Here is a 57,671-nt window from a genome sequence, read left to right as displayed (position 1 = left end):
AGGCGTGAGACGGTTGCCAGCCAGATCCCACGCATCGGCTCGTTAGCCTGCTGGGTCGGTTTGCTCGCGGTTGGGAGAGGCGTTACCAGTGATTTTGGTGGTTTTGAGGAGCAACTAACAAGTAAAAGTGCGCAGGCAGTCAGCGCACCAATCCGTTTTACATGTCGCGTCATTTGCGTTTTAGCTCTTGGTTATCCGACTGTTAGCCCAGGGGTTAAAGGCGGGTTCGTCCGGTTCTGCGATCCCCTCATCATTCAGGGAATCAAGATACAGGGCTTCAACTTCTGCGCGAGCCCAGGGTGTGCGGCGCAGAAATTTCAGGCTCGATTTAACGCTTGGGTCTTTTCTGAAACAGTTAATTTTGATTCGATCGCCCAACTCACTCCAGCCATATCGTGCAACCAGGGCATTGACCTGCATCTCCAGCGTTACACCATGTAAAGGGTCTTTAGAAAGGTGTGCAGTCATAAGCGTCCGGATGTCTCAGTTCTTGTGGGGTTGGGGTTAACGACGAAAGGGTACAAGAAAGCAGGGGAAGCGGCAATTTCCCTTTTTGCCTGCGATGAAAAACAGAAGAGCGTATGACCCGAAAGCCATACGCTCTTCTGTATCGCGGAAGTGCTAGTCGTGTTTTGCGTCAAACAAATCTGGTGCCCACGGACGTGGGTCAACCTCCATAAACGGCGCGCGTTCGAAGCGGTCCTTCAGCGCCCACGGTACCGTGCAGTCGAAGATGGTCTTACAGGAAATGCCGTTTCCGCGAATCGACGTGCTGTAATCCGGCGACTGCGACGGATCGAGCTGGTGGCCGCGGATCCCTGGAATAGTGGTGATGCTGACATCTCCCTGCATGCGGGTGGTCATCGCCCACAGGATGTCGTCGCTGTCGAAAATATCCACGTCTTCGTCGACAAGAATGATGTTTTTCAGCTCGGAATAGGTCGCGAGTGCGATAAGCGCCGCCTGTCCCTGACGTCCTTCATCGGATGGCTGGCGTTTTTTCACCTGCAGAATGCCGAGGAACTTACCGCCGCCCGCGGTATGCGCATAGACATTTTGCAGGAAGCCCGGAATGGCCTCTTCAACGGCATTGCGGATGCTGGCCTCCGTTGGCAGGCCTGCGAGCGTGGTGTGCTCTTCACCTGGCCCCACCAGCGTTTGCAGGATTGCCTGGTGACGCAGGGTGACGGCTTTCACTTTGATGACGGGCAAAGAAGGGTTTGCCTCGCCGCAGTAGCCCGGAAATTCCGGCATTGCATGGCCACTGTTGGTGTGCTGGTCTTCTCTAACGCGCACGCCTGGCAGCAGTTCGCCTTCGATAATGATTTCAGCCCGCGCGATCGCTTTCTCTTTTACCGCCACGCCCTGCACCAGTTCGACCGGTTTCTGACGCAGCGCCCCGGCAACGCCCAGTTCGTTATAACCAAATGGCGTCGTGGGCGCTTCAAAGCAGGCGCCGATATAAATCGCCGGGTCGAGCCCCATGTTGATCGTCACCGGCAGCGGTTTTCCGGCTGCTTCAGCCTTTTTACGAAAGACCTCAATGTGGCGCCCCGCGGCCAGGAACATGGAAAGCTCATCGCGCTCCTGAACGCAGAGACGGTGAATCGTGACGTCAGTCAGCGAACTGTCTTCCGGATCGCTTGCCAGTACCAGCCCCAGACAGAAGAATGGGCCAGCATCAATCGGCGTATTTGTCGGGGCCGGAAGCAGTTTACGCAGATCAAAATCAGGATCGTCAGCGTAGAATACCTGCTCCTGGCAAGGGGCCTGCGATGCCGGGACAACAACCGGCGCGATCGGGTTTTTCACGGCCTGACCGACGTGCTGCGCGAGCGTCGAGGGTTCACATCCCAGAAGGAGTGCCGCTCTTTCCCGGCTGGCGTGCATGCCCACCAGGATACGCGAATCCGGATAACCTTTAACGTTATTGAACATCATGGCCGGGCCCGTTCGGGTAGGGCGTTTCACCGTGCCGCCCGCACCAATGTGTCGATAAACACCCGCCAGCTCCGCGTTGGGATCCACCGGATGATCCGTTTCAATATATTGTCCTTCGTGGCGTTGCAGTAACGCGATGGCACTTCTGAGATCGTTGACTGGGCTTTCCATTTTTTCCTCCCGTGTTTGCATGCCTCCATTTTTATGGCAATAGCCCATAGCATCAATTGCATCATTACTGCTATTTTGATAAGAAATTTATTATCAAAAAATCCGGGTAAGCGTTATGCAATTTCGTCAGATGCGTAATTTCATTGTCGTTGCGGAAGAGCTTCACATGCACCGGGCTGCGGAGCGCCTGAACATGGCACAACCCGCGCTGAGTCAGCAGATTAAAACGTTAGAGGAACGGTTAGGCGTTACGCTCTTCAGCCGGGCGAACCGCCGTTTAACCCTGACGCCGGCCGGTGAAGCTTTCCTGGAGAAAGCCAGGCTGGCCATCGCCCTGACGGAACAGGCGGTACTGGACGCCAGGCAAACGGCGAGGGGGGAGCAAGGGGTGTTGAATCTCGGGTGCGTATCGAGCGCCATGTTTGACACCAGGCTGCCTGCCGCGCTGCGCCAGATGCACAGTCGGTGGCCTGCCATCACCATGTCGCTAATGACGGGGAATGTGCAGACGCTCTATACCGCCGTGCAAAGCAACCAGCTGGATGTGGCCATCATCCGGGCACCGCTGCCGTCTCTGCCTGACGACCTGCAAAGCCGCCCGTTTACATCCGAGAAAACGATGCTGGCGCTCTCTTCACAGCATCCTCTGGCGAAATCGTCCGCGGTTACGCTCGCCTCGGTGAAAGATGAAAAATGGATCTCCCTGCGCGACCCGGAGGGAATGGGCCTCGAACAGTACTTCTATGACGTTTGTTACGGTGCAGGTTTCCAGCCTGAGGTGGTACAAAACGCCACCGACGTACCTACCGTCATCAGCCTGGTCTCTGCGGGGTTTGGCATGGCGCTACTGCCGGCCTCGGCCAGGGCGGTCAGCGTGGAGAATGTCGTGTACGTCGACATCATTGACAGGCTCAGGGAAAGCGAGCTGAAGCTGGTGTGCCACCGGATCATTCGCTCAGAGGTGTTAAAGAAATTCCTGCACACTCTCGATCACATCTGACGTCCCGCGGCCAGCAGCAGTTGCTCGCGCAGCCAGAGGCTTGCCGGATCCTGACTGTTTTTCGGGTGCCAGTACATGCTGATGGTAATCGGCTGCAGCGGCAGCGGCGGGGGAAAGATATCCAGCGTCGAGGCAAAGCGTTGCAGCATACGTTCCGGTAAGGTGCAGAGCAGGTCCGTGCTGGCGACAAGTGGAGGTGCCATGGCGTAGCTCTGCGTGGACATCACCACGTTGCGCTGATACCCCAGTCCGCCCAGGGTTTGATCCACAAAGCCGGTAAACGGGTCACCCTCTGAAGAGACCACCAGATGAGAGAGTGCGCAATAGTGCTCCAGATCCAGTGGCCCAACACCGCGGGGGTGGCCTTTTCGCTGGGCTGTTGCAAACTGGTCATCGAAAAGTTTGCGTCTGACCCAGCCGTCGTGCGCGCCGGCGCTCACACCGATATAGACATCCACATCACCCTTTTCCAGCTGCTGTGGCAGGGTTGCCATTTCTGGCAGCGCGAACCGCAAGCGGATCCCCGGGGCATGGGCCCGGAACTGATTAAGCAGTTCCGCACCCAGCATCAGGGCCGGATTTTCATGCAGGGCAATCACAAATGTCCGCTGGCTGGTTTGCGCATCAAAGGTGGTGGGGGCAAACATCGCGTTAATGCCCCGCAATACGGTCTTGACCTGCGGTCGCAGCGCCTCCGCTCTGGGCGTGGGCAACACCCCACGTCCATGTGGGGAAGGGATAAACAACGGTTCGCCAAAGAGCGAACGCAGGCGCGCCAGACGGGCGGACATCGCGGGCTGGCTGATGCCGAGCCGCGCGGCCGCATGGGTGATGTTCTGATCCTGGAGCAATGCATCCAGCGTCAGGATCAGGTCGATATCCATCTCAGCAACGGGCGTCATCGTGTTATCCGTTTTACTTTGCGCTGTGGCTGTCACGATTGGTATAGGTGACGGGCACCCAGGCGTAACCGCCGTGCTCGCCTTTCGTGACGTAACCGATACCCGGGAACGGCAGGTGGGGGGCTGCGACAAGGTCTCTGTTTTTCACAAAATCAGCAAAAGCATCCTGGCGGACACGTGCCGCACCGTCCTGATCCTGGTCGTAGGCGATGGTCACGGCGGGCTGCGGGAACTGTACCGCCGCGACGTGGATAATATCGCCGACAAAGGTGATTTTCTCGCCTTTACTTTCCAGCGTATAGAAGGCTGATCCAGGCGTATGGCCCGGGTGAACCGTGCCGGTTATCCCGGGTAGAAGCTGCGAGGTTCCGGAAAAAGGAACTACCTTGCCGGCATCACGATACGGTTTTAAGGTTTTTTGCGCGACATCGAAGTAGTTCTGGTCGTAGCCGGTTTTTTTCTGATTATCGTTGTTAAAGAAAAAGTCGATGTCAGGTTTGCCGACAAAAACGCGCGCATTGGTAAACACCGCCTTGCCATCTTTAACCAGGCCACCGGCATGGTCGGAGTGTGCATGGGTCAGTAAAATCTCGGTAATGTCCTGCGGCGCGATCCCCTGCGTTGCCAGACTCTCAATCAGTCGCCCGCCGTTACCGGGGCCAAAAAGCTGGCCTGAGCCGGTATCCACCAGAATCTTGTGGCCGGGTAGCGCAATCAGAAACGCATTAATGGACGCCTCTACCGGGTTGGTCTGGAAATTTTGTGTGAGCAACGCATCGGTTTTCTGCGGGGTCGTCCGACGAAGTAATTTGTGCAGGTCTTGCGCCACGGTACCGTCGGTAAACGAGGTCACCATAATATCGCCAACCTGCACACTGTACCCCCCGGCAGGCTGTTTAACCACGTGCTGGGGCGTTTCTGCCGAAGCCTGAAGCGCAGGGTAGAACAATAACGAACTGGAAATCAGCGTTGTCAGGGCAAGTTTTTTTACGGTCAGCATAAGGGTCTCCTTCAGAAAGAGCTCATCTTACTTCTCCGTAAAATTATATGAACCCGCATGATAATGATAGGACCTATAAACGGGATGAATAGGTCGGATCAAATGTCGGGTGGCAGCAATGTGTCACCCGGCAAGCCAGACGTTATTGCTTCAGCGGGGCTTTCCAGCCTTCAAGCGTGGCTTTTGACCACGAGCCATACGCGGCATTGGGCAGCACAATCCAGTCACTGCCAAAGCGATCGGCGCTGGCCTCAACGAGTTCACGCTGCGCTTCGCTCGGCTTTTTGTTTTTAAATTGCGCGGCGAAATCAGGCAGGCTGTCACCGAAGAGCATGATTATCTGCTGTTTCTTCAGGATGCTCTGGCGGCGGGCTTCTTTACTGACCGTATCGAGCAGAACGCTATCCTCTGAAACCTGCGGTAAGCCAAGGGATTTTAATGTATTGAGCGTATCTGCTTTGTTTTCCTGCATGCGGTCAGATACATAATAAATACGGACCTTACTTTGATTCACGCGATCAAGAAACGCCTTCGCACCAGGAATTAATCCCGGTTTTCCCTGTTTTTCCCAGTCACTCCAGGTGTCCCATTTCGTGTAGTCGTGGCACTGTTCGGCATCACGCGCCAGTAACGGAGTGTTATCCAGCACCGTTTCATCAAGATCCATCACAACGGCATAGTTCTCAGGCGCAGTCAGCCCTTTTATTTTTTCGTTAAAACGCTCGGTGGCGAAACGATAGGTCTGCAGCTGAAGTGCCATGATTTCTGCCGATTTCTGTTGGTAGCGCAGCGCCATCTCATACGCTTTCGGCTCACAGATTTCGTGGTCGGCTGCCGTGGCGGTCGCGCTTATAACAGGTAATGCCAGCAGTAATGCCTTAGCCATTGAATTCACTCTTCTTTCCTTAACGTCATTGTCAAAATCATGTAAGCGTATTGAAATTAAGTGACAGAAAAATGAAGGGAGGCAGGCGAGTCATATTCTGACGCACATTCCCTTGCGCGCCGGGTGGGTAATTTTCAGACAAATCGCTTTCGTCCGCCAATATCCGTTAGAGCCAGAGTCAGATCAGCATGTAATACCAGAACAGGGCGATTTCGTCTTTTTCCGGTAATGCGTTGTAGAGGAAACGATCGTATCCGCCTAACGTAAAGCCATAATGACGGTAGAACAGGCAGGCAGAAACATTCACATTCTGGGTTTCAAGCCTTAATCCAGCCGCGTTGACGCTACGCGCCCACACGTGTGCGGCCGCCATCAATTTTTGCGCCGCGCCAGCTCTGCGTTTCGTGCGCTCAACGGCAATATAGTCAACGGCGATAAATTTATTCCAGCTCATTGACGCGGTGATAAAACCGGCAATTTCTCCCTCATCTGTTTCGGCCACAAGAAATATGGCATCCGGATTAACGCAATGATTTTCAAGGGTCTGCATATCGAGCTCATACGTTTTACGATAAGGCACGGCGACAGCGTCGATATGCAAATCACAATGTATAAAAGGCTCCCGCGCAACGTGACTGACGGTGAATGAAAAGTCACAGCATTCAAGACGTGCGAGGTCGGTATTTAATCCTTTTCGAATCTGCATGGTATTCCTTGTGGCGAATATTTTTATAAATAATAGATGAAGCCATTAAAACCGCTGGCGTAACACTCTTTTGATCCTGAACTAAGCTTGTACTTCATTCCGCGTAAAATGTGGGTCATTCGAGGACAATGAATGGAATTCAGGACATTTCAAAAACACTGGGGTGCTGAGTTTATATCCAATGACGTTGTACGTTTTCGCGTCTGGGCAGAAGGACAGAAAGAACTTACGCTACGTCTGGCAGAAAACGACTTGCCAATGACGGCGGTCGGCAGCGGCTGGTTCCAGATTGACGTCCCCGGCGTCACGCACGGCACAGAATATCAGTATGTTTTGCAGGACGGCATGGCCGTACCCGATCCGGCGTCGCGCGCCCAGGCTGGGGATGTTAACGATCCCTCGGTTGTTATCGATGCCAGACGGTATCCGCCCGGCAACCGGGAGTGGGCAGGGCGTCCGTGGGAAGACACGGTCATTTACGAACTGCACATCGGCACCTTTACCCCGGAGGGCACCTTCCGGGCCGCCATTGAAAAACTGCCTTACCTGGCTGAACTTGGCATTACCCAGATTGAAGTCATGCCCGTCTCACAGTTTGGTGGATCGCGCGGCTGGGGATATGACGGGGTATTGCTGTATGCACCGCACTCTGCCTATGGCACGCCAGAAGACTTCCACGCCTTTATCGATGCTGCCCATGGGCTTGGGCTTTCTGTCGTGCTGGATATTGTGCTTAACCACTTCGGCCCGGAAGGCAATTATCTGCCTGTGCTGTCACCCGCGTTTTTCGACGCGGAACGGATGACGCCCTGGGGCAACGGGATTGCTTACGAGACTGAGCCGGTCAGGCAATACATTACCGAAGCCCCGCTGTTCTGGCTGACGGAATACCATCTTGATGGATTACGGTTTGACGCCATCGACCAGATTGAAGACGCGTCGGATAAACACATCCTGCAGGAGATTGCCGAACGCATTCGCGAGGCTATCCCCGGGCGGCAGATCCATCTCACCACCGAAGACAGCCGTAACGTTATCTTCCTGCATCCGCGTGACGCACACGGTGCGACACCGCTTTTTACCGCGGAGTGGAACGATGACTTTCACAATGCCGCGCATGTCTTTGCCACAGGCGAAACGCATGCGTACTACCAGGATTTTGCCTTTGAACCGGAGAAAAAACTCGCCCGTGCGCTGACGGAAGGTTTTGTCTATCAGGGCGAGGTTTCTCTCCAGACCGGCAAATCGCGCGGCGTGGAATGTCACACGCAGCCGCCACAGTTTTTTGTCGATTTTATTCAAAACCACGATCAAACCGGCAACCGCGCTCAGGGAGAGAGACTGATCGCCCTTGCGGGGGCCGATAAAACACGGGTGTTGCTTGCTGCACTGCTGCTTTCGCCCCATATTCCGCTGCTGTTTATGGGGGAAGAGTTTGGTGAAACCAATCCGTTTTTGTTCTTTACCGATTTTCACGGTGAGCTTGCCAAAGCCGTGCGAGAAGGGCGCGCAAAAGAGTTTACCGGCCATGCCGGGCACGGTGCGTCCGTCCCCGACCCGAATGACGTGCAGACCTTTGTTCGCTCTAAAATTGACTGGAATAAGGTCGCCACCGATGACGGTAAAACGTGGCTTCGCTTCACGCGAACGCTGCTGACGTTGCGCCATCGTCATATCGTTCCGTTACTGCGAAAGGGCGTCACGGTGGAGAGCAAAGTCATCAGAACGGCACCCGGCATGATTGCAGTGAGCTGGCGATTCCCGACCGGAACGTTGTCTCTGGCGTTCAATACCGGCAATAAGGCTGTTGATGTGCCTGCACTGGCAGGAGAAACGCTCTTTAGCTGGCCGGAGGTGAACGAGGTGTTACCGCCGAACAGTATTGTTGTTCGCTTTGCTGATGGAGAAGCATCGTTATGATCCCTTCCGCGACCTACCGTATTCAGTTCCGTAACGGCATGACGTTTGACCGTGTCGTGGAACTGGTGCCGTATATGAAAGATCTCGGCATCAGCCATCTTTACGCCTCACCTGTGTTTACCGCCACGACCGGCTCTACCCACGGCTATGACGTGACCGACCCGAATGAAATCGACCCCGCCATTGGCGGACGAGAAGGATTCGACCGTATGGCGGCCGCGCTCAGGCAGGCGGGAATGGGCTTGATACTGGATATTGTGCCTAACCACATGTCGACCTCGCTGGAGAATCACTGGTGGCGAGACGTGATTGAGCATGGCAAACAGAGCCGCTACGCACGCTATTTCGATATTGACTGGTCACGGCCGCTTACGCTGCCGTTTCTGGGCGACACCTTTGAGGCGGAGCTTGAGAAGGGTGCCATCACTGTAAAACGTGACCCTGTCACGGACAAAGCCGCGCTGGTCTACTACGACACCGCCTATCCTCTTAACCCGGGTACCTTTGTGGAGGGTAAAAGCATTGCGGCGCTGCACGAGGCCCAGAACTGGAGGCTGATGTCCTGGCGTGAAGCCCCGAAACAGCTCTCGTGGCGGCGTTTCTTCGAAATCACCGGCCTGGTGGGCGTGCGGGTTGAAGACGCGTCGGTATTTATGGATACACACCGATTGATCCTTGAACTGGTTCATTCTGGCGTCGTTGACGGTCTGCGAATTGACCATATCGACGGTCTGGCCGATCCGCTGGGCTATCTGCAGCGTCTGCGCCAGGCAACCGGACCGGCGTGTTACATCACGGTTGAAAAAATTCTCGCCAAGGGGGAACAGCTGCCCGTCGAATGGCCAGTCTCCGGCACCACGGGGTACGAGTTTATTGCCTCGCTGGCGGAAGTTCTGGTGGACGACAGCCGCCTTGACCGCCTGGAGAAAATCCATGACGACACGCTCGGGGAAACCGTTGATCGGTTTGCAGCGTTACGGGATGCCAAAGGGCTGATGACCGATCGCAATTTTGAGGGCGAATTCACTACCCTGTTAACTATCGCCACCGATCTTGCCCGACGCAATGCGGTTGAACTGCAACCCGACGAGATCCACCATGCGTTGCGCGAGCTGCTGATCGCGTTTCCGGTGTATCGGACCTACGGCACCCGTGAAGGATTAACCGCCTCTGACGTGGCGCTGCTCAATCGCGTTGTCGCAAGCGTTAACACCTCTGAAGCGGCTCTGAGCCTGATCGTATGTATTCTTACCGGCGATCTTCCTGAAAATTGCCACGACGACGCGGCACGTTTCAGAACCCGCTTCCAGCAGCTCACCGGGCCACTGATGGCGAAATCCGTGGAAGATACGCTGTTCTTTCGCCATAACCTGGAGCTGGCGCTTAACGAAGTGGGGGCAGACCCGACGCCGCGCGCCTTTTCGCTATCGCGTTTTCATCAGGAAATGCGCATCCGTCTTGCCCGCCAGCCTGACGCCTTACTCGGGACATCCACCCATGACACGAAGCGTGGTGAAGATGCCCGGGCACGCCTCTATACCCTGACGGAAGCGCCGGAACAGTGGGGCGAAAATCTGGCCCGCTGGCGGCAGATGAATCAAACCCACGTGCGTTTTCTGAGCGACGGTACTGCGCCGAACGCTGCCGATACCTGGATGATTTATCAGGCTCTGGCCGGCGTCTGGCCCGCCACGCTGTCACCTGACGATGTCGACGGGCTGAAATCACTCGAAGAGCGCTTCCTCGGCTTCCTGGAGAAAGCGCTGCGCGAAGCCAAACAACGCACAGACTGGATAGACAGCAACGAAAGCTATGAGAGCGTGGTGCTGAGCTATGCCCGGCATCTGCTTTCACCGGACAACACGCTGTTCCTGAAGGATTTCAGTGAGGCGATGCAGCCCTTTATCCGTGCAGGGCTGATGAACAGCCTCAGCCAGACGGTGATCAAACTTACCGCACCCGGGGTACCGGACATCTATCAGGGCTGCGAAGCGCTTAACTTTAGCCTTGTCGACCCGGATAACCGACGGGAACCGGATTTCCCCGCGCTGGTGCACCACCTCAGCACGGCGGATGCCGGGGTATTTGCCCGCCCGGAATGCTGGCGAGACGGAAGCGTTAAGCAATATGTCACCGCAACGTTGTTACGGCTTCGTCCGCATTATGCCGCGCTATTCCATTACGGTGACTGGCTGCCGCTGAAGGTGAGCGGCGAGCGGGCGGAGAACCTGATTGTTTATGCACGCGTGAAAGACGAGGAGGCGCTGATTGTTGCCGTGCCGCGGCTGGTCTTCGACGTGACGACCCATGAAGCACTGTGGGCCAATACCACTATTGCTATACCCGATGCGCTGGCAGGAAAACGCTACCGGGATCTGTTCACCGGTGAAAGCCGGGTTCTGCAAGAGACGCTGGATGTAACGTCTGAAACGGGATGCTTAATGGTTCTGCTTACCTGCGAATGATCGTGGAGAACAAAAAATGCCAAAGGATAATACGTTTGAAATTCGGGCCGGTCATGGCCAGCAGCAAGGCGCAAATTATGACGGGAAGGGGGTCAACTTTGCGCTGTTTTCAGCACATGCGGAGCGAGTTGAGCTCTGTCTGTTTGACCCTTCAGGAAAAACCGAAATCGCCCGGCTGGAGCTGCCGGAATATACCCATGAAGTGTGGCACGGCTATGTGCCGGATCTGAAGCCTGGCGCGCTGTACGGCTATCGTGTTTACGGCCCCTATGACCCGGAAAACGGGCATCGCTTCAACCCAAATAAACTGCTTATCGATCCGTATGCCCGTGAACTGGTGGGCGATATCGACTGGAACGACGCCCATTTCGGCTATGAGCTGGGTCATGACGATCTCGACCTCAGTTTTGATACCCGCGACAGCGCGCCGTTCACGCCAAAATGCAAGGTCATCGACCCCAATGCTTTTGACTGGCAGGATGATAACCGGCCAACCATTCCGTGGCCGAATACCGTTGTGTATGAGAGCCACGTGAAGGGCTTTACCCAGCTTAACCCGGCGATCCCGCCTGAACTGCGCGGTACGTTTGAAGGGATGGGACACAAAGCCTCGGTCGATTACATCAAAAGCCTTGGCATCACCTCGGTTGAACTGCTTCCGGTTCACTGGTTCCCGGACGATCAACACCTGCTCGACAGGGGGCTGAAAAACTTCTGGGGCTACAACACGCTCGGCTTCTTTGCACCGGCGTCACGCTATTACGGTCCGGCGGGGATCCAGGGTTTTCGCGATATGGTGCGCGCCTATCATGACGCAGGCATCGAGGTGATCCTCGATGTTGTCTATAACCACACGGCAGAAGGCAATGAGCTCGGCCCAACGCTGTCGTTTAAGGGCATCGATAACTTCAGCTATTACCGCACCTTACCCGATCAACACCGGTATTACATTAACGACACCGGCACGGGGAATACGGTGAATACCTCCCACCCGAGAGTGCTGCAGATGGTGATGGATTCGCTGCGCTACTGGGCCGAATCGATGCATATTGACGGTTTCCGTTTCGACCTCGGGACAATTCTGGGCCGTGAGCCCGAAGGCTTTGATCCGCGCGGTGGCTTTTTCGATGCCGTCACGCAGGATCCGGTGTTATCCCGTCTGAAGCTGATTGGTGAGCCCTGGGATATCGGCCCTGGCGGTTATCAGGTCGGCGGCTTCCCGCCGGGCTGGGGGGAGTGGAACGACAAATATCGCGATACCGTACGTGAGTACTGGAAGGGCGATAACGTGTCTAACGACTTCGCCGCGCGCCTGCTCGGTTCCGGTGACTTGTACGACCTGCGCGGACGCCGTCCGTGGGCCAGCATCAACTTTATCACCGCCCACGACGGCTTTACGTTGAACGACCTGGTGTCTTACAACGAAAAGCATAATGCCGACAATGGTGAAGACAATAACGACGGGCACAACGATAACCGGTCGTATAACTACGGAGAGGAAGGGCCGACAGAGAATCCGGATATTATCGCTACCCGGGAGCGGCAGAAGCGTAATTTCCTCACCACGCTGTTGTTCTCTCATGGCACGCCAATGCTGCTGGCCGGGGATGAGTTTGGCCGTACGCAAAAGGGCAACAATAACGGGTATTGCCAGGACAGCGAGATCTCCTGGATCGACTGGAAGGGATTATCGGAAAACGACACCGCCCTGCGCGACTTTACCCGCCATCTGATTGCCCTTCGCGCGAAACAGCCGTTGCTGCGGCGTGAAAGCTGGCGCGACGGGCTTGAGATCCGCTGGTTTAACGCCGGCGGCGGCCCGCAGCAGGATGAGCAGTGGGATGAAGGTTCAACCCTCGGCGTATCCATCAGCAGACCGGACCTCAGACAGGAGCCGGGCCTCTGGCACGATGTGCTGATGCTGTTTAACCCGTTTGAAGGCACCGTGCCGTTCCAGATCCCCCAGTTTGGCGAAGGAGGCTGGGTACTGGAACTCTCCACGGCGGATGACGTTGTCCCCGGGACGGTCATCACCAAAGCCGTGGAATACCATCTGGCCGGACGAAGTATTTCGCTTTTCAGACGCCCTTAACTACAGTGATGCCGCCGCCCGCGCGGCGGTGTCATACAGGGAAGATATGGTCCGGAGCAGCTGCGCGGTGTCACCTATAGACGCTCCGGAAATCCCGCTCTCCGCATGGATATTGATCAGGCACGCTTCCCGCACGTCGCGGTATTTCATGCATAGCGCTTTCCCTTCCTCCGTCGTTGAGAAATAGAGCTCTTTTCCGGCTTTTTCACTCGTCACGTAGCCCGCCTTGACCAGCTTCTTCAGTGCATACGTCACCACATGGGTATCTTCCACGTTCAGGACAAAACAGATGTCGGCCAGCTTTTTCTTGCGGTCGCGGTGGTTCACGTGATGCAGAAGCGAGACATCAAAAGCGCCCATATCTGGCTCACCGGCGGCGGTCATGCAGCGCACCATCCATTTGTTAAACGCGTTGCTGGTCATGATCAACGCGTACTCCAGCTCTGATAATTCCGCGCAACGTTCCGATACCAGATGGCGAGAGGACACGATACGGCCATCGGTTATATCGTCGTGATTTGATGATCCAGCACTCTTCTTTGCAGTCATAACGTTCCTTACGGGGGGGTGACGTTGGCCCGGAAATGTAAACTCATCGATAAAATAAGAACATTTTATTGATAAATTGTTTACATGTTTTTGTGGTTCAGATATAGCTTTTTAGTGCAGGTTCTGCGGAGCCTGACGCAAAACACAACATCGCGCGCCGCACTGCATCCCGCTTCGCCATGATGCGAAGTATTAAAAAAATAGCCGCCGGCGCGCAACGCTCACTTTGGATAGGGTAAACGTTTATGGACGGTTCGACACTGTTGCCGCTCATCGGTATACCGGTGGTGGTTATTGGTTTTGCTCTGCGTTTCAACCCGCTACTGGTGGTTGTGGTGGCGGGGCTGGCTACCGGACTGCTGGTTGGCATGGATTTTGGGATGTTGCTGGAGACCTTTGGCGAGAAGTTCGTCAACAGTCGTTCCCTGGCAACCTTTATTCTGATCCTGCCGGTTATTGGCCTGCTGGAATATTACGGGTTGAAAGAGCGGGCGCAGGCGTGGGTGGCAAAGATTGCCAGCGCCACCTCGGCACGTATTCTGATGCTCTATTTTGTGGCGCGTGAAGGGACGGCCGCGCTGGGATTGATGTCGCTGGGTGGGCATGCTCAGACCGTTCGTCCGCTGCTGGCACCGATGGCCGAAGGCGCAGCGCTCAATGAGTATGGCGAACTGCCGCAACATATCCGGGACAAGATCAAAGCGCATGCCGCGGCGTGCGACAACATCGCGGTTTTCTTTGGCGAAGATATTTTTATCGCGTTTGGCGCGGTGCTGCTGATCGACGCTTTCCTGAAAGAGAATGGGATACAGGGCATTGAACCGTTGCATATCGGTCTGTGGGCCATTCCGACCGCCATCGCGGCATTGATTATTCATATGACGCGCCTGTTGCGTCTGGATGCCAGCATCCGTCGTGACGTTATGTCCTGGCGCGCTGAGCAGGGTACACAGGAGATCGCGCCATGATGACCCTGATCACCATTAACCGCGTGTATTACCTGATCGGCTTTGTCGTGATGCTGCTGGTCGTGATGACCCTGCGCGATCGCGCGAATCCTAAACGTTTTACCACCGCGCTGTTCTGGTTCCTGTTCGGCGGGATCTTCCTGTTTGGCGACCTGATGGTGCAGGAGCTGGGTAAATCCCTTGCTTATCGAATTATCGGCGGCTGCGTCATTGTGATTGCACTGCTGGCGGGCTTTGGTCTGGTCGGCAAAGGGCATTATAAAATGGCTACCGATGCCGAGCGCGAAGCCTCGTCAACGCGGCTGAAAAACTGGCTGTTCCTGCCTGCGCTGATGATCCCGGTGGTTACGGTGATCGGGACATTATTCCTGAAAGGGGTGTCGATAGGGGGCGTATTCCTTCTTGACCAGAAACAGCTCACGCTGGCGGCACTGTGCGTCGCCTGTGTGGCGGCGATCCTGACCGGCTGGTGGCTGACAAAAGGCACGCCATTACAGGCTATTCGCCAGTCCCGGCGCCTGGTCGACACCATTGGCTGGGCGGTGATTTTGCCACAGATGCTGGCCATGCTGGGTGGGGTGTTTGTGGTGGCGAACACCGGCGAGTCAGTCCAGAAGGTCGTTAGCCTGTTTGTGAACCCCGATAGCCGGTTCATGCTGGTGGTGATTTACTGCGTGGGCATGGCGCTTTTCACCATGATCATGGGCAACGCCTTCGCGGCATTCCCGGTGCTCAGCGCCGGTATCGCTTTGCCGTTCCTGATTAACGTTCACCATGGTAACCCGGCACCGCTGCTGGCGATTGGCATGTACGCGGGCTATTGCGGCACGTTGATGACGCCGATGGCGGCCAACTTTAATATCGTCCCGGCCGCGCTGCTGGAGCTTAAAGATAAGTACCAGGTGATCAAGATCCAGATCCCAACGGCGTTAACCCTGCTGGTGGTCAACGTGTTCTTAATGTATTTCCTCGTTTTTCGCTAAGCGCGGCAACGATCTAAGGAGCTGATATGGAATTAACGCAACACCAGGCCGACGCGTTTGCCCGCATGCCTTTGACCTATTTACGCCAGGAATATCCGAACCACATTATGCACCTGCTTAATGATGACGGTGATGTCCTGCCACCTCGCGAACTGCACCCCATTTTTTATGGCTGCTTCGACTGGCACTCGGCGGTGCACGGCTACTGGCTGCTGCTGCGCTGCGTGCGGCTTTACCCTGAACTGTCGTGCCGGGATGAAATTGTCGCCCTGTTTGATGAACACATCACGCAGGAGAAGGTGGCGAAAGAGCTGGCCTATTTCAAGGCACCGTTTCGCGCCTCGTTCGAGCGCCCTTATGGCTACGGCTGGCTTCTGGCGCTGGCACAGGAGCTGAAGCAATCCGCGTTACCTCAGGCCGCCAGCTGGTATCAGACACTGCAGCCGTTAACGCAGGACATTCGCGACAGGCTGGTGGATTACCTCAGCAAGCTCACCTATCCGATCCGTGTCGGTACGCATTACAACACCGCTTTTGCCCTGGCGCTGGGGATTGATTACGCCCGTGAAGTGCAGGATAACGCCCTTGAACAGGCTATTCTGACGGCGGCGACGCGCTTTTATCTGGCTGACACGCATTACCCGGCCCACTATGAACCGGGTGGTGATGAGTATATTTCCGGCGCGCTGACGGAAGCGCTGTTGATGAGTAAGGTGGCGGAGCATTTCCCGGCGTGGTTTGACGCCTTTCTTCCTGATGTGGGGTCTGTTTCGGCCCTGATGCACCCGGCAGAAGTGAGCGATCGTACCGACCCGAAAATTGCCCATCTGGATGGGTTAAACCTCAGCCGCGCCTGGTGCATGAAGCATATTGCCCGCGCGTTGCCGGATAACCATCCGGGACAACAGGCGCTGCGCGAGGCAGTCAACCGACATCTGGCGGCAAGCGTCGAGCATGTGGTGGGAAGCCACTACAGCGGTGGACACTGGCTGGCGAGTTTTGCGCTGCTGGCGCTGGAGTAAATCACAGGTGCAGCGCGTAGTGCGCTGCACCGTGTTTATGCCGTAGCCTGACGCGTGGCGCGCAGCCGGCTCACGCTAAACATGACAGAAACCGCCGAAGCAATGACCGCAATCCACAGTGAATAATGAACGGCCCGATCGTCAAAGGCCGGCTGATTCTGCGTTGTGGCCAGCAGAACGCCGACCACGGCAGCCCCCAGGCATTGTCCAAACGTCCGCACGATAGCCAGTACGCCGGATGCGTAGCTGGCATACTCCCGCACCACGTTAGAGAGCATTTCCCGGTTATTGGGACTCTGGAAACAGCCAAAACCGATCCCGCACACCAGGCTTCGCAGGCAGATATTCCAAGCGGAAGGGCTGGCGGGCAGTGTCGCGAGCAGGATCAACCCCACCACAAACACGATAAGCCCAAGGGTAGATATCAGCGGGGCTGAAATTGTGTCTGCCCAGCGGCCCGCATGCGGCGCGATCAGTACGATGCCTATCGGCCAGGGCGTGAACAGCAGCGCGGAGACCACCGGACTGTAGCCGTACACGCTCTGAAACAGGAACGGCAGGGCGATAAAGGTGATGCCCTGGCTCACAAACGAGGCCAGCGACGTGAGCGCGGCGAGCGTAAAGCGTCCGTTGTGGAAAATAACGGGAGGCAGTATGGGGCTTCGGGCGCGGCGAATATGCCAGACAAAGGTGATGGCGCTAATCGTGGCGAGCAACGCCCAGCTGATGGCCTCGTGGCTGATGTGGTGCGAAGCATGCTGGAAACTGTTGGCCGTCATGATCATCGCCCCCAACAGGACCGCGGAGAGCAGTGCCCCCGGGGCATCGAACGGAGAAGGATCTGAAGCCGGTTGTCGTGGTAAGGCCTTCCAGGCCAACAGCAGGGCAATCGTTCCGGGAACAAGGTTAATGGCGAATAACCACTGCCAGCGCAGTACGTCCAGGATCGTCCCGCCCAGTACGGGTGCAATGGCCGTGCTGGAGGCGATCAGCAGGGCGTGCAGTCCCAGAATGCGGCCAAGCAGTCGACCGGGAAAGACGGCGCGCAGTATCGCCGGGGCAATACTCAGTGTGGCCGCCCCGCCAATCCCCTGCAAAATCCGCATCCCGATCAGCATGTCCGGGGTGCGGGCCAGCGCGCAGCCGAGCGAGGTGAGTGTAAAGACGGCAAGTCCGGTCAGAAACACCGGGCGGTAGCCAACGCGGGCCGCCAGGGCAGCGAAGATGGCCAGAGTCATGGCCGCGGACAACAGATACCCATTGGCGAACCAGACGGCCACATTCGCGGGCACCTGCATCGCGCTTGCCATCGAAGGCAAGGCGATGTTGATCATGGTGCCATCAAAAACGCCCATCAGCGTGGTGGTCATTACCGCGGCGATCACCCGGGCGCGTTCATGGCCGGGCAATCCTTCGTCGCCGGGCTGGTTTGAAAATAGCGTCATCGTCGTAACTCCGGAAAGAATGTTGATGACGAAACTATAATCATGGGATATACAAGGCGGAAGACGCAGCAGTTGCACTGTTCAGTTGCATACAACGCCCTATCTGAGGATGCATCATGTCCGATCCGGATTTTAATTTGCTTGTCGCCCTCGACGTCCTGCTGGCCGAAGCCAGCGTGGCGGGTGCTGCGCGGCGTTTAAACCTGAGTACGTCAGCCATGAGCCGTACCCTGAGCCGGCTGCGAGAGGTGACCGGCGACCCGATCCTGGTGCGGGCAGGGCGTAATATGGTGCTGACGCCCTGGGCCGAGGCCACCCGGGAGCGAGCCCGAGGCGCCGTGTATGAGGCAAGAGCCGTACTGCAGCCCTCCACTGAAACGCTGAAGGTGGAAAACCTCGAGCGGCTGTTCACCATCAGAGCCAATGATGGTTTTGTGGTCGCATTTGGCCCATTGCTGATTGCCGCCGTGGCCGAAGCTGCGCCCGATGTGTGTATTCGGTTCTCGCCGAAGCCCGAGAAAACGTCACGCTATCTGCGGGAAGGGCTGGTTGACCTGGAAATTGGCGTGCAGAGCAACATGGGACCTGAAATACGCCTGCAGCGATTATTTCAGGATCGGTTCATTGCCGCGGTGCGTAAGGGACATCCGCTGGCGGCACAACCCACGGTCAGCCTTCACGATTATGTTTCCTGGGGCCACGTGGTTGCCGCGCCCGACGGGTCGCTACACGGCTTTGTCGACGATGCGCTGGCAGAAGTGGGGATGAAGCGCAAAATTGCCAGCGTCGTGCCCGGTTTCCCGACGGCGTTATCCGTGGCGCTGGCGTCCGATCTGATCGCCATGGTTCCGGCATTGTATCTGCTGAACCAGCCGATGGCGCAGAGTGTGCATGTCTTTGAACTGCCGTTTAAAACCCGAACCATTACGGTATCGCAGATGTGGCACCCGCGAATGGAAAGGGATCCGGGGCACCGCTGGCTGAGAGAGAAAGTGCTGGACGTGTGTCGGACTGTGCAGCAACCACTCAGTGCTGAGTAACCCGCTTAGGCACGGACAAGATAAAGCGTGTCGACTGAGCATCCGATTCGACGCGGACTTTGCCATGATGCGCGGTGACAATTGACTTCACAATGGCAAGACCAATCCCGCTGCCTTCGCCTTTTCGCTGCCTGGAAGGATCCACCCGGTAAAAACGGTCAAACAGCCTGGGTAAATGTTCTTGCGGGACAGGTTTCCCGGGGTTGGCAATCATCAGCTCAAAATCGTTTTCCCGTTCGGCGATTGAGACGGTCACCGTCTTGCCTTCCGGCGTATAGCGCAGGGCATTGGATAACAGGTTGTTGATTGCGCGTCTGAACATCTGCGGATCGCCTTCGATCAGGCAGGGCATCCCGTGAAACGTCAGCGTGATATGACGTTCTTCCGCCCAGGCCTCGAAGAAATCGAAGACTTTGATGACCTCCGCGCTTAAATCAAACATCACCCTGTCCGGGATCAGCTGATTATTATCCGCCTGCGCCAGGAACAGCATATCGCTGACCATCCGGGTCATCCGGTTATACTCTTCAAGGCTGGAGTAGAGGATATCTTCCAGCTCTTTCGGCGTCCGGTTCTGGCTGAGTGCGATTTCAGTCTGGGTCACCAGATTGGTGATGGGGGTTCTGATTTCGTGGGCGATATCGGCAGAAAAATTCGCCTGGCGGGTGAACACATCTTCAATCTTTTCAATCATATGGTTGAACGAAATCACCAGTTGCTCCAGTTCAACCGGAACGCGTGACGGTTCCAGCCTCGCATCGAGATTTTCAGAGGTGATATTTTTAATGGCATTGCTGACGTTACGCAGCGGCAGGTGTCCCTGACGGACCGCGATTCGAATGATAAGAATAATCAGCAGGCTGATCACCACGGCAATCGCAATCAGGTTCTTTTTCAGCGCATCGAGGTAATGGAGATGGAAATTAATAGAAAGCCCGATCAGCATAACGTAATTCTGCGCTTTTCCCTGCAGCGTCGCCATGCCTGACGAGGCGATAATCCGGTACGTGTCACTTTTCATCTCAGCGCCGGAATGACTTTGCCGGGTGGAGTCATCCACCGTCCAGAGAAACACATCCCGTGCCCGGCTGTGCGTGCTGAACGCCGCCGTGTTCACGGCAGGGCGTAACGCTGCCCCCTGCGCCGTACTGAACAACACCTCCCCACGCGCGTCGAGAAGCAGAACCGCAACGTTACGATAGCTGGCAATTGACTCTTTGATTTTACTGATTTTCTTCTCGTCCGGATCTGCCGGGGACTGCAGGATACGGTGCATCGCGGTACTGATTTGCTGCAGATCGTTGATATCCTGCTCGGCAAAATGCTTTTCAACGGAGTGCAGCATAAACCAGGTGAAGGCGAAAAATGCCAGTATCGTGGAGAGGCTGATAAAAAACGTCAGCCTGAGGGCTAGTGAAAAAGGGCGTCTGGGTAATTTAACGCGCATCCGGTGCCTCCAGCATGTACCCCACGCCGCGGACCGTCTGGATCAACTTCGGCTCATAATCATTGTCTATTTTCGCGCGAAGCCGTTTGACGGCGACATCAATCGCGTTGGTGTCGCTGTCAAAATTCATGTCCCAGACCTGGGATGCAATCAGGGAGCGGGGCAGCACTTCCCCCTGGTGTCGCATAAAAAACTCCAGCAGGCTGAACTCTTTGCTGGTCAGCAGGATGCGGTTCCCCGCGCGGCTCACCTTTCTGGACACGAGATCAATCATCAGATCAGACACCTGAAACTGGCTTTCCGTGATCACCGTATTGCCCCGTCGCAGAAGCGTCCTGACGCGGGCGAGCAGCTCCGCAAAGGCAAAGGGTTTGATCAGGTAATCATCCGCGCCCAGTTCAAGACCCTTCACCCGGTGTTCAATAGTGCCAAGGGCTGAGAGTAACAGAACCGGCATTCCCTTCCCGGCAGAACGTAACATGCGGATGATATCCCAGCCGTTCACGTCGGGAAGCATGATATCCAGAATCAGGAGGTCATACTCGGCGGTCATGGCGAGATGATATCCGGTCAGGCCATTGTCAGCGTGGTCCACCACAAACCCCGCCTCAGTCAGCCCCTTGCTGAGGTACTCCCCGGTTTTTATCTCGTCTTCAACGATCAGTATTTTCATGTTGCTCCCCTGACTGGCTGCTCTGGACATTCTAGAGAGCCTCAAACCGTTATCAATGACTTACGTTAAGAATGACAACATTGTCATTATCCTGTCACCAGGCAAACAGGAAGCACGCTGTAGAGTAACCCTGGTAATACTCTGGACTTCATTTGAAACATTTACCAGGCCTGCCTGGACGAGAAGCGTGATGTGCACATTAAAACGACTTAGCATTAGCACAATATTTTTCCTGGCAGGCTGCGTCTCGCTGGCACCAGAATATGCGCGCCCGCCAGCACCGGTTCCGCAGCAGTTCTCGTTATCCCGAAATAGCCTCACGCCGGTGGTGGCGGGGTATCACGACAGCGGATGGCGTAGCTTTTTTACCGATCCTCAGGTCGCAGCACTGATCGCCGAAGCCCTGAATAACAACCGTGATTTAAAAATGGCCGCCCTTAAGGTTGAAGAGGCGCGCGCGCAGTTCAACGTGACGGATGCCGACCGGTATCCGCAGGTGAATGCTTCGTCAGGTGTGACCTACAGCGGCGGGCTGAAAACGGACAAGCCGACCACACAGCAGTACGACGCAGGGTTGAACCTCAGTTACGAACTCGATTTCTTCGGCAAGCTCAGGAATATGAGTGATGCTGACAGACAGAACTATTTTGCCAGCGAGGAGGCCCGCCGTGCCGTGCATATCCTGCTCGTCTCCAGCGTGTCGCAGAGCTATTTCAGCCAGCAGCTGGCCTACAAACAACGTCGTATTGCCCGCGATACGCTAAAAAACTATCAACAATCCTGGGCTTTTGTTGAACAACAGCTGGTAACGGGCAGCACCAACGTTCTGGCACTTGAACAGGCCCGGGGGCAGATTGAAAGTACCCGTGCAGAAATAGCGAAAAGAGAAGGCGAGCTGGCTCAGGCCAATAATGCCCTGCAGCAGGTTCTGGGAACCTATCGCGCGCTGCCGGCAGAGAAAGGAGGCAGCGTCGATGAGATTTCACCCGTCAAACTGCCGCCTCGTCTGCCGTCAGAAATATTGCTTCAGCGCCCGGACATTATGGAAGCGGAGTATCAACTGAAAGCGGCTGATGCCAATATTGGCGCGGCGCGCGCCGCCTTTTTCCCGTCCATTACGCTAACCAGCGGGCTTTCAGCAAGCAGTACGGAATTATCCAGCCTCTTCACCGCAGGAAGCGGGATGTGGAATTTTATTCCGAAAATTGACATTCCTGTTTTTAATGCCGGAAGGAATAAAGCCAACCTCAAACTGGCTGAAATTCGCCAGCAGCAGTCAATCGTCAATTACGAACAAAAAATTCAGGCGGCTTTTAAACAGGTCGCCGACGCGCTCGCATTGCGGGACAGCATCAGTCAGCAACTCGACGCCCAGCAACGTTATCTTGATTCGCTACACATCACCCTGCAGCGAGCCAGAGGTTTATATTCCAGTGGCGCGGTCAGTTACATTGAAGTGCTCGATGCTGAACGTTCTCTTTTTGCAACACAACAAACCATTCTCGACCTTATCTATTCCCGACAGGTGAATGAAATTAACTTATTCACCGCGCTGGGTGGCGGTTTGGTTGAGTAATTCCTTTTAATTACTCCATCAGGAAATCAAAAAATGAACAGTTTATTTAACGCGGTCGTACTGGGTGCACTCTCCGTTATATTTTCTGCAGGCCTGCATGCTGAAACACATCAGCACGGGGAGATGAACACAGCAGCACAAGCCACGCCAGAGCAGGTTATCGCGGGAACTGGCGTGGTGAAAGCGGTTGATCTGAGCACTAAAAAAATCACTATCGCGCATGATGCTATTCCAGCGATTAGCTGGCCCGCCATGACCATGCGTTTCACCTTTGTCCAGGCAGACGAAACTATTCTCGCCTTAAAAGCCGGCAGCCACGTTAATTTTACGTTTGTTCAGCAGGGCAATATCTCTTTACTCAAGAGCATTAAATAGCGAGAAAAAGCATGGCCTCTTTAAGAATAAAGTTTGCTGCCGTCATCATCGGCAGCCTTATTGCAGGAGGGCTGATTTCAGTTATCGCCTGGCAGTCGGTGTATCCCGCAGAAAAAACAGAACAGACCACGACGGAGAGAAAAGTTCTTTTCTGGTATGACCCGATGAAGCCGGATACCCGGTTTGATAAACCCGGCAAATCTCCGTTTATGGATATGGATCTGGTGCCGAAATATGCCGATGAAAATGACGAAAAAAGCAGTGAGGGTATTCGTATTGACCCGACGCAGGTTCAGAACCTGGGACTCAAAACGCAGAAAGTGACGCGGGGATCGCTGAATTACGCCCAGACCATACCGGCCAACGTCAGTTATAACGAATATCAGTTTGTCATTGTGCAGGCGCGTTCTGAGGGTTTCGTTGAGAGAGTGTACCCACTGACCGTGGGCGATCATGTTAAAAAAGGGACGCCGCTTATCGATATCACCATTCCGGAATGGGTAGAAGCGCAAAGCGAGTTCCTGTTGTTATCGGGTACCGGCGGAACCCCTACCCAGATAAAAGGTGTTCTGGAGCGACTACGTCTTGCCGGCATGCCGGAAGAGGATGTTCAACGACTGCGTGCGACCCGGAGTATCCAGACCCGTTTTACTATCAAGGCCCCCATAGATGGCGTGATTACGGCGTTTAACCTGCGCACGGGCATGAACATTACCAAAGATAACGTGGTGGCACAGATACAGGGGATGGATCCGGTCTGGATCAGTGCGGCCGTGCCGGAATCCATTGCGTATCTTCTCAAAGACAGCTCGCAGTTTGAAATTTCAGTGCCCGCGTATCCGGATAAATCATTTGCCGTTGAAAAATGGAACATTCTCCCCAGCGTGGATCAAACTACCCGCACGCTGCAGGTCCGTCTGCAGGTCTCCAACCAAGACGAAAGCCTGAAACCCGGCATGAACGCCTACCTGAAACTGAACGCCAGGAGCCAGGAGATGCTGCTGATCCCATCCCAGGCCGTGATTGATACGGGCAAAGAACAGCGGGTGATTGTGGTCGATGCGGAAGGGCGTTTTGTGCCGAAAAGCATTCATGTTCTGCATGAATCTCAGCAACAGTCCGCGATTGGCAGCGGACTGAACGAAGGCGATGCTGTCGTGGTCAGCGGTCTGTTCCTGATTGACTCCGAAGCCAATATTAGCGGTGCGCTGGAGCGCATGCGTCATCCTGAAAAAACTGACGACGCGCATTCGGGCCATTAAGGAGACGATGATGATTGAATGGATTATCCGGCGCTCCGTCGCCAACCGTTTCCTGGTGATGATGGGCGCTTTGTTTCTCAGCGTCTGGGGAACATGGACTATCATCAATACCCCTGTGGATGCATTGCCCGATCTCTCTGATGTACAGGTGATCATAAAAACCAGCTATCCCGGTCAGGCCCCGCAGATTGTTGAAAATCAGGTCACGTATCCGCTCACGACAACCATGCTGTCGGTACCCGGCGCAAAGACCGTGCGTGGTTTTTCCCAGTTTGGTGACTCCTATGTGTACGTCATTTTTGAAGACGGTACTGACCTCTACTGGGCCCGCTCGCGCGTTCTGGAATACCTGAACCAGGTTCAGGGCAAATTGCCTGCCGGTGTAAGCTCAGAAATAGGACCAGATGCCACCGGTGTCGGCTGGATATTTGAATATGCCCTGGTGGATCACAGCGGAAAACACGATCTTGCAGAACTGCGTTCCCTTCAGGACTGGTTCCTGAAATTCGAACTGAAAACCATCCCTAACGTCGCGGAGGTTGCGTCAGTAGGCGGCGTGGTTAAGCAGTATCAGATTCAGGTTAACCCGTTGAAGCTGGCGCAGTACGGTGTCACGCTGCCCGACGTTAAACAGGCTCTCGAATCATCTAACCAGGAAGCAGGGGGATCATCCATTGAAATGGCGGAAGCGGAGTACATGGTCCGCGCCAGCGGTTACCTTCAGTCCATTGATGATTTCAATAATATCGTCCTGAAAACGGGCGAGAACGGCGTGCCGGTTTATCTGCGCGATGTGGCCCGCGTGCAAACGGGCCCGGAGATGCGGCGCGGCATTGCAGAGCTTAACGGCCAGGGCGAAGTTGCTGGTGGCGTCGTGATCCTGCGCTCGGGGAAAAACGCACGTGAAGTCATTACCGCAGTAAAAGACAAGCTGGAGACGCTGAAAGCCAGCCTGCCAGAGGGTGTCGAGGTGGTGACTACCTATGATCGCAGCCAGTTAATTGACCGCGCCATTGATAACCTGAGTAACAAACTCCTTGAAGAGTTTATCGTGGTAGCCATCGTCTGTGCGCTGTTCCTCTGGCATATCCGCTCTGCGCTGGTGGCGATCGTTTCTCTGCCGCTTGGCCTGTGCATTGCCTTTATCGTCATGCATTTCCAGGGGCTAAACGCCAATATTATGTCTCTGGGCGGGATTGCCATTGCCGTGGGGGCGATGGTGGATGCCGCCATTGTGATGATTGAAAATGTGCATAAACGGCTGGAAGAGTGGGATCATCAACACCCAGGGGAGCAGATAGACAACGCAACCCGCTGGAAGGTCATTACCGATGCGTCCGTTGAAGTGGGCCCGGCGCTGTTTATCAGCCTGCTGATCATCACCTTGTCGTTCATCCCCATTTTCACGCTTGAGGGACAGGAAGGGCGCCTGTTTGGGCCGCTGGCCTTCACGAAGACGTATGCCATGGCGGGCGCGGCCGCGCTGGCAATCATCGTCATTCCTATACTGATGGGGTTCTGGATCAGAGGGAAAATCCCCGCGGAGACCAGCAACCCGCTGAACCGACTGCTGATTAATGCCTATCATCCGTTATTGCTTCGCGTGCTCCACTGGCCGAAAACGACCTTGCTGATTGCGGCGTTAACTATTTTTACGGTCATATGGCCGCTGAGTCAGGTCGGGGGGGAATTTCTGCCAAAGATCAATGAGGGCGATCTGCTGTACATGCCTTCAACGTTACCTGGCGTATCGCCGGCAGAGGCTGCCGCGCTCTTGCAGACGACAGACAAATTAATCAAAACCGTCCCTGAAGTGGCGTCCGTATTTGGTAAGACCGGTAAGGCCGAAACGGCGACCGACTCCGCGCCACTGGAAATGGTCGAAACCACCCTTCAGCTCAAACCTGAAGATCAGTGGCGACCAGGAATGACGATTGACAAGATCGTTGATGAGCTGGATAAGACCGTGCGTTTACCCGGCCTGGCTAACCTCTGGGTACCGCCGATCCGTAACCGTATAGATATGCTCTCCACCGGCATTAAAAGCCCAATCGGTATCAAGGTGTCTGGCACCGTTTTGTCTGATATTGATGCCACGGCACAACGTATCGAAGCGGTGGCCAAAACCGTGCCGGGCGTGGTTTCAGCACTGGCAGAACGTCTGGAAGGCGGACGCTACATCGACGTGGATATCAACCGGGAGAAAGCATCCCGATACGGAATGACGGTGGGTGATGTGCAGCTGTTTGTCTCATCAGCCATCGGTGGCGCAACAACCGGCGAGACGGTTGAGGGCGTAGCCCGTTACCCGATCAATATCCGCTACCCTCAGGATTACCGAAACAGCCCACAGGCACTGAAACAGATGCCCATTCTGACGCCCATGAAACAGCAAATTACCCTGGGCGATGTCGCTGATATTCGTGTCGTTTCCGGACCTACCATGCTGAAAACGGAAAATGCCCGTCCTGCCAGCTGGATTTATATTGATGCCCGTGGCAGGGATATGGTGTCGGTTGTAAACGACATTAAAACCGCTATCAGCCAGCACGTAAAATTAAGACCGGGCACCAGTGTCTCTTTCTCCGGACAGTTTGAATTGCTGGAGCACGCCAATAAAAAACTGAAATTGATGGTGCCGATGACGGTAATGATCATATTCATTTTGTTATATCTGGCATTCCGTCGTGTTGATGAGGCACTGCTTATTCTGATGAGTCTGCCATTCGCCCTGGTCGGCGGAATTTGGTTCCTGTACTGGCAGGGCTTCCATATGTCCGTGGCGACCGGAACCGGCTTTATTGCCCTGGCCGGGGTGGCAGCAGAGTTTGGCGTGGTGATGCTGATGTACTTGCGTCATGCCATTGAAGCCCATCCGGCGCTTGCCCAGCGGGAAACCTTTACCGCGGAAGGTCTCGATGAAGCCCTTTATCAGGGGGCGGTACTCCGCGTGAGACCGAAAGCGATGACCGTAGCGGTTATCATTGCCGGTCTGTTGCCCATCCTCTGGGGAACCGGTGCGGGCTCAGAAGTCATGAGCCGGATAGCCGCGCCGATGATTGGAGGAATGATTACGGCTCCGCTGTTATCCCTGTTCATTATTCCGGCCGCCTACAAATTAATCTGGCTGCGAAGACATAAATAAACGCGCGACGATATTAAAAGGACACGCTGGAGTGTCCTTTTTTATGCGTATGGGGGAGAGGGTTATTCCCCGTATGGCCCAGTGACAGAAATGTCATCAGCCCGTCACGGGATAAACAGAGGTCGGTTTTTATAATCAATGATAATTCAGACGCCGATGCATTTATCTCTGACTTTTCATTCAGCGATATTGCAGAGCATGTAAACTTAGGAGATTCGACCATGAAAAAGATCCTGTTATCCATTGTCACCATTATGGCTGTCACCTCATCTGGCTGGGCAGCAGAAACGATCAACATGCACGACCAGGTTAATAACGCTCAGGCAACTGCGCATCAAACCATGGCTGAGATGCACAAGAAAATGCTCAAAGCTGGCCCCTGTAATACTACTCCCGAATCGGCAAAGTCTTTCTCTGCGATGAATGAGCATGAGAAGGCCGCCGTTGTGCATGAAACGGTGAACAATGGGCAGTCTTCTGTTATTCATCAGCAACAGGCAGAGAAACATCGCCGTATGAATCAGGCGAATTAACTGGCGCGTGGTGGATGTCACGGGTATACGCTCCTCGAGTGAGGGGCGTTTTCAGCATCATTTAGAAGGTCGCAGTAAGAATGCAGCCACCGCTGAGCAGTATCATGCTGATACGGAGAAGCGCTGCAGTTGGTTTGCAGACATGACCAGGCGAGGTTACAGCGCGCGAGAATGTTCTTCTCTCTGGCTATCGTTTTTCGCCATATCCATTAATAGCGCGATACCAATATAGTTACTCCAGTTAAACGCATTTTGAAGCACGACTACCGCATTGCCTTTTTGTTTATCGAAACCGATAAAGCTTGAGTAGCCGCCAATATAGCCTACCTGATAAGTAATTTTTTCCAGACCGATAAAGTCGGTGGTCCAGGCAATGCCCTGTACACCGTCGGGGCGTTGAATATCGGTATTACTGACTTCAGCAAAGACGCTATCCAATAAGCGATTGTCGGTTGTCGCCACGTGATAGCGAGCATACGCGGCCAGATCTTCGGCGTTACTGTATAAACTCGCTGCCGCTACCATGTTGTTGGAAAAATGCCAGTCGGGCGTCAGCTGCCCGCGCGGGATGAATTTGGGCTGATCGCCAGCGTGGCCAAGCGCACGCTGTGGGTATCCCTTTAACGTCTGGGGAGTAAAACTACTGTTAGCCATTTGCAGCGGTTGAAAAATATAGCGCGAGGCTAAACTCTGAATATCTTCGCCGGTTTTGTGTTTCAGGATATAGCCGATCAGGGCATAGCCGGTATTAGAGTATTGCGGCATTTTATGCTGCGGTGCATGCCAGTTGGCTAAATAGCGCAATACGTTATCGCTATCCAGTTCGCCATAAAAGTTATCGCCACTGCTTAAATAGCTGATGAATTTTCCCAGCATCGGAACATCCATATTCTGACGGGGCAGGCCAGAGGTGTGGGTCACCAGTTCCAGTAGAGTAATTTTTTGTGCATCTGCGCTTAAGGGCGTACCCGGTGGCAGCAATGTCGCCAGGTTATCGTCCCAACTCAGCCTTCCTTCGTTCACCAGACAAGCCACCACTTCCGCCGTAATCCCTTTGCTGAGCGAACCGAGGGCAAACAAGGTATTGGACCCGATCGGGTAGCGATTGGCCGCATCGGTTACGCCCCAACTGTAAAACTGCGGAGAACCGTAATTATGGATCACCGCAACCGTCATCCCGGGAACGGATTTTTGCGCCATATAGTGACGGACCACGCTATCAACGTCGCCGTCCAGCGATTTATGGGTGAGGAGTTCCTGTGTTCCTGCCGGGGAGGACATTTGCGAGAGGGTGCCACAACCGCTCAATGACGGGATAACAAGCAGAAGCCAGCGAAATTGTTGAGTTATGTTCTGCATACCTGTCATGTGTGGTGGTCATTAGAGCGCCCGGAATGTATCACACCTGGCCTGCTTAAACGCCATTTTTCTACGCTTTAGCCGCCAGGGACGATATCTGCAGTTATCCCGCCTTTATTACGCAGAAATAGTGGTTTGACAGGAATAGACGTTTTACGGGTACTCATGTGCGCCGTTTGCTTTAGATAATCCCTAAAGTGCGGCGTCTGTCTGTGGAGTTGATAATCTTCCTCACTGGCGTAAATCTCATAGAAATACCAGCGGTGGGGATCATCTACGTCTGTCGCGGCATACATGGCAAGCACGCCTTTTTCTATGTTGAGGGACTGAGCCATTTCAGGAAGGACAATGTTTTTGAATTCAGTCTGATATTCCGGCTTCACCTCAACTACCACCAGATTATTGATGGTCCGCTCATCGGGTATGATGTGTTTGTCCCCTGTAAATTGCGGCACGAGTGTGATTTTCAGCTTCCGATCAATCATATCAGGTGCTTGAGTAACAAACGCTTTGTATGGAGAGGCATCCAGATGTTTGCGGTAGGCCAACTCGCTTGCATAAAGCTCAACCATATATGCCTGACGCGCATTGTCACTGCGTTTCAGCGCGTACATCGCCAGCGTGCCCACTTCATGATCAACCGAAGCGGTGATTGTTTGCCTGGCAACCTTATCAAAATGCCTGTCCCGATCGGGCGTGATGCTTATCTCAACGATATTCATCACGGGCGTATCCTGTATGCCCTGACTTTTTGCAAAGGCAGGGCTGCTTATTAGCAGGCAAGTTAAAAACATGAGACTCTTTTTCATGATGATCCTTTTTCTAAACCAGAGACAGGCTACCGCGTCCAGACCTGCTTAACGTCTTTGGTATGCGGCGTATTTTGCGCCATAACCCCCGTCAGAAAGTGGGGCTGATAGCATTCTTCCAGATAGCGGATCGCCTTGTTAATTCTCAAGCCTGCAATGGCCGCGTTCTGTCAGCAATACCCAAGGATTCAACTGGAAATTTCGGTCTTCGACGGTACCGTGAATATTATCGAGGAGCGTTTTGACCTGGGGATTCGTTTTGGCGATATTCTGGAGGGTGGGGTGGTAGCACGGCCGTTAATGAAACCGTTTCGTGAAGTGTTATACGCATCCTCTGCCTATCTCGCTGAACAGGGTATGCCTGAGGTGCCGGCAGATCTCAGTCATCACCGATTGATTGGTTACCGTTTTATCACTAACAACCGCATCCTTCCGTTGATCCTGAACGATCGCGGAGAACAGTTAACCGTTGAGATGCCCGGACAGTTAATCAGCAACGATATTGATGTTATGGCAGACGGAATTCGTAACGGACTGGGAATTGGGCGCTTGTTCGAACCCATCTGGCGGTTACAGCCAGATCGGGAACAATTTGTACCTGTGATGGAGAGCTTCTGGAAAACCTATCCGCCAGTGTATCTCTATTACCCGAAAAACGCGGGGAAAACGAAAAGGGTGAAAGCCCTGATTGATTTTTTGATCTCCGCGACCGAGCGATAAGGTTGCGCAGGCACAGGGCGAAGTCCCGCCAGTAGTGGCGGGAATGTGTTTAACGCTGCATGTTATTGCGTGTCTGGCGGATTTGCTGGCGCCAGGCGCGATTATGAAGGGTAAATAGCAGCATCTTATAGAAGGAAGGAGATCGTATACAGAAACCGCTGAGCAGCAACATGACAACACTCACCAGTGCGGCTGTTAAATTGACGCCTGGCCAGATGGTGCCGCTCAGCGCCGCAAGCAGATAAACGACCGTCAGCAGAAGGCTTATGAATGCCAGAGAAAGATGTACCCGCACGGCGCGAATGCTGCCTTTACCCATCATAAACATCGTCAGACCGTTGATGCCGGCGAACAGAAGGGCAATCAGCACTACCCACACAAATACCTTTTCTGCCGGCTGATTGAGTGCGGCGAATACGCCGTAGCCCAACCATAGCTGCGGAATAGCAAAACTGACAATCACCCCGAGGGTGCTGATTACCGCAGGGATGCCCATAGTATGTAGTCCCATGGGCTTACCCATCTGCTGGGCCAACTGCGTTTTCAGTTCTTGCAGCTGCGAATCGTTGGCATTGTTTATACGTACCGCTATGTCGTTACAGTGTTGTAGACGACGGGATAGCTCTTTAAGCATTTGAATACTCTAGGCTTAACGCTTAATTTATGATTTCGATGATAGCAGTGTTAAAACGTTGAGCCAATATCCTGTGGTCAGCCAGGATGGCCTGGAATTAGAAAAGGGTAGGATTGCGAAATGAGTGTTGCCCATGAATGGATCATAATAGTCAATTTAACATAATATACATTATGCGCACTTACATAGATTAAGGCAGAATCTGGCTTTTTATGGTCATCCTTGTTCTGGTGTTTGACATCCTCTAATGCACCTTATCTGCTCCGAATCCTCTAAACCTGCATAGCCATCTTCATTCACGCTGTTTATTCTCTGGCTTCTCTGCCGGCGCTGCATACCAGTTATCTTCCGTCACGACGACCGCGCCTTCTGGTTGCATCACAAAGTTTGGCGACATGATTTGTACATTAAACTCGTTAAAGACATCCTGAATATTGCTGTGCAGTTCATTGCGGGCCTCCGCCAGTGATTGCCCGGCACGCAGCTTCACCTGAAGTTCATAAGCAATATACCAGTCCATCAAACTCAATTGTCTTACCAGCGGCTGTTGTGACTGATCGATACATTTCGCCCGTCTGGCGGCTATCTCCAGCATGGCATGAACTTGCCGCCATGGCGTGTCGTATCCGATAGTGACACCTGTCGTCAGGTTCACGCCACCATCTGGATTTTGCGCGCTGAGATTAGTGATTTTGCCGCTAACTACGACAGCATTCGGTACGGTTACAACATAATTCTCCCGCGTAATGATTTTCGTCGCGAGCATACCTATCTCTGTGACCAACCCTTCGTTATCCGCGACCCGAATGATGTCGCCTTTTCTCAAGGCTCGCGAGTAAATCAGTACCAGGCCACTCATGGCATGATTCATCACCCCGGCAGATCCCAGAGTCAACATCAGCCCAAAGAATACACTGATACCTTTAAAGGCCAGTGAATTGGCCCCCGGTAAAAACGGGTATGCTGCAGACAGAGCAAATAACCATACCACCACAGAAATTAACTTCCTCGTCGCGCCGACGGTTTCAGGATGGATCCCGGGAAGGTGTAAACGCCCTGCTTCTACCTGATTTAACAAGACTTTAAGGAGTTTTAGAATGAAGGCTGTGATAAGAAAAATAATCAGGACGATTAAAATGCCCGGCATAGCCGAGACAATCGACAGTGCAATATCCCGCAGAACACGCATGGTCCAGTCACCCAGCGATGCCCCCCAAACGCGCGTCCAGGGAAACAGACTGAATGCCCAACTTAGCCAGATATAAAGCCCGAGAATACCCAAAATAATCATCAGCAAAGCATACAAACGAGTCTCAATCGCGCCGACAAACCTGCGCCAGCGTTGTGGAATGATACTGCGGTTCTCAAGAATGCGGCCTCGGTAAAAACGCCTTACTCCACGCCATGACCGCCAGGCACCGTACCAGAAAACAAACAGTGCCAGCAGCCCTGCGGCCGTTTTGCCTGCCGATAATGCCAGCCACCCGGCGTCATATTGATCGCGAAGCGCCGTACGTTGTGCCTCCATTCGGGTCAGCACACGTTGAGCTGCCTCATCAAGCGTCAGGTCGTCGCCCTCATCGAGATCGGCTTGTGCCAGTAACATCACCGGCTTGCCGTTCATCACAATCAGTCTTCCCGGTTGGTTGTAACGGGTAACCGGAATAATTTTCAGGGGCTCCCGAACATCCTGTTGAGAGAAATTGCGCAGCGTATTACGAATGCGCAAAACTCGCTCTTCAGGCGTGGTCAGACCGAATTTTGCCTGCAGCATAACAATCGGCTGATGGAAAATATAAACCGTTCTGGCGCGCTCCCGATCTGTCGGCTCCTGGCGCGGCTCTGCGGCTACGCTGAGAAAGGAGATTACCGAGAGCAAGCATGACAATGTAACGAGCAGGATCCTCTTCATTCCCCCCCCCTGAAACGCAAGATTATTGTTATTTTTCAATACGCCCAGAGAATGGTTGATCTCTGCTTTTTGAGCATAGACCAGCTCGACTCTTCTGCAACTGTCTTAAAAAACTCACAATGCACAATATTACTTGAAATTGCACGAAATTGCCTATTAATATGAAGCCAGAAACAAAAGACGCACAAACGTGCAAACTCATGCATTTTTACTTACTGAGGTTGATATGACACAACAGTTGATTTTAATCGCCGGCCCCTATCGTAGCGGCACCGATGGCGTGCAGGCGCGCATTGATGAAAACCTTGCTCGTCTTGAAAATGCGGCATTAGCCGTCTATCAACGTGGCCACGTTCCGGTTATTGGTGAATGGCTGGCCTTACCGCTGGCAAAAGCGGCTGGCTCAAAATCGATGGGTGATGAAATCAGTGAAGCAATGCTGTATCCCGTCGCGCACCGACTCATTGCGAAATGTGATGCTATCTACCGGATTGCCGGCGCGTCCAAAGGGGCCGATATGGACATAGAGGTGGCGCAAACGCTGGGGCTTAAGATTTACACTGCGCTTGAGGATATCCCTCAGATTTGATGTTGCCTGCCAGCCTGTCGGCTTACCGACAGGCCGGATCATAAAGGCTTTTCGCGTGGGTTATGCCTTTTCCCGTGCTGAGGTCATCACCACGGAAATCCCCTTTTCTTTTACCGCGTTAATCCAGGCGCTATCGGTATCGTCTTCAACGACAATCGTGTTCACCAGCGACAGATCGCCAATCACAAAAGATGACGCGGTATTGATTTTTTCGGGGGAAGCCAGCACAACCGTTTCGGCGGCTCTGCCGGAAAATGCACGTTTGATACTCGCCTCTTCAAAATCACCGGTCGTCAGGCCCGCATCAGGATGGATGCCGGTCACTCCCATAAAGAACAGGTCCGCATGGATTTTTTCGATGCCTTCGATAGCAGCCGCGCCGACCGCAACAATAGAGTGTTTATACAGACGGCCACCGATCAGGATAACCTCAATGGAGGGATGTTCGACAAGTCCCAGTGCAATGCCTGGGCTGTGCGTGACCACGGTTATCTTCAAATCAGGAGGCAGAAACGTAATCAGCTCTGACGTGGTCGTGCCGCCGTCAATGATCACCACCTGGCCGTCAGAAATGAGCTGCGCACCTTTACGGGCGACATTTTTCTTGGCATCCATCTTTACCGATTTACGCTCAGCAAACGGGGCAATGGCCGAGGATGACGGCAGCGCCCCGCCGTGAACACGCTGTAAACGCCCTTCTGCCGCCAGCTCGCGTAAATCGCGCCGAATGGTGTCTTCAGACACCGCGAAGAGCGTGCTGAGCGCTTTAGACTGGACCTGACCTTCAGCCTCGAGCTTTTCAAGGATCAATTGTTTTCGCTGCGTTGTGAGCATAAGGAATTCCTGATATTGCACGTTTAATCTTGAAACTGCACGACAATGCTGTTTATGATAATTACTCTACGTAAGGAGGAACAAACGTGCAATCAAAACGTGCAGATGTACGCATCATAGAAAGTGAAACACTGTCTGATAACTGGTACATCCTGAAAAAATATACCTTTGATCTTCAGCGACGCGATGGCGAATGGCAGCGGCAAAATCGCGAAGTTTACGACCGGGGAAACGGAGCCACCATCCTGCTTTATAACCGTGATAAAAAGACGGTGATCCTGACCCGCCAGTTCCGTTTCCCTGTCTTTATTAACGGGCACGAAGATGACCTTATTGAAGCTGCTGCGGGCTTGCTCGATAACATGGATCCGGAAAGCCGGATTAAAGCAGAAGCGGAAGAAGAGACCGGCTATAGCGTTTCCCGCGTTGAGAAAATTTTTGAAGCTTACATGAGCCCGGGCTCCGTCACTGAAAAACTCTATTTTTATCTCGCCGAATACCAGCCGAAAGACAGAACCAGTGAAGGCGGTGGACTCAAAGCGGAGGGTGAGGATATCGACGTACTGGAAATGACGCTGGAAGAGGCACTGCGCGGCATTGAAACGGGCAGGATTGTCGACGGGAAAACCATCATGCTGCTTTATCATGTTGCCCTGAAAGGCATTCTGTAATTGCCGCAGGACAGACACCTGCCGCAGTGCAGGTGTCTGCGTGTGCTATTCTTGCTGAAGCATGCACAACGGAGATGCAAAGATGGCCGACTGGAACCCTTCCCTGTACCTGCGATACGGAGCCGAACGTACGCGCCCCGCCGCTGAATTGCTCGCCAGAATTCCCCTGGATGACGTGTCATCCATCGTCGATCTGGGCTGCGGGCCTGGAAACAGTACGGCGCTGTTAAAACATCGCTGGCCTTCAGCGCACATCACAGGGGTCGATAACTCACCTGCGATGCTCGACGAAGCCCGCAGCGCCTTACCGGATTGCCACTTTGTTGAGGCCGACATCCGCCAGTTTAAGCCCGGCCAGCCGCTGAGCCTGATTTACGCCAATGCCTCGTTGCAGTGGGTGCCCGACCACTACGATCTTCTGCCGCACCTGGTCTCTCTGCTCACGTTAAATGGCGTACTGGCCATTCAGATGCCTGACAACTGGCTTGAGCCCACTCATGTGGCGATGCGTGAAGTTGCCTGGGAACAAGGCTATCCCGATCGGGGTCGTGAAGCCTTGCCCGGCGTGCATGCCTATTACGACATTTTGACAGACGCCGGTTGTGATGTGGATATCTGGCGGACAACCTATTTCCATAAAATGAGCTCACACCAGGCCATCATTGACTGGGTAAGCGCGACCGGTTTACGTCCGTGGCTGCAGGAGCTTAATGAGAGCGAGCAGAAACGTTTTCTCAAGCGCTACCATGAAATGCTGGAAGAGCAGTATCCGCTCCAGGAAAACGGGCAGATACTGCTGGCTTTTCCACGGTTGTTTATCATTGCTCAACGTCAGCCCTGAGCAACGTTATGAGCGGGCCTCTTTAAGCAGTTGCTGGATAACTTTTTCCTGTTCTTCATAGTTACCTTCGCCAAAAGAGGTATAACGTAACTGCCCTTTGGCATCGAAATAGTAATGTGCCGGCCAGTACTGGTTCCCGAAGGCGTTCCAGATCTGGTAGTTATTATCCGTCACGACCCGATACGGCAGTTGCCATTTGTTCACCGCGTTTTTCACCGACGAGAGCGGTTTTTCCCACGGATATTCAGGCGTATGCACGCCAATGACCACCAGACCCTGGGACTGATATCGCGTGGCCCAGTCGCGGACATGCGGGAGCGTATGCTGGCAGTTGATACAGTCCCAGGTCCAGAAATCAATCAGGACGACTTTACCCCGCAATGATTCAGACGTGACAGGGTCACCATTAATCCACCCGGTTCCGCCACTTAACGAAGGCAACTGACTGCTGGGTTCGGTCATGACGACCGGCTGCAGTTTTACTGGCGCAGTGGCGGGCTTCGCCAGGGTCAATAGCGTGGTTTCAAGACGGTCTGCCACCCCATTTGCACCTTTCAGCACCGAGTTCATCCCCGTGGCGTTGAACGCCACAGCCGCTAACATCACCACGCCCGCCCCCTTGCGCAACCTTTCCATCAGCGCTGATTTGGCCCGCAGCGGTGTCATCAGTTTCCGACCGCCGGCCATAAGCAGACCCAACATAAGCGCACATCCGCTGCCATACGCCGCCAACAGCGCGCCGGTGGTGATGGCCGAATGACCCGCAATATTGATACTGAAAATAGCCCCAAGGATCGGTCCGGCACAGGGAGACCAGAGCAGACCGACGGCAAGTCCGGCCAGGAAAGCGGAAAACATTCCGCGCGTTTGTCCGCTGCGGGTGTTGAGGATATTGCCCGCGCTGACCGCGGGCCCGGCTATACGCTGGGCGAAGGACGGGAAAATCAAGGCCAGCGCGGCTGTAGCCAGAATAATGAGTGCCAGCCAGCGCCCTATTATCGTGGCATCCGTGATCCATTCGCTGGCAACCGTGACAACCATCGCCACCACGGTAAACATCACGATCATCCCTGCCAGCAGAGCCAGGATATGTCTTCGCTGCCCCTGAAAACCGGCAAACAGAAGAGGTATCACCGGGAGCGTACATGGACTGAGCAGGCTTATCATCCCGCCCAGAAACGCGATTATCAAAAACATAAAAACCTCACATTACAGATGGCCTGCGACGCTGCAGTGAGGGTATTTCATCGTACGGATGTGTTTGGGATGTGTGCAAAAGGGGACGATTTGTCTGCTCTCGTATCGGTCACGCAACCGGATACAAAACCGTACAATCAGCGACGCGGCAGCGTTACCGTGACCTTCAGCCCGCCTTCAGGAAGGTTTGCCAGCCGCAGTTTCCCGTCAAGCTGCGCGGTCAGCTGTGCGGCAATCGCCAGCCCCAGGCCGGTTCCGCCGGTATCACGGTTACGCGATGTTTCTACCCGATAAAAAGGCTGTAATACCGCGTCGAGTTCAGCCTCGGGTATCCCCGGCCCGCCGTCCAGAATATGGATAGCAATGTGTCCGGCAGAAGAATCATCAATCTCAATAACGGCATAGCCACCAAACTTAAGCGCGTTATCCAGGAGGTTGGTCATCACCCGGCGAAGCGCCTGCGGCCGAGTCACTATCGGCAGGCGGGCGTCGTTTGCCTGAAACTGCACGTTTTTACCAATGTCCTGATAATCACAGGCAATACTGTTTACCCAGGCATTGAGCTCCAGCTTTAGCGAGGTCTCTTCCAGGGATTCTGATGACCGGGCATAGGCAATCCCCTCCCGCACCAGACGGGTCATGTTATCGAGGTCGTTCAATAACTTGTCGCGTAACTCGGGTTGATCGGCCATCTCGACGCGCAATTTCATGCGCGTGATGGGCGTCTGCAGGTCGTGAGAAATGGATGCCAGGATCTGCGCGCGTTCGCGAAGATAGGATTGAATGCGCGCCTGCATCGCGTTAAAGGCATGCGCGGCTCTTTGCACTTCTACCGGCCCCTTCTCCGTCATTGGTGTGTTTGCCGCCGGGTCCAGCGCGTCAACTGCACGGGTAAACTGAGAAAAAGGCCGAATCACCTGACGCACGGCGATCCAGGCACAGGCCGCAAGCAGCAGCAGCTGCAATACCAGCACAACAGGTAACCAGCTGGCGACCGGCGGCATGCGTGGCGTCAGATCGATGGTCAACGGTGCGCCATCACGTAAGGTGAGATGCGCCTGAATATGGGAAATGGGACCGGGAACGGCGGTAAACGTGAGCGGGTAGTCAGCCGTAAGGGTCTCTTTTAGCGTTCGAATGGCATCGCGTGAACGCTTATCCTCAGGCGGTGCGCCCGGTTCTCCAGGCCCAAGAATATAGCGATAGTTACCGCGCTCCAGCCGCGGCAGCCAGGCCGCCCGCTCCTGAGCGGGAAGCCGGTCAAGAATGGCCACGCTAGTGGCTACATCGTTTTCCAGATTACCCAGCATTACGGTGCGGGCGCTGTGCATGCGTTCAACCATCACCAGCGTCAGGCTGAGGGTATTTGCCAGTAAGAGTCCAGCCAGCACGATGACCAACAGCCGGGACAGCAACGAGCGTGGCCAAAGCGTCATTCATTGGCCTCTTTTATGGTCACCGGCATTGTAAAGACATAACCTTCACTGCGCACAGTCTTGATATAGGCCGGCGTGCGGGCGTCTTCATTCAGACGCTGACGCACCCGGCTCACCAGCAGATCAATCGATCGTTCAAAAAGCTCGGCATCGCGCCCCTGGGTCAGATTTAGCAGTTGATCCCGGGTCAGGACGCGCTGAGGGTGATCGAGGAACACGCGCAGCAGACGATATTCCGCTCCGCTGAGCGCCACTACCATCCCTTCACTGTCGATTAAATGACGGGCCACGGTGTCCAGTTGCCATTCTCCGAACGTGACCAGTCGCCCGGCTTCCGTCACCTGTAAATTGGGGGGCATTGTGCGGAAACGACGTAAAATGGCTTTGATCCGCGCGAGTAACTCGCGTGCAACAAAAGGCTTCACGACATAATCGTCTGCCCCCATCTCCAGCCCCAGGATCCGGTCTGTTTCCTCGTTACGCGCCGTGAGCATCAGAATAGGCAAGTCTTTATGTTTACCGCTTCGGAGCTGACGACACAGCGTTAATCCGTCATCGCCGGGCATCATGACATCCAGCACCACAAGATCGATATGCTGTTTATCAAGCACAACTCGCATCTCTTTGCCATTTGCCGCGCCAGAGGCGCGATATCCGGACTTAACGAGGTAATCGACAATCAGCTCACGAATATCCCTGTCGTCATCGACGACAAGGATATGATCAATATGCTCCACAGAAATCTCCAGACTGAAGGATAACGTATTGAAAATAGCACATTTCAGAGTTTATCTGCGTCCACAACTGCGTTGACGAAATCCTGCGGATCTTCCTGCGGAGGATTGTGACCTACGGTTTTGCCAAAGGTACGGTGTTCATACTTACCGGTGAATTTCCCGGCGTAGGCCTGTGGAGCAGGATGTGGCGCCCCGTTGTTTCCGCCTTCAATGGTGATCGTCGGGACGGTAATATTCGGAAGCGTTGCCAGTTTTTGCTCATAACTGTCGTATTTGCGCTCCCCTTTTTCCAGTCCTAAACGCCAGCGATAGTTACTGAGCGTCACCGCGACATGGTCCGGGTTATCAAGGGATTTGGCACTGGCGTTAAACGTTGCATCGCTAAATTTCCAGTCAGGTGATGCCTGTGACCAGATCAGACGGGCGAAGTCATGGGTGTTTTTGGCGTAGCCTTCAGCACCACGTTCGGTGGCGAAATAGAACTGATACCACCACTGAACTTCTGCTTTCGGCGGTAAGGGTTGTTTGCCAATCTGCTGGCTGCTGATCAGGTATCCACTGACGGAGACCAGCGATTTAACGCGTTCTGGCCACAGCGCCGCGACGATGTCCGCCGTACGGGCACCCCAGTCGTATCCTGCAAAAACGGCCTGCTTGATGTTCAGGGCATCCATCAGGTTCACAATGTCTTTCGCCATGGCCGAAGGCTGGCCGTTACGCGGCGTTTTGTCTGAGAGGAAACGGGTAGTTCCGTAGCCACGCAGAGAAGGCACAATCACCCGATATCCTTTGGCAGCCAGCGCGGGAGCAACTTGCGCATAACTATGAATATCGTAGGGCCAGCCGTGTAATAAAATGATCGGTTGACCATTTTTCGGGCCGATGTCGACATAACCGACGTTAAGATCGCCGGCGTTAATCTGCTGAGGATGATCAAACGCCGTCGCGAAATCAGTACCGGTTGCTTCGGCCTGACAGGACATGACGGTACCAAGAGAAACGGTTAATGCGAGAGTTGAGTATGCGAGTTTGCTGAACATGTTGTTATCTCCGATTGAGTACGATTCACGGGGATATAACAACATCGGTTTGTATAGCGGATATGTGCGAATGGGCCTTTATTGCAAGCCTGTGTATGTATCAGAGGCGTTGATACAATGTGATACAAACACAGGTCATTGCGTCTTAAAGCGAGACGCGATAACGAACGTAATCGTCGGCTTCGCCATATTGGTCGTAGAGTTTACGTGCCGGGTTGTTCTGCCGCGTGACCCAGTAAAGTTTTGACCACCCTTCGCGCTTGCCTTCGTCCATCAGGGCGTCAATGAGCGCTTTTCCAGTCCCTGCTCCCCGTTGGCTGGCAGCAACAAACAGGTCTTCCAGATAACAAACGGGCGCTGTCGACCAGGTTCCTTCGTGCAAAATACACATGGCGAAGCCGATGACGTTGCCGTCGCTTTCCGCAACCCGGCAAAACATCGATGATCGCTCGTCGAGCGCCCTTTGCCATGTCGCGGCGGTCACGGACTCATCGAGGACACAGTCATAAAAATGTGTGTAGCCGTCCCACAGCGGACGCCACTGGGAATAATCTTCTGCGCGTAAAGCTCTTACCGTAACAGCCATATATTCCTCATATTACAAATCGAAAGCCTTTTAAAAGCAGTTATTGGTAGTAAAGAATTCCAGCACACCGAAAAAGAATGTGATAGAGATGAAAATACCAGAAGGTGAACAAAAACATAACGCTTAAACAGGGAGAACCACGGATGACAATACCGACGCTAACGACAGAACGCCTGTTACTCATTCCCCTGGTCGCGGAAGATGCCGTCCAGATACAGCGGCTTTATCCGCGCTGGGAAATCGTTCGCTATATGGTCTCCTCAGTGCCCTGGCCCTACCCGGATAACGGCGCGGAGTATTATGTTAATAACGTTGCGCTGCCGGATATGGAAAAAGGCATTGCCTGGTTCTGGAGTATTCGACGTCGCGAGGCACCGGATGAGCTGATGGGGATTATCTGTCTGTACGATGTTGAAGATAATAACCGTGGGTTCTGGCTGGCGCCGGAGTTTCAGGGTAAGGGATACATGCGTGAGGCCAGTATTGCGGCGACGGATTATTGGTTTAACACCCTGAACAAGCCGGTGTTGCGTGCGCCAAAAGCGGCTGCTAACAGCCGCTCCCGTCGTATTTCAGACAGTAGCGGCATGCGGCTTATCAGGACAGAAAAGAAAGCGTACGTCAGCGGCATGCTGGATTCCGAACTGTGGGAGATCACCCGTGACGAATGGAATGCCCGTCAGGTTAGTTGATAATACTTATCCGGTAACAGTCTTTCGGGGATCTCTTCTTCATCGTTCATCTGCAACAGGTCACGTTCCATCATGTTGCAGATGGCGTCCAGCGGCAGGTCGTTATCTTCGGTACCAAACGGGTCTTCCAGCTCTTCCGCCAGCGTATCCAGCGAGATAAAGGTGTAAGAAATCAGCGCCGACACAAAAGGCGTCATGTAGTGCAGATCGACGACCAGCGCGAACGGCAGCATGATGCAGAACAGATACACCGTACGATGAAGGATCAGCGTGTAAGCAAACGGTACGGGTGTCGTCAAAATACGCTCGCAACCCGACAGGACGATGGACATGTCGTTCAGTCGGTTGTTGAGACTGTGGAACAGGATATCTGAGAGCTCACCATTGCGACGCCTGACGGCAAGCCACTCCCCCATGATCAGTAAAATACGGTTCGCCGGCGAGTTGGCGTTCATCACCTTGCGTAAATCATCTTCCGTAAGATAACGGGAAAGTTGTTCGGCGTTCGTTTCCCGGCGCAGGGTCATGCGCAAACAGTTGGCAAAGGCAATCTGCAGGCGGACAAACTCGCCAAGATGTTTATCGTCCGGCAAGGTGTTTTTTACCTCGCGAAACAGAGAGCGTGCCGCTATCATCAGTTGCCCCCAAAGCTGGCGCGCCTCAACGTAGCGGGAATAGCAGGCGTTGTTTCGGAAACCGAGAAAGATAGCGATCGCCACACCGAGAATGCTAAATGGCGCAACGGTAAATTTGATGCCAAGGGACGTGTACCACGGCAGCATCAGGATCACGGCGATAGAAAGCAGAAAGTTGAGTAGCAAGCGGGTATAGATTTTTGGCAGTACCGAGCCATGCCAGACAAAGATGAGTTGTAACCAGTGCTGTTTAGGACGAACAATCATAGTGAGTTTCAGGAAAGAAAAAGAGCGTGGCTATTAAACGTGATCCCCCTCACGGTTGCAAGCATGTTAATAAAACATTGAATTTTCTGACCTGGCTAGCCTAAACCGCACGGTGCCAGAGGTGTTTTTTAAAAACAGAGCAAATAGTATGTTGTAACTAATAAGATCCCCATTAAAACCCGGCCGAAGCCGGGCAACGGTGTTAGCAGAGCGGTTTAACCGCCGCACGCATTCCCTGTTGCAGAATAGCATCCAGATCCCGCGTAACCTGCTCGACCAGGCCGTTAACCTGCGTAAGATCTTGCTCCCAGTGTTCGCTCACGCTCAGTACCGATTTTACCAGTTGGCGGGTAGTGATCTGGCGATCGTGATGCTGTGTCCACAGCTGCTGGAAACGCGCCAGCCAGTGCGCGTCGTCCTGAACCGGGTAACTTTCCCCGTTACGCTCCCCGCGATAAAACGCAATCAGTGCCGCTAAAGCAAACGTCAGTCGCGCAGGCAATGACCCGGTTGCTTTCTGCCCTGCCAGCAGTTGCGGCAGAATGCGGGTGCGGTACTTGGTCATCCCGTTGAGGGCAATCGACAGCAGCTGATGCCGGATGTAAGGGTTACGGAAACGGCCCGTTACCGCACTGGCGAACGATTCCAGCTCATCACGCGGCAAATCCAGTACCGGAATAATTTCCTCATAGATAGCTTTTTCGACAAAAGCGCACACGTCAGCATCGTTCATTGCCTCGCCTACCGTGTCCAGCCCGGCCTGGAAGGCTACCGGTACCAGCGCCGTGTGCGCACCGTTCAGAATGGCGACTTTACGCTCTTTGTAAGGCCGGATGTCATCCACGATCAATACGTTGAGCGGGAACTTATCAAGACGCAGTTCGCTGGCAAGGGAGTCTGGGCCCTGAATCACAAACAGATAGAAGTGTTCGGCGGTATCCAGGAACCCGTCCTGATAACCCAGTTCAGCCTGCAGGGCGACCACTTCGTCACGCGGGTAACCCGTTACAATGCGGTCAACCAGGGTCGAGCAGAAGCAGTTGGCATCGTTCAACCATTCAGTATAGGCCGTCGGCAGCGCCCACTCCTGCGCGTAGCGCAGCACCAGTTCCCGCAGCGCATCCCCGTTGTAGTCAATCAGTTCACACGGAATGATGACCCAGCCTTTGTCTGGCGCACCGTTAAAATGACTGAAACGCTCGAAGAGCAATCGCGTCAGCTTCGCCGGGTAGCTGACGGCAGGCGCATCTTCAAAGGTGTCGCCCGCGTGATAACCGATCCCCGCTTCCGTGGTATTCGAGAACACAAAGCGCATCTCCGGGTTATGAGCCAGCCTGAGGAACGCATCGTATTCGTTATAAACGTTGATTTCGCGGTTAACGGAACGGATAAGACGTGCATCGCTCACCGCGTCGCCCTTTTCGTTCAGGCCGCGAATGATCGTGGTATACAGACCATCCTGCGTATTCAGCGACGGCGGAAAATCACTTTGAATGGGACGAACGACCACCACACCGGCGTTAAGATCGGTATGTTCGTTTAACAGGTCGATTTGCCAGTCGATAAACGCCCGCAGGAAATTACCTTCACCAAACTGAATGATACGTTCCGGATAGTGTGGACCGGGAAAATCATGACGGTTAAGTGTGTTCACAATGGGTTCCTTTTATAATTAGTCATACAGCCTGATAAGATTGGTACGATAACTTATCAAAACTTTACGACCGGGAACCCTGTTTTGATCAATTCATGATGGAGTTGTGAAAAATAATTATAAGAACTTATAGAACACGGAGGTGGCGGTCATCGCGCCATCCGGCATCAATGCATAGCGCGGGATCTCCCCCACTTTTTGCCAGCCAGCACGCTGGTAGAACGTCTCGGCACCGCTGCCGGTGGACGTATCCAGTACCAGGACCGAAATGCCTCTGGCTCTGGCCTGAACTTCAAGTTCTTCCATCAGGGCCATTGCCGCCCCTTTACGGCGCGCTTTTTCATGGACCAGCAGTTTTGCCACATCCGCGCGATGCGGCTGATTCTCCGGCTGATCGGTGATCAACTGTACCGTGCCGATAACGCCGTCCTGCGGATCGATACTGGCCAGCACAAGACGTTCATTGCGTCCCACGCTCTCAGCAATACCGCGCCAGAAAGCACGCGCTTTCTCCAGGCTAAAGGGCAACATAAAACTGACGGATGCGCCGCCGTTAACGCAGTTTTCGAGGATCGCGGACAACGCATCGAGGTGGGTGAGGATCTCTTCCCGGGTGAGGTTTTTGATGTGCAGTGAGGTATTCATTGTTTTTCCTTACGTTGAATACCGTCACTGTGCAATTAACATCTTATTAACGCAAACGGATCGATCATAGGCTTTTGTTATGTCATCTTTCACGGTGGCGTTGCTGCTTCATGGCATACATCTTTTCATCGGCCTCTTTTAGCCACTGTTGCAGGTCATGGCCATTGTGGTCAAATTCACTGAGGCCCCACGAGAACAGAAGCGACCACGGATGCAGTTTGCGGGCATTATAATTTTCGACCTGCTCGGCCAGATACTGCATCGCAATCCAGGCCCCCTGCTCATCCGTATCGGCGAACAGCACGGCAAACTCATCCCCGCCAAAGCGAACCAGCAGATCCGCCTCACGGAAGGAGGAACGCATCAGTTGCGCCATCACGTTCAGCGCCTTATCCCCTTCCTCGTGGCCGTAGCGATCGTTTATCTCCTTAAAACGATCCAGATCCAGCCAGCCGAGGGTTAACGGCTCTGCACGGCGTCGGGCGACGGACAGGGTAAACCGGACAAGCTGATTAAAGCCCCGACGGTTGAATAAGCCCGTCAGTTCATCGGTAGTCGCCGCACTGACGGCAGCAAATTCATCTTCTGCCAGCGCGCCCAGGTCTCCCAGCACGGCAAGATCGGCCGCCGTAAACTCGCGCGGAGAATAATCAATCAGGCAAAGCGATCCTACACTCGCGCCGTCGCGCAGACGCAGCGGGAAACCAGCGTAGAAACGAACGCCGGGCTCACCGGCCACCAGCGGATTATCAGCAAAGCGGTCATCCTGACGCATGTCCCCCACCACCAGCGGCGCTTCGCTGAGGATCGTATGGCCACAAAATGAGATATTGCGCGGGACCGAGTCCGGTGCCTGGCCATCCGCTGACTTCACGATCAGCGAATGCTCATCGATAAGATTGACCATCGCCAGCGGCACCTGGAAAAAGCGTTTTGCCAGACGCGTCAGGCGGTCAAAGGCCGGCGAACTGTCGATTTCAAGCAGGCCTGATTCGCGCAGCGAGTTCAGACGTTCCGTTTCATTTTCAGGGGTTGCAGGTGTTTTCATAACGTCTCCTGACGCAAGCTTTACTAAAAGCGTAGCTTAAACAGAGACATTGTCAGTGTACGAATATCCTGTTCAGACGCTATTTGTTAACGTCACTGGCTCATGACGACTAATGCAGTGATGTTTCGCTGCCGGACGTTGCAGTAACCTGCTCATCCGACAACCGGGCGCTGGTCCGATTTCGCCCCGCTTTCTTTGAACGATAGAGATGATCGTCCGCTTCAGCCATCAGCTTATTAAAGACCTCCGTCAACTGCCATGACTCAGATTTACCGCTGCCCAGGCCAATGCTGACGGTCAGATACAGCGTCTGCTGGCGCCAGGTAAACGGATGATGTGCGACGGTGGTTCGGATGCGTTCAGCCAGTTCAAAACCGTGCTGCGCATCCCCGGAGTTCACGACCACCGCGAACTCTTCTCCGCCCATTCGCGCCACCATACCGTCCTCACCGACAACCTGCTGAACCTGCCGGGCAAAGGCCGCCAGTATGCGATCACCGCACTCGTGACCGTAGTTATCGTTGATGCTTTTGAAGTAATCGATATCCAGCAGCATGACGGTTAAAAAACGCGAATGCCGGTGCGCCTCTTCTTGCTTTAACGCTTCATAAAGCCCGGAGCGGGAATAGACATGCGTCAGAAAATCATAATCTGCCCGCAGTGACACCTGACGAATCAGTGAATTAATGGCCGCCACGCTGACGGAGACCATCACCGGACAAATAGCCATAGTGGCAATGCCCAGCCGGGCTGAGAACATCATCGGGGTCGAAAGCGGTGTCGCTACGGCAATATTGATAATGGAGTTGGCAACCAGAATGATCTCAACGGCGCCCGTGAGAAACGTCAGTAAACAGGTGACGGGCAGCGGGTAGCGTACCGCACACCAGATAAGCGCCGGCAGCGGGAAACAGAGGCTCCCCGCGCCACCAATCACCACCGACGCGACCACCGAGACTATCAACGCCATAACCGGGAACAGCTGCTCCAGGCGTAGCTGAATATCACGCACGGGCAGGCTAATCGTCAGCATACACGGCACAATCAGCACCCCCGTTGAAAACTGCTCGCTAAACCAGTCGGCAAACAGCGGCCAGAAGGTGTGACTGTCGATACCGACCGACCCCACCGCGCCAAGCAAGGCACACAGCAGCGCAGCAATCAGGCAGTAGTTAAACAGACGCAGCGCATTAAGCGGATCGGGGGTTTTCATCAGCCGTTTATCACGCAGAACCAGTATGGCGACCACGACGATAAAAATCATATTCGACAGGTTAATCACCAGCGAGGCCATTCCCCAGCTGGTGGTGACCGCGTCGTACATCAGCATGGCAACATACGCGATCGCGTAGTTATGCAGACGATTCAGATAAGCATAACGGGCGAATACTCCCGCCATAACGCCATTCAGTGGCCAGAACAGCGACAACGCTTCAACCAGACGCAATTCAGCACCCACAAAATAAAATAAGGTGGTGAAAATAAAGATCCACGACGCATTACGCAGCGGAGTATCGGGTTGAAAAAACCTGAAGGCAGAGAGAGCAGAACGCATTAAATATCATTCCGTATAATAACTTATGGCGATTATGTCGATCGTCAGCAGGATCTGAACTAACTTAACCTGCATCTATAACACAAATACAACAGGATCATAACTCGTCAAATTTAGGCGTTCATCTGCAGCACCAGCCAGTGGTGGATCACGCTGACGATATAATGCTGTTGCTGCGCGCTGAGCTGAACACCCTGCGGAATGTTATGCCACTTTGCCAGACAGCCACGACAACAGGTGGCGGTGGCATGCTGAGCGATAAACACCGGATGACCGCGCATGGGCGTCTGTTTCCCGTCATTGGTGGGATGGGCCGGTGCAAGACGCCGGGCAATAAAATCGGCGGCGTGCTGGTCAATGGTTTCGGCACCTTTGTCCCAGCAGTACTGCCGTTCCTTCGTGCCTAAGCGAAAGCGCGAACGAAAAGGCGATCGCGCCAGGCGGACAAAAAGCGGATCCAGGGTCGACATCAGTATACGGAACGTCCCAGACGTTGGGTCAGTTTCTCCAGAACTGCCACACCGGCAAGTGAATTTCCCGTTTCATCCAGCTCCGGGCTCCAGACGGCAATCGCCATTTCGTGAGGCACGATTGCCACCACCCCGCCGCCGACACCCGATTTGGCCGGAAGACCGACGCGCCAGGCAAACTCTCCGGCGTTCTGATACATCCCGCTGGTCGCCATCAGGGCATTCACCTGACGCGCCTGCATGGGCGAGACAACATCTTGCGCGAGGTGCGGCGCATGCCCCTGATGGGCGAGGAACAAGAATGTCTGTGCCAGTTCAACACAGCTCATTTCGAGCGCGCAATAATGGAAATAGTTTTGCAGCACGGTGGCGACATCGTTATGGAAGTTACCAAACGATTTCATGAGCCAGGCGATAGCCGCGTTACGGGCGGAGTGTTCAAACTCCGAGCGCGCCACCACCGCATTGTAGGCAATATCCGCGACGCCCGAGAGCTGGCGGACAATTTCAAGCATGCGCTGGCGAGGGGCGCTGAGACGGCTTTGCAGCATATCGCAAACCACCAGCGCACCGGCATTGATAAACGGGTTACGCGGCTTACCCTGTTCAATTTCGAGCTGAAGCAGTGAGTTGAAAGGCTGCCCGGACGGATCTTTCCCCACGCGATGCCAGATTTCGTCTTCCTCATACTGGCGCATGGCCGCAACCAGACTGAGTACTTTTGAAATGGACTGAATTGAAAAACGCTCGGTTGCGTCACCGGCCTGGTAACGCTGCCCGTCTACCGTACAAATGGCAATACCCAGCTTATTCCCGCTGACCGAGGCAAGGGCCGGAATATAGTCGGCAACCTTCCCTTTTCCAATTAACGGACGAACCTGCGACAGAATCTCGTCCAACATCTCATTATGGATGACCGCAGCCACACTTTGCTCCTTGCCCTCAGGCTAAAACGGGCTGCGAGTATAACAGAGGCTTATATGTTGCGTCAGGCGCTAAGACGAAAACGCGAAACCGCCTGCAATAAAAGATCGGATTGCTTATGCAGCCGTTCAGAGGCATCCGACGCGTCAGACACCAGCATGTCGGTCTGACGGGAAACCTGATTCAGCGCCTGAAGCTGCCGCGTCATCTGATGAATGCTCTCCCCCTGGCTCAGGGTCGCGACCGAGATCTCATTCAGCAGACTGCTTAAATTAGCCACCAGCCCGATCACCTGCTGCAGATTATCTTCCAGCAGGTTAACGGCCCGGGAACCGTCTTCGATGCCCTGCAAAGAGTGATTGATCAGTGCCTGAATAGTCTGCGTCGAGTGGCTGCTCTTTCTGGCCAGCAGCCCCACTTCCCGGGCGACAACGGCGAACCCGCGCCCGTGGTTCCCCGCATGGGCAGCCTCGATGGCCGCATTCAGTGCCAGAATGTTGGTCTGAAACGCCACGCTGTCGATCATCGCCACAATCCCGCGCATCTCTGACGATCGGTCAACGATCGCCTGCATGGAGGCATTGACGGTTGTCATCATCCGATCGCCACCCGCGGCTACCTGGCGCGCCTCGTCCGCTCTGGAACTGGCGAGTTTTGCATAACCTGTATTCCCTTCTACGTGGTTTTCCAGCGCGGCAATGTGTGTCGTCACATCCTCAAGCTCTTTCGCCTGACGAGCCGACTGCAGATACAGCTTCTGGTTGCCCTGCGCCAGCGAGCCTATATTTTCGACCATTGCGTGGGTGGCATTGCTGACCTGGGTCACCAGTTCCTGCAGTCCGTGCTGCAGGGTGGAAACACTGTCGCTCAACTGTCCGATCTCCTTGTTAAAGCGCAGCACGCCTGGCGGTGTACCGGACAGGTCTCCTGCCGCCAGCTGGTTAATGTGAGCAATCAACCGACGCAGCGGCGTAATGACCCACCGGGACATGCCGAACCACACCAGAATGGCGATGGCAAGTAGCAGAACCGGTGCAGCCAGGAAGAGCGTTTGCAGGCCAGAGAGTTGCGCCATCAGGCTCTGGCGGCCCTGCATCGCCTGCTTCTCGCTGGCCTGCTGATAGCGGGCATAGTTTTCGTTGAAGTCAGTCTGAAAAGCCTGGGCAGGTACGGCAAAAAAGGCATCGATCGTGTTGGTCTTGATGAGCCCTTCCGCCTGCTCCTTGATGGCACCGTAGAAAAGCTGGTAGCTGGTGATCAGGGCGTCATCTTTTGGCGGATTAAGCGCCAGCCAGGCGTTCCAGGCCTGCTGAGAAACCGTCAGCGACGCCTGAGCTTCGTCCATCAGGCTGTGCCAGCTTCCTTCAGAGCCGGTCTCTTTATCCTGCATAAACCAGACGCCGGAGCGGTTAAGCAGATCGCTTGCTGCCAGCAGAGACACGCGGGCCAGATCCAGTTTGCTCTGTTGCTGGTACGCCAGCAGATTTTGCTGCTCGTTGCGCTGAGCGTCCTTCAGGGAAGCATTGAGCAAAAATGAAGAGGAGAGTTGCAGTGCGGAGAAAAGACCAATAATACAGAAAATACCGGTCAGCAGGCCAAACTGACGAGGGATGAGGCGCTGCGCAATACGGCGAAAAATTTGCGTTAGGTTCATAATTTTCTTCAGTAACAAGACGTTAGACGCGTGCGAGTCTACGAAACGAAAATGACAGAACCATTGCAGGAAAATGACAACGGCCTTCGTGCTGAAGGCCGTTATCGGAGAGCGAACTAGACTCTGTTCTTCCATACCGTTTGCACGTTACAGAACTCATGCAGACCGAAGTGGGAAAGCTCACGACCAAAACCGCTCTTCTTCACGCCGCCAAAGGCCACGCGCGCATCGCTGGCGCTGAAACCATTGATGAACACCCCACCGCACTCCAGCTCACGGGAGAATTTCTCCGCCAGCGTATCGTTCGCGGTAAAGACGGTTGCGGACAGACCAAAATCGCTGTCGTTAGCCAACTGCAGGGCGTGCTCCGCGTCTTTCGCAACGCTAACCGCCGCAACCGGACCAAACAGCTCCTGACGAAATGCCGTCATGCTGGCAGTGACATTCCCCAGCACGGTCGGTGCATAGTAGTTACCTTCACCGGCAACTTTCTCCCCGCCAAGCAGCAGCGTGGCGCCTTCGGCCAGCGTGGCCTGCACCTGCTGATGCAGTTCATCGCGCAGGTCAAATCGCGCCATCGGGCCAATAAAGTTTTCTTCGCGATCTGGCTCGCCCATCTTCAGGGCTGCCGTCGCCTCGACAAAACGTTGGGTGAAAGCATCAGCGATGCCCTCTTCCACAATAAAGCGCTTAGCGGCGGCGCAAACCTGTCCGGTATTCTGATAACGACCGGCCACGGCTGCTTTCACCGCCAGATCCAAATCAGCATCATTGAGCACAATAAACGGATCTGAACCGCCCAGCTCCAGAACGCATTTCTTCAGTGCTGCCCCCGCCTGCGCACCGATCGCCGCCCCCGCGCGCACGCTGCCGGTTACGGTTACAGCGGCAATACGACGGTCGTTGATCGCCTGGCTCACGCCCTCATTCGTGGCATTCACCCAGCCAAAGACACCCTGCGGAAAACCGGCGTCAGCAAATACCTGCGCAATGAGGTCAGCCGAGCCGAGTACGTTTGGCGCGTGCTTGAGCAGATAGCTGTTCCCGGCCAGCAGGATGGGTACCGCGCCACGCAGTACCTGCCAGAGCGGGAAGTTCCACGGCATGACGGCAAGAACAGGTCCCAGCGGTCGGTATTCAATCACCGCGTTCTGGTTTTCTACCAGGGTAGGTTCAGGCTGCAGCATTGCCGGGCCGTGTTCCGCATACCAGTCGCAGAGGCTGGCGGATTTTGCCACTTCAGCACGCGCCTGCAAAATGGGTTTGCCCATCTCACGGGAGATCATTCGGGCCATCTCGTCTGCACGGTTGCGCAGCGCGCTGGCGAGATCGCGCAGCTTCTGCGCCCGGTCTGAAACGCTTACGCGTCTCCATTGACGAAAACCGGCATCAGCCTGCGCAATTGCGCGTTCAACGTCGTCGGTGCTCGCCCACGGATACGCCGCGAGCGTCTCACCGGTGGCTGGGTTAACAGAGAGGGCATGTGTAGCAGAGGAATAAGTCATGATGGTCTCCACGTAATAACGGTTGATTCATTGTGGCGCACTCTGCTATTTCTTAAAAATGAATAATACTAACCACCTTGTTCACGAATCGAGAACAGCATGGACTTAACTCAGCTTGAAATGTTTAACGCCGTGGCGCTCACCGGCAGCATCACCCAGGCAGCGCAAAAGGTGCATCGCGTTCCATCGAACCTGACCACCCGCATCCGCCAGCTGGAGGCCGATCTTGGCGTTGAGCTGTTTATTCGTGAGAACCAGCGTTTACGTTTATCTCCCGCCGGGCATAACTTCCTGCGCTACAGCAAGCAGATCCTGGCGCTGGTCGATGAGGCACGAATGGTCGTCGCCGGTGATGAACCGCAGGGATTATTTGCGCTTGGCGCGCTGGAGAGTACCGCCGCCGTGCGTATTCCGGAAAGCCTGGCGCAGTTTAACCAGCGCTATCCACGTATCCAGTTTGCCCTCTCTACCGGGCCGTCCGGCACAATGATTGACGGCGTACTGGAGGGAACCTTAAGCGCCGCGTTTGTCGATGGCCCCCTTTCGCATCCGGAACTGGAAGGCATGCCGGTTTACCGGGAAGAGATGATGCTGGTCACGCCCGCCGGGCATGCAGAAGTAGCACGCGCCACGCAGGTAAGCGGCAGTGACGTCTACGCCTTTCGCGCAAACTGTTCGTATCGCCGACATCTGGAAAGCTGGTTTCACGCCGACAGAGCCACGCCCGGGCGTATTCATGAGATGGAGTCTTATCACGGCATGCTCGCCTGCGTCATCGCGGGCGCCGGTATCGCGCTGATGCCTCGTTCGATGCTGGAAAGTATGCCAGGCCACCATCAGGTGGAAGCCTGGCCGCTGGCAGAAAACTGGCGCTGGCTTACCACCTGGCTGGTCTGGCGCCGCGGGGCTATGACCCGCCCGCTGGAGGCTTTTATAGCGCTGCTAAACGAACGTCAACCACCAGTGCCTTCTCCATAAACAGGCTCAGCGGGTCATCAACATACGGCGGAAACGCCGGACGTTGCTCATAGCCGCACTGCTCATACAGACGGACGGCGGCATGTTGCCGGATGCCCGTCTCCAGGCGAAGCGTGTGGCAGTGACGGCTCAGGGCTTCATCTTCCAGCGCCGCCAGCAGCATCTCGCCGAGATGTTGCCCGCGATGAGCCGGATCGATATACACCCGTTTCATTTCACCGGTCCCGTCGCCGTTGAGCACCACGGCACCACACCCGACGGCATGAAGCTGCCGGTCCCGAATAATCATCAGGATCAGCGAGGCTGTCGGCAGTTCGGTCAGATCGAGCAGGTGGTTACTTTCAGCGGGATAGAGTTCGCTCTGATAGCGGTCAAGCGCGGCAATCAGATGCAAAATATCAGGGTGATGTGCAGATTCAGCGGTAATGGAATACATGGCGGGCTCCTTGTTGTTTTTATTTCAACATAGCGCAGCCCTGCACACGTGCTTCATACCGTTAACTTATATCAGCATTGCCGTTCAGGCTGACGAGGGTATTCCTTAACCAGCGGTGTCCGGCGTGGTTATGGCTGCGTTCATGCCAGATAAGACTGACGTCAAACGTCTCTTTCAGCCAGGGGAGTTCCACCACGGTGAGCGGGTTAACGGTTCCCATAATTAATCGTCGGGGCACCAGTGCTACCAGATGGCTCATCTGCACCATGCCGGGAACAAACAGAAATGATGCCGCAGACACCGCAACCTTACGTTGCAACCCTGACTCCGCCAGCATGACATCCAGCGGCGTGGTAAAACCGCCCCCCGAGGGGGACACGATAATATGCTCAAGTTTTGCGAACGCCTCCATTGTCAGTTGATCGTTCAGTTCAGGATGCTGAGGGCGCCCGATAAGCACGTACGATTCGTCATAGAGATATTGCGTTCTGAGCTGCGCCTGAGCAGGGTCTGGCGTGGCTATGGCAGCATCAACATCGCCTGAGCTCAGTTGATGGGCCAGCTGATGCGGATCGTAATTCCTGACAGCAATACGCACGCCGGGGGCAATCTCTTGCAGGGTCACAATCAGCGGCATAATGACCGCGGCCTGCACGTAATCAGTACAGGCCAGAGAGACCGTTAGCGAATCGTGCAGCGGATCAAAGTCCTCATGTGATTGCAGCGTATCCCGTATTTTTGCCAGCGCCCCGCCAAGCGTCGCCATCAGCTCAAGAGCTTTGGGGGTTGGCGTCATCCCCCTGCGCCCCGGGATCAATAACGGATCGTTAAACATCCCCCTCAGCCGGTTAAGCTGCGCGCTGACGGCAGGCTGGCTAAGACAAAGCCGGCTGGCGGCCCTGGTGACATTTTGCTCCGCGACCAGCGCTTCCAGAGTCAGCAGCAGGTTTACGTCAGGCTTTTTGGTATTCATAGGGTGGATATCATGTAAGAAATAAATCGATTTCACGCTCGCCGTCCGCATTCCGATAATGCACTACCGCAACAACACAGAGCGAGAATGAAATGTCGTATGATAAAAAACCACTCATAACAGTTTTTGGTGCCACCAGTAAACAAGGACGTAGCGTAACCAGAACCCTGCTGCAAAGTGGGCGCTATCGGGTGCGCGCCTTAACGCAAAACACGGACTCTCCTGCGGCGAAACAGCTGGCGGAACGGGGCGCTGAACTGAGACAAATCACCCTTCAGACGGGCAATGATGCGCATCTGATCGGGGCGTTTGCCGAGTCAGACGGAGCGTTTCTGATGACACCCGGTTTCATCCCCGTATCGACGCAGATGCCAACGGGTGAAACGGCGCTGGGTTACAGGCTTGCAGATGCCGCCGTCAACGCCGGGGTAAAACACCTTGTCTTCAGCAGTCTGGAAAACGTCGAGAGAATAACGGCCGGAACTCTGTGGGCTCCTCATTTCAGCGATAAGGGCCGAATTGAAGAGTACATCCGCACACTCCCCGTCAGCGCGTCGTTTATTCAACTGGCGTTCTTTTACACCAATCTGGCCGAATATTATCCGCCGCGTAAAGAAGGCGACGAGCTGATCTTTCCCCTCTATCTCCCGGAAGACGTTCGGGCGCCCTTTGTCGATCCGCTCACGGCAACCGGCCCTGCTGTGCTTGAGATGTTCGATAACCCCGAACACTACAACGGCATGACGTTACCCGTTGTCGGTGAGTGTCTTTCGCCGCGTGAGATGGTGGAAACCTTCACGGAGGTCACCGGCATAAAAGCCCGGTATCGCTCAGCCTACACGCGAGAAGCACTCCTTCACCACTTCCCCGATTTCGCAGACAACGCGGCACTGGTCAGTGAAATTACCGGCATGACGGAATATGCCGTGAACTACGGCTATTACGGAAAAGACCGGGATCTTACCTGGAGCAGAACCATAAACCCTGCCACCTTAACGTGGCGTGAATTTCTGATTGCGTCTGGCTGGCAGGGGGAAAAACGAACGTTTGATTAACGCAAGCCACCGTCATTCCCGATGATGAAATGACGGTGGCCCATTCCTGGCTTACATCGCCTGGCGTAAATAGATATGCCCTTTCAGATACAGGGTGGCCTGACCGCCGATTAACACCCGGTCCCCCGCCAGTTCACAGCGTAAATCCCCGCCCCGTCGCGAGACCTGGCGCGCGTTCAGCACGGTTTTGCCCAGCTTGTCGCTCCAGTAGGGAATCAACATGCTGTGAGTGGACCCCGTGACCGGATCTTCCGGCACCCCTTCTCCCGGACAGAAGAAGCGGCTGACGAAGTCATATTCATCGCCCGGTGCCGTGACGCAGACCATCTTATCCAGCGGAATCATTGCCGAGATATCCGGCGTAAGGGCCTCTACCTGCTGCTGGTTCTCCAGCACCACCATGTAGTCGCGCCCGACACGCACCTCTTTTGCCTGCTCAACGCCCAGCGCGCTCAACAGCAGCGCTGGCGGATTATCGACGACCTCCGTTGGCCAGGCCGGGAAGTTGAGCGTCAGCCAGTCACCGCTGCGTTTTACCGTCAGCTCGCCGACGAAACGGGTGGTGAAGGTGATTTCCGTGTGTGGATAATCAAGGTATTCGAAAATGACATGCGATGCCGCCAGTGTGGCATGTCCACACAGGTTAATTTCGTCAAGGGTAGTGAACCAGCGCAGCTCGAATCCGCCGTCAGTGCGTACGAAAAAAGCCGTCTCAGACTGATTGTGCTGTTGCGCCATGTTGAGCAGCGTCTCGTCCGGCAGCCACTCTTCCAGGGGGCAAACCGCCGCTGCGTTGCCGCCAAACGCCCTGTCGCTGAAGGCATCGACCAAATAGAAATCAATTTCCTGCATTGTCTTTTCCTCTTTTGTTATGGTTATTTAGCGCAGAAAGACGGTGCCTTTCAGATAAAGCGAGGCCTGCCCGCTCATCAACACACGTGAACCTTTCAGTTCGCAGCGCAGATCACCGCCACGAGCCGACACCTGGCGGGCAAACATCGCTGTTTTACCCAGTTTTTCACTCCAGTAGGGAATAAGCATTGTATGCGCGGATCCGGTGACCGGATCTTCCCAGACGGCAACTCCCGGTGAGAAAAAGCGGCTCACAAAATCATAATCCCCCTCTCCCCGCGCCGTCACGCTGACCTTATGTTCGCCAGGCGTCATTGCCGAGATATTCGGCGCAAGCGCCTCAACCTGCTGGCGGTTTTCCAGAACCACCACCCAGGCACGCCCCTTACGGGCTTCTACGTAATGGCCGATCCCCAGCGCCGCAAGCATCGCCGGCGGGGGCGTCTCTTCCTGCGTCGGGCATGCCGGGAAGTCCAGCGTCATCCAGTCCCCTTCCCGGCTAACCGTCAGCTGGCCAGAGGCGGTATCAAAGTGGATACGCGGGTCAGGATAGTTGAGTTCATTAAACAGGACGTACGCGGCTGCCAGTGTGGCATGTCCGCAAAGGTTGACTTCGGTAAGGGTGGTAAACCAGCGTAACTCAATTCCCGCTTTACTGCAGACGAAAAACGCGGTTTCCGACTGATTATGCTGCTGTGCCATTCTGAGCAGTGTCTCATCAGGCAACCATGCGTCTAACGGGCACACGGCCGCCGGGTTTCCACCAAAAGAAGCATTGCTGAACGCATCTACCAGATAAAAATCAATCTCCTGCATTGTCTTACCGCCTGTTTTTGTTGTGATGTTCTTTTATATTCAATGA

Annotated in this window: 53 protein-coding genes and 2 pseudogenes (1 of these 55 running past the window's edge); 20 read left to right on the top strand and 35 right to left on the bottom strand. The window is 54.5% G+C overall.

All coding sequences use genetic code 11. The annotated features are described in order from the left end of the window. From HV242_RS11095 to HV242_RS11085, 3 genes are all read right to left on the bottom strand, one after another. Positions 1–173, bottom strand: partial view of a glycoside hydrolase family 10 protein gene (locus HV242_RS11095; protein ID WP_025204161.1) — the 5' end (the start) only. Its footprint begins 1,120 nt before the window's first position; 173 of the gene's 1,293 nt are visible here — the first part of the coding sequence; it begins with the start codon at positions 171–173; its stop codon lies off the left edge, out of view. 7 nt (positions 174–180) lie between these two features. Next, positions 181–468: a VF530 family protein gene (locus tag HV242_RS11090; RefSeq protein ID WP_014170105.1), complete on the bottom strand. Its 288-nt coding sequence runs from the start codon at positions 466–468 to the stop codon at positions 181–183. Between the two features lie 153 nt (positions 469–621). After that, entirely contained in the window at positions 622–2,112 is a 1,491-nt protein-coding gene (locus HV242_RS11085) for a UbiD family decarboxylase (protein WP_040017527.1), read from the bottom strand. A 115-nt stretch (positions 2,113–2,227) separates the two neighbouring features. Here HV242_RS11085 and HV242_RS11080 point away from each other — a divergent pair, with 115 nt between their 5' ends. Beyond that, complete coding sequence (locus HV242_RS11080) at positions 2,228–3,112, top strand: LysR substrate-binding domain-containing protein (RefSeq protein ID WP_050736813.1); 885 nt, start codon at positions 2,228–2,230, stop codon at positions 3,110–3,112. Here HV242_RS11080 and HV242_RS11075 read toward each other — a convergent pair. The 4 genes from HV242_RS11075 to HV242_RS11060 all read right to left on the bottom strand — a co-directional run bounded on the left by HV242_RS11075 (position 3,103) and on the right by HV242_RS11060 (position 6,606). Then, entirely contained in the window at positions 3,103–4,014 is a 912-nt protein-coding gene (locus HV242_RS11075; protein ID WP_050736812.1) for a LysR family transcriptional regulator, read from the bottom strand. The two genes, HV242_RS11080 and HV242_RS11075, sit on opposite strands and share 10 nt — an antisense overlap. A 13-nt stretch (positions 4,015–4,027) precedes the next feature. Further along, positions 4,028–5,014 carry an MBL fold metallo-hydrolase gene (locus tag HV242_RS11070; protein ID WP_014170098.1) on the bottom strand — a complete coding sequence of 329 codons (987 nt, stop codon included), beginning with the start codon at positions 5,012–5,014 and terminating at the stop codon, positions 4,028–4,030. A 142-nt stretch (positions 5,015–5,156) separates the two neighbouring features. Continuing rightward, positions 5,157–5,900, bottom strand: coding sequence for a 5'-nucleotidase, lipoprotein e(P4) family (locus tag HV242_RS11065; protein WP_181012634.1), 744 nt, complete (start codon positions 5,898–5,900; stop codon positions 5,157–5,159). 178 nt (positions 5,901–6,078) lie between these two features. Beyond that, a complete protein-coding gene (locus HV242_RS11060) occupies positions 6,079–6,606 on the bottom strand; it encodes a GNAT family N-acetyltransferase (protein ID WP_020884118.1) in 528 nt (175 codons plus the stop codon). Positions 6,607–6,738: 132 nt separating this feature from the next. Here HV242_RS11060 and treZ point away from each other — a divergent pair, with 132 nt between their 5' ends. Genes treZ through glgX form a run of 3 tightly spaced genes read left to right on the top strand, consistent with a single transcriptional unit; the run spans position 6,739 to position 13,083 of the window. Next, a complete protein-coding gene (treZ, locus tag HV242_RS11055) occupies positions 6,739–8,526 on the top strand; it encodes a malto-oligosyltrehalose trehalohydrolase (protein WP_050736809.1) in 1,788 nt (595 codons plus the stop codon). Continuing rightward, positions 8,523–10,991, top strand: a complete 2,469-nt coding sequence (gene treY, locus HV242_RS11050) for a malto-oligosyltrehalose synthase (protein ID WP_050736808.1) — start codon at positions 8,523–8,525, stop codon at positions 10,989–10,991. Before treZ ends, treY begins: the two co-directional genes overlap by 4 nt. 16 nt (positions 10,992–11,007) lie before the next feature. Then, a complete protein-coding gene (glgX, locus tag HV242_RS11045) occupies positions 11,008–13,083 on the top strand; it encodes a glycogen debranching protein GlgX (protein ID WP_032680984.1) in 2,076 nt (691 codons plus the stop codon). Here the strand turns inward: glgX and HV242_RS11040 are convergent, their stop codons facing one another. Further along, positions 13,084–13,632, bottom strand: a complete 549-nt coding sequence (locus tag HV242_RS11040; RefSeq protein ID WP_014170092.1) for a winged helix DNA-binding protein — start codon at positions 13,630–13,632, stop codon at positions 13,084–13,086. It lies immediately after the preceding gene. A 245-nt stretch (positions 13,633–13,877) separates the two neighbouring features. On the opposite strand from HV242_RS11040, the gene HV242_RS11035 reads away from it, so the two are divergent. From HV242_RS11035 to HV242_RS11025, 3 genes are read left to right on the top strand one after another with little or no spacing between them, the layout of a single operon-like run. Beyond that, positions 13,878–14,600: a DUF969 domain-containing protein gene (locus tag HV242_RS11035; RefSeq protein WP_014170091.1), complete on the top strand. Its 723-nt coding sequence runs from the start codon at positions 13,878–13,880 to the stop codon at positions 14,598–14,600. Then, on the top strand, positions 14,597–15,583 hold the full coding sequence (locus tag HV242_RS11030; protein WP_014170090.1) for a DUF979 domain-containing protein: 987 nt from the start codon (positions 14,597–14,599) through the stop codon (positions 15,581–15,583). Before HV242_RS11035 ends, HV242_RS11030 begins: the two co-directional genes overlap by 4 nt. A 26-nt stretch (positions 15,584–15,609) precedes the next feature. Next, the gene (locus HV242_RS11025; RefSeq protein ID WP_050736807.1) at positions 15,610–16,605 is read left to right on the top strand and encodes a DUF2891 domain-containing protein; all 996 of its coding nucleotides are present in this window, start codon (positions 15,610–15,612) and stop codon (positions 16,603–16,605) included. 35 nt (positions 16,606–16,640) lie between these two features. On the opposite strand, the gene HV242_RS11020 is transcribed toward HV242_RS11025, so the two are convergent. Then, complete coding sequence (locus tag HV242_RS11020; RefSeq protein ID WP_050736806.1) at positions 16,641–18,050, bottom strand: MFS transporter; 1,410 nt, start codon at positions 18,048–18,050, stop codon at positions 16,641–16,643. Between the two features lie 116 nt (positions 18,051–18,166). On the opposite strand from HV242_RS11020, the gene HV242_RS11015 reads away from it, so the two are divergent. Then, entirely contained in the window at positions 18,167–19,090 is a 924-nt protein-coding gene (locus HV242_RS11015; RefSeq protein WP_047955625.1) for a LysR family transcriptional regulator, read from the top strand. Here HV242_RS11015 and HV242_RS11010 read toward each other — a convergent pair. Both HV242_RS11010 and HV242_RS11005 read right to left on the bottom strand, forming a co-directional pair. Beyond that, positions 19,077–20,537, bottom strand: coding sequence for a Cu(+)/Ag(+) sensor histidine kinase (locus HV242_RS11010; protein WP_050736805.1), 1,461 nt, complete (start codon positions 20,535–20,537; stop codon positions 19,077–19,079). The genes HV242_RS11015 and HV242_RS11010 overlap by 14 nt on opposite strands. After that, positions 20,527–21,210, bottom strand: a complete 684-nt coding sequence (locus HV242_RS11005) for a copper/silver response regulator transcription factor (protein ID WP_050736804.1) — start codon at positions 21,208–21,210, stop codon at positions 20,527–20,529. The genes HV242_RS11010 and HV242_RS11005 overlap by 11 nt, the downstream gene beginning before the upstream one ends. Before the next feature lie 190 nt (positions 21,211–21,400). Here HV242_RS11005 and HV242_RS11000 point away from each other — a divergent pair, with 190 nt between their 5' ends. From HV242_RS11000 to HV242_RS10980, 5 genes are all read left to right on the top strand, one after another. Continuing rightward, the gene (locus HV242_RS11000) at positions 21,401–22,786 is read left to right on the top strand and encodes an efflux transporter outer membrane subunit (RefSeq protein ID WP_050736803.1); all 1,386 of its coding nucleotides are present in this window, start codon (positions 21,401–21,403) and stop codon (positions 22,784–22,786) included. Positions 22,787–22,819: 33 nt separating this feature from the next. Continuing rightward, complete coding sequence (gene cusF / locus HV242_RS10995) at positions 22,820–23,161, top strand: cation efflux system protein CusF (protein ID WP_050736802.1); 342 nt, start codon at positions 22,820–22,822, stop codon at positions 23,159–23,161. 11 nt (positions 23,162–23,172) lie between these two features. Next, entirely contained in the window at positions 23,173–24,423 is a 1,251-nt protein-coding gene (locus tag HV242_RS10990) for an efflux RND transporter periplasmic adaptor subunit (RefSeq protein ID WP_050736801.1), read from the top strand. 10 nt (positions 24,424–24,433) lie between these two features. Further along, on the top strand, positions 24,434–27,568 hold the full coding sequence (silA, locus tag HV242_RS10985; RefSeq protein WP_050736800.1) for a Cu(+)/Ag(+) efflux RND transporter permease subunit SilA: 3,135 nt from the start codon (positions 24,434–24,436) through the stop codon (positions 27,566–27,568). Positions 27,569–27,789: 221 nt separating this feature from the next. Next, positions 27,790–28,101, top strand: a complete 312-nt coding sequence (locus HV242_RS10980; RefSeq protein WP_020884130.1) for a hypothetical protein — start codon at positions 27,790–27,792, stop codon at positions 28,099–28,101. A gap of 156 nt (positions 28,102–28,257) precedes the next feature. Here HV242_RS10980 and HV242_RS10975 read toward each other — a convergent pair whose 3' ends face one another. The 3 genes and pseudogenes from HV242_RS10975 to HV242_RS24225 all read right to left on the bottom strand — a co-directional run. Continuing rightward, positions 28,258–29,460 (bottom strand): serine hydrolase domain-containing protein, encoded by a 1,203-nt coding sequence (locus HV242_RS10975; protein ID WP_080471937.1) that lies wholly within the window; start codon positions 29,458–29,460, stop codon positions 28,258–28,260. 77 nt (positions 29,461–29,537) lie between these two features. Continuing rightward, a complete protein-coding gene (locus HV242_RS10970) occupies positions 29,538–30,269 on the bottom strand; it encodes a putative quinol monooxygenase (protein WP_050736798.1) in 732 nt (243 codons plus the stop codon). A 29-nt stretch (positions 30,270–30,298) separates the two neighbouring features. Beyond that, positions 30,299–30,400: pseudogene (locus tag HV242_RS24225) on the bottom strand (hypothetical protein); the annotation flags it as partial. 4 nt (positions 30,401–30,404) lie between these two features. Here HV242_RS24225 and HV242_RS10965 point away from each other — a divergent pair. Continuing rightward, positions 30,405–30,989 (top strand): annotated as a pseudogene (locus HV242_RS10965) (LysR substrate-binding domain-containing protein); the annotation flags it as partial. Positions 30,990–31,038: 49 nt separating this feature from the next. Here the strand turns inward: HV242_RS10965 and HV242_RS10960 are convergent. Then, complete coding sequence (locus tag HV242_RS10960; protein ID WP_237760682.1) at positions 31,039–31,500, bottom strand: hypothetical protein; 462 nt, start codon at positions 31,498–31,500, stop codon at positions 31,039–31,041. A gap of 415 nt (positions 31,501–31,915) precedes the next feature. Then, positions 31,916–33,535, bottom strand: coding sequence for a mechanosensitive ion channel family protein (locus HV242_RS10955; RefSeq protein ID WP_050736796.1), 1,620 nt, complete (start codon positions 33,533–33,535; stop codon positions 31,916–31,918). 226 nt (positions 33,536–33,761) lie between these two features. On the opposite strand from HV242_RS10955, the gene HV242_RS10950 reads away from it, so the two are divergent. Then, positions 33,762–34,124, top strand: a complete 363-nt coding sequence (locus tag HV242_RS10950; protein WP_050736795.1) for a TIR domain-containing protein — start codon at positions 33,762–33,764, stop codon at positions 34,122–34,124. Positions 34,125–34,184: 60 nt separating this feature from the next. Here HV242_RS10950 and HV242_RS10945 read toward each other — a convergent pair whose 3' ends face one another. Next, a complete protein-coding gene (locus tag HV242_RS10945; RefSeq protein WP_050736794.1) occupies positions 34,185–34,958 on the bottom strand; it encodes a DeoR/GlpR family DNA-binding transcription regulator in 774 nt (257 codons plus the stop codon). 86 nt (positions 34,959–35,044) lie between these two features. Between HV242_RS10945 and HV242_RS10940 the strand changes: the two genes are divergently transcribed. Together HV242_RS10940 and tam are read left to right on the top strand one after the other, a co-directional pair. After that, entirely contained in the window at positions 35,045–35,629 is a 585-nt protein-coding gene (locus HV242_RS10940; RefSeq protein ID WP_025204189.1) for an NUDIX domain-containing protein, read from the top strand. A gap of 82 nt (positions 35,630–35,711) precedes the next feature. Continuing rightward, positions 35,712–36,470 (top strand): trans-aconitate 2-methyltransferase, encoded by a 759-nt coding sequence (tam, locus tag HV242_RS10935; protein WP_050736793.1) that lies wholly within the window; start codon positions 35,712–35,714, stop codon positions 36,468–36,470. 6 nt (positions 36,471–36,476) lie between these two features. Here the strand turns inward: tam and HV242_RS10930 are convergent, their stop codons facing one another. The 5 genes from HV242_RS10930 to HV242_RS10910 form a co-directional block, all read right to left on the bottom strand. Beyond that, positions 36,477–37,667: a cytochrome c biogenesis protein/redoxin gene (locus HV242_RS10930; RefSeq protein WP_032678153.1), complete on the bottom strand. Its 1,191-nt coding sequence runs from the start codon at positions 37,665–37,667 to the stop codon at positions 36,477–36,479. A 137-nt stretch (positions 37,668–37,804) separates the two neighbouring features. Further along, on the bottom strand, positions 37,805–39,103 hold the full coding sequence (locus tag HV242_RS10925; protein ID WP_025204192.1) for an ATP-binding protein: 1,299 nt from the start codon (positions 39,101–39,103) through the stop codon (positions 37,805–37,807). After that, on the bottom strand, positions 39,100–39,840 hold the full coding sequence (locus tag HV242_RS10920; protein WP_025204193.1) for a response regulator: 741 nt from the start codon (positions 39,838–39,840) through the stop codon (positions 39,100–39,102). Before HV242_RS10920 ends, HV242_RS10925 begins: the two co-directional genes overlap by 4 nt. Positions 39,841–39,884: 44 nt before the next feature. Further along, on the bottom strand, positions 39,885–40,880 hold the full coding sequence (locus tag HV242_RS10915; protein ID WP_020884143.1) for an alpha/beta fold hydrolase: 996 nt from the start codon (positions 40,878–40,880) through the stop codon (positions 39,885–39,887). Between the two features lie 145 nt (positions 40,881–41,025). Beyond that, positions 41,026–41,466 carry a GNAT family N-acetyltransferase gene (locus HV242_RS10910; RefSeq protein WP_014170062.1) on the bottom strand — a complete coding sequence of 147 codons (441 nt, stop codon included), beginning with the start codon at positions 41,464–41,466 and terminating at the stop codon, positions 41,026–41,028. 143 nt (positions 41,467–41,609) lie between these two features. Here HV242_RS10910 and HV242_RS10905 point away from each other — a divergent pair, with 143 nt between their 5' ends. Next, on the top strand, positions 41,610–42,158 hold the full coding sequence (locus HV242_RS10905) for a GNAT family N-acetyltransferase (protein WP_050736792.1): 549 nt from the start codon (positions 41,610–41,612) through the stop codon (positions 42,156–42,158). Here HV242_RS10905 and HV242_RS10900 read toward each other — a convergent pair. The 9 genes from HV242_RS10900 to sad form a co-directional block, all read right to left on the bottom strand. Continuing rightward, positions 42,146–43,060, bottom strand: a complete 915-nt coding sequence (locus tag HV242_RS10900; RefSeq protein WP_032681009.1) for a bestrophin family protein — start codon at positions 43,058–43,060, stop codon at positions 42,146–42,148. The two genes, HV242_RS10905 and HV242_RS10900, sit on opposite strands and share 13 nt — an antisense overlap. Before the next feature lie 202 nt (positions 43,061–43,262). Then, a complete protein-coding gene (locus HV242_RS10895; RefSeq protein WP_050736791.1) occupies positions 43,263–44,714 on the bottom strand; it encodes a tagaturonate reductase in 1,452 nt (483 codons plus the stop codon). Positions 44,715–44,831: 117 nt separating this feature from the next. Next, a complete protein-coding gene (locus HV242_RS10890; RefSeq protein ID WP_047744651.1) occupies positions 44,832–45,359 on the bottom strand; it encodes a GNAT family N-acetyltransferase in 528 nt (175 codons plus the stop codon). An 82-nt stretch (positions 45,360–45,441) separates the two neighbouring features. Continuing rightward, positions 45,442–46,407 carry a sensor domain-containing diguanylate cyclase gene (locus HV242_RS10885; protein WP_014170057.1) on the bottom strand — a complete coding sequence of 322 codons (966 nt, stop codon included), beginning with the start codon at positions 46,405–46,407 and terminating at the stop codon, positions 45,442–45,444. Between the two features lie 109 nt (positions 46,408–46,516). Beyond that, the gene (locus HV242_RS10880; protein ID WP_050736790.1) at positions 46,517–47,962 is read right to left on the bottom strand and encodes a sensor domain-containing diguanylate cyclase; all 1,446 of its coding nucleotides are present in this window, start codon (positions 47,960–47,962) and stop codon (positions 46,517–46,519) included. Positions 47,963–48,075: 113 nt separating this feature from the next. Next, on the bottom strand, positions 48,076–48,432 hold the full coding sequence (locus HV242_RS10875) for a DUF4186 domain-containing protein (RefSeq protein ID WP_047356499.1): 357 nt from the start codon (positions 48,430–48,432) through the stop codon (positions 48,076–48,078). Beyond that, a complete protein-coding gene (gene glsB, locus HV242_RS10870; RefSeq protein ID WP_025204200.1) occupies positions 48,432–49,358 on the bottom strand; it encodes a glutaminase B in 927 nt (308 codons plus the stop codon). The genes HV242_RS10875 and glsB overlap by 1 nt, the downstream gene beginning before the upstream one ends. Positions 49,359–49,420: 62 nt before the next feature. After that, positions 49,421–51,010 (bottom strand): methyl-accepting chemotaxis protein, encoded by a 1,590-nt coding sequence (locus tag HV242_RS10865; protein ID WP_050736789.1) that lies wholly within the window; start codon positions 51,008–51,010, stop codon positions 49,421–49,423. Between the two features lie 116 nt (positions 51,011–51,126). Next, the gene (gene sad, locus HV242_RS10860; RefSeq protein ID WP_050736788.1) at positions 51,127–52,515 is read right to left on the bottom strand and encodes a succinate-semialdehyde dehydrogenase; all 1,389 of its coding nucleotides are present in this window, start codon (positions 52,513–52,515) and stop codon (positions 51,127–51,129) included. A gap of 99 nt (positions 52,516–52,614) precedes the next feature. On the opposite strand from sad, the gene ptrR reads away from it, so the two are divergent. Continuing rightward, entirely contained in the window at positions 52,615–53,493 is an 879-nt protein-coding gene (ptrR, locus tag HV242_RS10855) for a putrescine utilization regulator PtrR (RefSeq protein WP_014170051.1), read from the top strand. Here ptrR and HV242_RS10850 read toward each other — a convergent pair. Together HV242_RS10850 and HV242_RS10845 are read right to left on the bottom strand one after the other, a co-directional pair. Next, positions 53,447–53,929, bottom strand: coding sequence for a GNAT family N-acetyltransferase (locus HV242_RS10850; protein WP_014170050.1), 483 nt, complete (start codon positions 53,927–53,929; stop codon positions 53,447–53,449). The genes ptrR and HV242_RS10850 overlap by 47 nt on opposite strands. A 61-nt stretch (positions 53,930–53,990) precedes the next feature. Continuing rightward, complete coding sequence (locus HV242_RS10845; RefSeq protein ID WP_237760681.1) at positions 53,991–54,902, bottom strand: LysR family transcriptional regulator; 912 nt, start codon at positions 54,900–54,902, stop codon at positions 53,991–53,993. 92 nt (positions 54,903–54,994) lie between these two features. Between HV242_RS10845 and HV242_RS10840 the strand changes: the two genes are divergently transcribed. Beyond that, positions 54,995–55,957, top strand: a complete 963-nt coding sequence (locus HV242_RS10840; protein WP_063858452.1) for an NmrA/HSCARG family protein — start codon at positions 54,995–54,997, stop codon at positions 55,955–55,957. A 51-nt stretch (positions 55,958–56,008) separates the two neighbouring features. On the opposite strand, the gene HV242_RS10835 is transcribed toward HV242_RS10840, so the two are convergent. Further along, a complete protein-coding gene (locus tag HV242_RS10835) occupies positions 56,009–56,809 on the bottom strand; it encodes a PhzF family phenazine biosynthesis protein (protein ID WP_050736785.1) in 801 nt (266 codons plus the stop codon). Positions 56,810–56,836: 27 nt separating this feature from the next. Further along, positions 56,837–57,625 (bottom strand): PhzF family phenazine biosynthesis protein, encoded by a 789-nt coding sequence (locus HV242_RS10830; RefSeq protein ID WP_025204207.1) that lies wholly within the window; start codon positions 57,623–57,625, stop codon positions 56,837–56,839. Positions 57,626–57,671: the final 46 nt, after the last annotated feature.

Source organism: Enterobacter sp. RHBSTW-00593 (assembly GCF_013784105.1).
Taxonomy (GTDB): domain Bacteria; phylum Pseudomonadota; class Gammaproteobacteria; order Enterobacterales; family Enterobacteriaceae; genus Enterobacter; species Enterobacter ludwigii.
The sequence above is the reverse complement of the archived record's forward strand: the minus strand, read 5'-3'. Positions and strand labels throughout refer to the sequence as shown.

Excerpts from the sequence above, each read along its gene's own strand:
- HV242_RS10925 (WP_025204192.1), bottom strand. The coding sequence starts at position 39,103 with ATGACGCTTTGGCCACGCTCGTTGCTGTCCCGGCTGTTGGTCATCGTG.
- HV242_RS10945 (WP_050736794.1), bottom strand. The coding sequence starts at position 34,958 with ATGCTCACAACGCAGCGAAAACAATTGATCCTTGAAAAGCTCGAGGCT.
- HV242_RS10900 (WP_032681009.1), bottom strand. The coding sequence starts at position 43,060 with ATGATTGTTCGTCCTAAACAGCACTGGTTACAACTCATCTTTGTCTGG.
- HV242_RS11085 (WP_040017527.1), bottom strand. The coding sequence starts at position 2,112 with ATGGAAAGCCCAGTCAACGATCTCAGAAGTGCCATCGCGTTACTGCAA.
- HV242_RS10835 (WP_050736785.1), bottom strand. The coding sequence starts at position 56,809 with ATGCAGGAAATTGATTTCTATTTGGTCGATGCCTTCAGCGACAGGGCG.
- HV242_RS11060 (WP_020884118.1), bottom strand. The coding sequence starts at position 6,606 with ATGCAGATTCGAAAAGGATTAAATACCGACCTCGCACGTCTTGAATGC.
- HV242_RS10890 (WP_047744651.1), bottom strand. The coding sequence starts at position 45,359 with ATGAATACCTCACTGCACATCAAAAACCTCACCCGGGAAGAGATCCTC.
- HV242_RS10910 (WP_014170062.1), bottom strand. The coding sequence starts at position 41,466 with ATGGCTGTTACGGTAAGAGCTTTACGCGCAGAAGATTATTCCCAGTGG.
- HV242_RS11065 (WP_181012634.1), bottom strand. The coding sequence starts at position 5,900 with ATGGCTAAGGCATTACTGCTGGCATTACCTGTTATAAGCGCGACCGCC.
- HV242_RS10830 (WP_025204207.1), bottom strand. The coding sequence starts at position 57,625 with ATGCAGGAGATTGATTTTTATCTGGTAGATGCGTTCAGCAATGCTTCT.
- HV242_RS10915 (WP_020884143.1), bottom strand. The coding sequence starts at position 40,880 with ATGTTCAGCAAACTCGCATACTCAACTCTCGCATTAACCGTTTCTCTT.
- HV242_RS11075 (WP_050736812.1), bottom strand. The coding sequence starts at position 4,014 with ATGACGCCCGTTGCTGAGATGGATATCGACCTGATCCTGACGCTGGAT.
- HV242_RS11005 (WP_050736804.1), bottom strand. The coding sequence starts at position 21,210 with ATGAAAATACTGATCGTTGAAGACGAGATAAAAACCGGGGAGTACCTC.
- HV242_RS11090 (WP_014170105.1), bottom strand. The coding sequence starts at position 468 with ATGACTGCACACCTTTCTAAAGACCCTTTACATGGTGTAACGCTGGAG.
- HV242_RS10980 (WP_020884130.1), top strand. The coding sequence starts at position 27,790 with ATGAAAAAGATCCTGTTATCCATTGTCACCATTATGGCTGTCACCTCA.
- tam (WP_050736793.1), top strand. The coding sequence starts at position 35,712 with ATGGCCGACTGGAACCCTTCCCTGTACCTGCGATACGGAGCCGAACGT.
- HV242_RS11070 (WP_014170098.1), bottom strand. The coding sequence starts at position 5,014 with ATGCTGACCGTAAAAAAACTTGCCCTGACAACGCTGATTTCCAGTTCG.
- HV242_RS11010 (WP_050736805.1), bottom strand. The coding sequence starts at position 20,537 with ATGCGCGTTAAATTACCCAGACGCCCTTTTTCACTAGCCCTCAGGCTG.
- treZ (WP_050736809.1), top strand. The coding sequence starts at position 6,739 with ATGGAATTCAGGACATTTCAAAAACACTGGGGTGCTGAGTTTATATCC.
- HV242_RS11035 (WP_014170091.1), top strand. The coding sequence starts at position 13,878 with ATGGACGGTTCGACACTGTTGCCGCTCATCGGTATACCGGTGGTGGTT.
- HV242_RS11040 (WP_014170092.1), bottom strand. The coding sequence starts at position 13,632 with ATGACTGCAAAGAAGAGTGCTGGATCATCAAATCACGACGATATAACC.
- HV242_RS10885 (WP_014170057.1), bottom strand. The coding sequence starts at position 46,407 with ATGAAAACACCTGCAACCCCTGAAAATGAAACGGAACGTCTGAACTCG.
- HV242_RS11020 (WP_050736806.1), bottom strand. The coding sequence starts at position 18,050 with ATGACGCTATTTTCAAACCAGCCCGGCGACGAAGGATTGCCCGGCCAT.
- HV242_RS10960 (WP_237760682.1), bottom strand. The coding sequence starts at position 31,500 with ATGGGACTACATACTATGGGCATCCCTGCGGTAATCAGCACCCTCGGG.
- HV242_RS10975 (WP_080471937.1), bottom strand. The coding sequence starts at position 29,460 with ATGCAGAACATAACTCAACAATTTCGCTGGCTTCTGCTTGTTATCCCG.
- HV242_RS11025 (WP_050736807.1), top strand. The coding sequence starts at position 15,610 with ATGGAATTAACGCAACACCAGGCCGACGCGTTTGCCCGCATGCCTTTG.
- HV242_RS10930 (WP_032678153.1), bottom strand. The coding sequence starts at position 37,667 with ATGTTTTTGATAATCGCGTTTCTGGGCGGGATGATAAGCCTGCTCAGT.
- HV242_RS10955 (WP_050736796.1), bottom strand. The coding sequence starts at position 33,535 with ATGAAGAGGATCCTGCTCGTTACATTGTCATGCTTGCTCTCGGTAATC.
- silA (WP_050736800.1), top strand. The coding sequence starts at position 24,434 with ATGATTGAATGGATTATCCGGCGCTCCGTCGCCAACCGTTTCCTGGTG.
- HV242_RS10905 (WP_050736792.1), top strand. The coding sequence starts at position 41,610 with ATGACAATACCGACGCTAACGACAGAACGCCTGTTACTCATTCCCCTG.
- HV242_RS10950 (WP_050736795.1), top strand. The coding sequence starts at position 33,762 with ATGACACAACAGTTGATTTTAATCGCCGGCCCCTATCGTAGCGGCACC.
- HV242_RS11080 (WP_050736813.1), top strand. The coding sequence starts at position 2,228 with ATGCAATTTCGTCAGATGCGTAATTTCATTGTCGTTGCGGAAGAGCTT.
- HV242_RS10875 (WP_047356499.1), bottom strand. The coding sequence starts at position 48,432 with ATGTCGACCCTGGATCCGCTTTTTGTCCGCCTGGCGCGATCGCCTTTT.
- ptrR (WP_014170051.1), top strand. The coding sequence starts at position 52,615 with ATGGACTTAACTCAGCTTGAAATGTTTAACGCCGTGGCGCTCACCGGC.
- HV242_RS10845 (WP_237760681.1), bottom strand. The coding sequence starts at position 54,902 with ATGAATACCAAAAAGCCTGACGTAAACCTGCTGCTGACTCTGGAAGCG.
- HV242_RS10840 (WP_063858452.1), top strand. The coding sequence starts at position 54,995 with ATGTCGTATGATAAAAAACCACTCATAACAGTTTTTGGTGCCACCAGT.
- HV242_RS10850 (WP_014170050.1), bottom strand. The coding sequence starts at position 53,929 with ATGTATTCCATTACCGCTGAATCTGCACATCACCCTGATATTTTGCAT.
- HV242_RS10865 (WP_050736789.1), bottom strand. The coding sequence starts at position 51,010 with ATGAACCTAACGCAAATTTTTCGCCGTATTGCGCAGCGCCTCATCCCT.
- HV242_RS11000 (WP_050736803.1), top strand. The coding sequence starts at position 21,401 with ATGTGCACATTAAAACGACTTAGCATTAGCACAATATTTTTCCTGGCA.
- HV242_RS11015 (WP_047955625.1), top strand. The coding sequence starts at position 18,167 with ATGTCCGATCCGGATTTTAATTTGCTTGTCGCCCTCGACGTCCTGCTG.
- HV242_RS11030 (WP_014170090.1), top strand. The coding sequence starts at position 14,597 with ATGATGACCCTGATCACCATTAACCGCGTGTATTACCTGATCGGCTTT.
- glgX (WP_032680984.1), top strand. The coding sequence starts at position 11,008 with ATGCCAAAGGATAATACGTTTGAAATTCGGGCCGGTCATGGCCAGCAG.
- cusF (WP_050736802.1), top strand. The coding sequence starts at position 22,820 with ATGAACAGTTTATTTAACGCGGTCGTACTGGGTGCACTCTCCGTTATA.
- sad (WP_050736788.1), bottom strand. The coding sequence starts at position 52,515 with ATGACTTATTCCTCTGCTACACATGCCCTCTCTGTTAACCCAGCCACC.
- HV242_RS10970 (WP_050736798.1), bottom strand. The coding sequence starts at position 30,269 with ATGAAAAAGAGTCTCATGTTTTTAACTTGCCTGCTAATAAGCAGCCCT.
- treY (WP_050736808.1), top strand. The coding sequence starts at position 8,523 with ATGATCCCTTCCGCGACCTACCGTATTCAGTTCCGTAACGGCATGACG.
- HV242_RS10880 (WP_050736790.1), bottom strand. The coding sequence starts at position 47,962 with ATGCGTTCTGCTCTCTCTGCCTTCAGGTTTTTTCAACCCGATACTCCG.
- HV242_RS10990 (WP_050736801.1), top strand. The coding sequence starts at position 23,173 with ATGGCCTCTTTAAGAATAAAGTTTGCTGCCGTCATCATCGGCAGCCTT.